The sequence below is a fragment of the Odoribacter sp. genome (genome assembly GCF_985060555.1).
In genome coordinates this window covers 1-49046 of the sequence record NZ_CFKYFN010000055.1, presented here as the reverse complement: position 1 = coordinate 49046, position 49046 = coordinate 1, and the positions used below count along the sequence as shown (strand labels likewise).

General features: G+C 45.6%; 25 protein-coding genes and 2 pseudogenes. 7 read left to right on the top strand and 20 right to left on the bottom strand.

What is annotated here, in order from left to right:
* Positions 1-331: 331 nt before the first annotated feature.
* From AC5RDS_RS07155 to AC5RDS_RS07095, 13 genes are all read right to left on the bottom strand, one after another.
* Positions 332-1618 carry a M64 family metallopeptidase gene (locus tag AC5RDS_RS07155; protein WP_118104768.1) on the bottom strand — a complete coding sequence of 429 codons (1287 nt, stop codon included), beginning with the start codon at positions 1616-1618 and terminating at the stop codon, positions 332-334.
* Between the two features lie 58 nt (positions 1619-1676).
* Complete coding sequence (locus AC5RDS_RS07150; protein ID WP_013613781.1) at positions 1677-4079, bottom strand: glycoside hydrolase family 127 protein; 2403 nt, start codon at positions 4077-4079, stop codon at positions 1677-1679.
* 24 nt (positions 4080-4103) lie between these two features.
* A complete protein-coding gene (locus AC5RDS_RS07145) occupies positions 4104-6338 on the bottom strand; it encodes a S9 family peptidase (protein WP_013613780.1) in 2235 nt (744 codons plus the stop codon).
* Between the two features lie 15 nt (positions 6339-6353).
* The gene (locus AC5RDS_RS07140; RefSeq protein ID WP_013613779.1) at positions 6354-8336 is read right to left on the bottom strand and encodes a retaining alpha-galactosidase; all 1983 of its coding nucleotides are present in this window, start codon (positions 8334-8336) and stop codon (positions 6354-6356) included.
* Positions 8337-8484: 148 nt separating this feature from the next.
* On the bottom strand, positions 8485-10413 hold the full coding sequence (locus AC5RDS_RS07135) for a transglutaminase-like domain-containing protein (RefSeq protein ID WP_147347783.1): 1929 nt from the start codon (positions 10411-10413) through the stop codon (positions 8485-8487).
* Positions 10414-10444: 31 nt separating this feature from the next.
* Entirely contained in the window at positions 10445-12232 is a 1788-nt protein-coding gene (locus AC5RDS_RS07130) for an O-antigen ligase family protein (RefSeq protein WP_013613776.1), read from the bottom strand.
* A gap of 81 nt (positions 12233-12313) precedes the next feature.
* Complete coding sequence (locus AC5RDS_RS07125) at positions 12314-12934, bottom strand: hypothetical protein (RefSeq protein WP_147350600.1); 621 nt, start codon at positions 12932-12934, stop codon at positions 12314-12316.
* Positions 12935-12994: 60 nt separating this feature from the next.
* On the bottom strand, positions 12995-14374 hold the full coding sequence (locus AC5RDS_RS07120; protein WP_494222281.1) for a DUF1735 domain-containing protein: 1380 nt from the start codon (positions 14372-14374) through the stop codon (positions 12995-12997).
* Between the two features lie 24 nt (positions 14375-14398).
* Positions 14399-16267: a RagB/SusD family nutrient uptake outer membrane protein gene (locus tag AC5RDS_RS07115; protein ID WP_013613768.1), complete on the bottom strand. Its 1869-nt coding sequence runs from the start codon at positions 16265-16267 to the stop codon at positions 14399-14401.
* Between the two features lie 17 nt (positions 16268-16284).
* Positions 16285-19398, bottom strand: a complete 3114-nt coding sequence (locus AC5RDS_RS07110; protein WP_013613767.1) for a SusC/RagA family TonB-linked outer membrane protein — start codon at positions 19396-19398, stop codon at positions 16285-16287.
* A 67-nt stretch (positions 19399-19465) separates the two neighbouring features.
* Positions 19466-20575 carry a hypothetical protein gene (locus AC5RDS_RS07105; protein WP_013613766.1) on the bottom strand — a complete coding sequence of 370 codons (1110 nt, stop codon included), beginning with the start codon at positions 20573-20575 and terminating at the stop codon, positions 19466-19468.
* A gap of 439 nt (positions 20576-21014) precedes the next feature.
* Complete coding sequence (gene hypD, locus AC5RDS_RS07100; RefSeq protein ID WP_013613765.1) at positions 21015-23384, bottom strand: trans-4-hydroxy-L-proline dehydratase; 2370 nt, start codon at positions 23382-23384, stop codon at positions 21015-21017.
* A 36-nt stretch (positions 23385-23420) separates the two neighbouring features.
* Positions 23421-24203, bottom strand: coding sequence for a glycyl-radical enzyme activating protein (locus tag AC5RDS_RS07095; protein WP_013613764.1), 783 nt, complete (start codon positions 24201-24203; stop codon positions 23421-23423).
* A 327-nt stretch (positions 24204-24530) separates the two neighbouring features.
* On the opposite strand from AC5RDS_RS07095, the gene AC5RDS_RS07090 reads away from it, so the two are divergent.
* Positions 24531-28550 (top strand): hybrid sensor histidine kinase/response regulator transcription factor, encoded by a 4020-nt coding sequence (locus AC5RDS_RS07090; protein WP_494222280.1) that lies wholly within the window; start codon positions 24531-24533, stop codon positions 28548-28550.
* Positions 28551-28585: 35 nt separating this feature from the next.
* The gene (locus AC5RDS_RS07085) at positions 28586-29965 is read left to right on the top strand and encodes an aminopeptidase P family protein (RefSeq protein WP_013613762.1); all 1380 of its coding nucleotides are present in this window, start codon (positions 28586-28588) and stop codon (positions 29963-29965) included.
* A 19-nt stretch (positions 29966-29984) separates the two neighbouring features.
* Here AC5RDS_RS07085 and AC5RDS_RS07080 read toward each other — a convergent pair whose 3' ends face one another.
* Positions 29985-30479 carry a prolyl-tRNA synthetase associated domain-containing protein gene (locus tag AC5RDS_RS07080; RefSeq protein WP_494222279.1) on the bottom strand — a complete coding sequence of 165 codons (495 nt, stop codon included), beginning with the start codon at positions 30477-30479 and terminating at the stop codon, positions 29985-29987.
* 76 nt (positions 30480-30555) lie between these two features.
* A complete protein-coding gene (gene mnmL, locus AC5RDS_RS07075; RefSeq protein WP_118113036.1) occupies positions 30556-31503 on the bottom strand; it encodes a tRNA modification radical SAM protein MnmL/YtqA in 948 nt (315 codons plus the stop codon).
* 71 nt (positions 31504-31574) lie between these two features.
* On the opposite strand from mnmL, the gene AC5RDS_RS07070 reads away from it, so the two are divergent.
* The gene (locus tag AC5RDS_RS07070) at positions 31575-34202 is read left to right on the top strand and encodes a TonB-dependent receptor plug domain-containing protein (protein ID WP_494222278.1); all 2628 of its coding nucleotides are present in this window, start codon (positions 31575-31577) and stop codon (positions 34200-34202) included.
* Positions 34203-34418: 216 nt separating this feature from the next.
* Positions 34419-37151, top strand: a complete 2733-nt coding sequence (ppdK, locus tag AC5RDS_RS07065) for a pyruvate, phosphate dikinase (RefSeq protein ID WP_022159297.1) — start codon at positions 34419-34421, stop codon at positions 37149-37151.
* A gap of 80 nt (positions 37152-37231) precedes the next feature.
* On the opposite strand, the gene AC5RDS_RS07060 is transcribed toward ppdK, so the two are convergent.
* The 3 genes from AC5RDS_RS07060 to AC5RDS_RS07050 form a co-directional block, all read right to left on the bottom strand.
* Entirely contained in the window at positions 37232-38731 is a 1500-nt protein-coding gene (locus tag AC5RDS_RS07060) for a RagB/SusD family nutrient uptake outer membrane protein (protein ID WP_013613728.1), read from the bottom strand.
* Positions 38732-38740: 9 nt separating this feature from the next.
* Entirely contained in the window at positions 38741-42322 is a 3582-nt protein-coding gene (locus tag AC5RDS_RS07055) for a SusC/RagA family TonB-linked outer membrane protein (RefSeq protein ID WP_013613727.1), read from the bottom strand.
* A gap of 80 nt (positions 42323-42402) precedes the next feature.
* The gene (locus tag AC5RDS_RS07050) at positions 42403-43578 is read right to left on the bottom strand and encodes a FecR family protein (RefSeq protein WP_195457889.1); all 1176 of its coding nucleotides are present in this window, start codon (positions 43576-43578) and stop codon (positions 42403-42405) included.
* Positions 43579-43705: 127 nt separating this feature from the next.
* Here AC5RDS_RS07050 and AC5RDS_RS07045 point away from each other — a divergent pair, with 127 nt between their 5' ends.
* Positions 43706-44254, top strand: a complete 549-nt coding sequence (locus AC5RDS_RS07045; RefSeq protein WP_013613725.1) for an RNA polymerase sigma factor — start codon at positions 43706-43708, stop codon at positions 44252-44254.
* Between the two features lie 106 nt (positions 44255-44360).
* On the opposite strand, the gene AC5RDS_RS07040 is transcribed toward AC5RDS_RS07045, so the two are convergent.
* Positions 44361-45929: a PKD-like family lipoprotein gene (locus AC5RDS_RS07040; RefSeq protein WP_013613724.1), complete on the bottom strand. Its 1569-nt coding sequence runs from the start codon at positions 45927-45929 to the stop codon at positions 44361-44363.
* 18 nt (positions 45930-45947) lie between these two features.
* Positions 45948-46634 (bottom strand): DUF4843 domain-containing protein, encoded by a 687-nt coding sequence (locus AC5RDS_RS07035; protein ID WP_022159301.1) that lies wholly within the window; start codon positions 46632-46634, stop codon positions 45948-45950.
* 371 nt (positions 46635-47005) lie between these two features.
* Here AC5RDS_RS07035 and AC5RDS_RS07030 point away from each other — a divergent pair.
* Together AC5RDS_RS07030 and AC5RDS_RS07025 are read left to right on the top strand one after the other, a co-directional pair.
* Positions 47006-48148 (top strand): annotated as a pseudogene (locus tag AC5RDS_RS07030) (site-specific integrase); the annotation flags it as partial.
* A 574-nt stretch (positions 48149-48722) separates the two neighbouring features.
* A pseudogene (locus tag AC5RDS_RS07025) lies at positions 48723-49046 on the top strand (group II intron reverse transcriptase/maturase); the annotation flags it as partial.

The following is a 49046-nucleotide window of genomic DNA, read 5'->3' as shown; positions in this document are numbered from 1 at the left end:
GTATTTGGCACCCTCGATTTATTCGTATCCCTATTGGAGACTGAAATCAAATATCCGATTCTACAAGGGGGTATTTTGCCTTTTTGGACACCCTCTTTTTTTATTCTGCCCTAAGTTTAAGAACCGCTTGCGGCATACCTTCCGGGCCGACTTTTACCGTAATCTGTCCGTTTTTTCGTTTACTCCTGCTCATGGCTATCGCCCGTCCGTTCCAAGTATTGCGTTCATTCTCCAGATAAGATCGGAATCTTTCAGCGAGGCATGTCTACTCCGGAATGTTCCGGGAACACTCCGGACCATCGGCCTGCATATTAAAAATTACTCCGTACGATCAACGGCACAGAAAATCGATTTGCTTCCGGATCGCCTGACTACATACGGGGCAAAAGATATCGATGGTATGCAGGTTATTCATCAGACAGTTGGGCCATGGACGATACACTCCTTTATTCACATAGCCACCTCCTTCATAAACCCCTAATTTCTGAGGTGTTTTTTCATTGACAGGAGTAGGAACCGGCGTTTTCGTGTCCAGCATCTTTTTCCATTCCTTCCGGCCGAAATCGGTCAGGGTGGTCAGATTGGCTTCCCATGGCTCTACATCGGTCGGATACATATCGTTGTACGACACGTTGCCAATATATTCATCCCCTAATCCCAGCAACACATGTCCGAATTCGTGTACATAGATTTTACCGGTACGGTTAGGATGGTGAGCTGCACTGATACCATAAAAATTATAGATTCCGCCACCACCATATTTCTGCGTATTGGACAACACATAAATATGATCATACGGCACATGGGCAGCGATATCCCGGAGTCCCTGAAAGTCCTCGATCATTTGATAACGTTCCGAGTCGAAGGTATAGTAGCGGGCTTGAGCCGCCGTATTCCGCCATACATGTTCGCCGGGAATAGTCACACCCGATTCCATCGAAGGGGCCCACACCGCCCGGATATTAAAACGGGCAGCATTCTCCTTGAAAGGAGAGTAACTGAAAAACTCTTCAGCAAACACCCGGCAGGCAGCTGCAAATTTCTCCTTCTCATTCTGGGTATACCCTTCGGGAACGAGTACGATATCTACCCGCGTCGAGGGATTACCGTTATAGGCCACCTCGAAGGTCTCGTAGCGGGGAGTAAACTTTTTCACAAAATAAGAATTGGGATCGATGTCCTGTTCGAATTTCTTTTCAAAAACTCCTTTCCGGTTACGGGCATAGATCTCGATCCGTACCTCATTTTTCGGGTAAGGGAAAACCACCGACTCAGGCATGGCTTTACGCACAGTCTGCGCTTCGGGAGTGGTTTGCCACTCATTGAACAAGGTACAATAGCTTCGGGAATAAATCTCTTTACCACTGGCTTTATCGAAGATTTTAAACAATTGCACCCCATAACCGGTATCATCCAGCAGAGACACTTTCGAACCTGCCCAATAGGGTTCTTCCTTCAATTCGTCGAAAAAATACTCCTGGTTCCGGCTATCTCCGCAATGGTAGTAGTCGAACCGTAGTGTCTTGTCCAGAAAATACCGTTCAAAGGGTGTCTGGGCCGTCAACTCTCCTGTCATCCAGGTACAGAAAAATAAAAAAATGATTTTCAATAAGTTCATGTTTTGTTAGTTTGATTTTCTTTACAAAAATAACAATAATGACGAGGTAAGCCAAAAGTTATTTCACTTCCCACTCAAAAATTCCTGCCGCATTATCCTCCGGCAATTGAACTTCGAGTTTCACCGCAGCGGTTTTCACCGGTTCGAATTCCACCGTACAGGGAGCATCTTTCTGAATCGGATAATCAGCCGTATTTTTCACCGGGACCCATGCTCCGGCTTCATTTTTATAATATACCTTCCATGCTTCCGGTATCCGGCAACCACCCCACGGGCCGTCGTCGAACCAGTAAACGGTAGAAGAAGAGACAGTCTGTTCGCCTTTGAAGTCGTATACAATCCATTCGGTTGTATTCTTTTTCGGCCACCAATGGTAATAAGGCATCGAGCGATCCTCGGGATTCTGTGGTTGCAAACGGTCGTTTACCGCCGAGATAGCACTACTCCGGTGAGAGGCAGAAACCTCACTTTCGGAAGCAATCGTCGGCGGCATTGCCGGACGGGTAGCATTCAGGTCGATCGGTAGCCAAACGGTCATCTCTCCGGCTCCCCGATGTGCCCATGCATAATAAGGAATCAGGGATAAAGTGACTTCTTTTGCCTCCAGACGTCCCTCTTTATCGAACTCCAGCGTCTGAGCCTGTGTTTTCAACAGCTCTATGCCGTACAACAGATCACTGCGGTTTTCTACGGTAAATTCGGGTGTTTGATTCATCAGGATTCCCCGGACACTGAAATCATTATCCGGCCATTCGGCACAATACACCACCGGTCCTCGCTCGACGGATACCCGTCCACGATCGGCTTCCACTTTATAATTCGCTTTTACAATCCGCGGTTCCATATCGAAATGAATATCTACGATATCCCCTTTTTTCCATTTGCGTTGAATGGTAAAATAACCTTTTTCCAGCGTACTCTCTGCCGGCTTACCGTTCACTTTCACTGTATAGCCTAGTTTTTTGCCATCGGCATAACGGTACAAATCGCTCGGTACGACCTTTCCCTGCACCCAACCCGGAATCCGGATTTTCATCGCAAAATCGGAAATTCCGCGGGGAGTCACGGCCACTCGTATATCCCCGTTCCAGGGATAAGAGGTGGACTGTTTCAATCCTACTTTCTTCCCGGCGACTTCGAGGGTCGATTCGTTGGCCACAAACAAATTGACATAAACTTCCTTATCTTTCACAGCATAAATATATCCCGGAACAGAAGGAATAAAACGGCAGGCATTCGACGGGCAACAGGCACATCCGAACCAGGGCGAACGTTGATGCTGGCCGATAGATTCCAAAGGATTGGGATAAAAGAAAGCCCCACCGTCCAGAGAAATCCCCGACAATACGCCATTATAAAGGGTACGTTCGAGTACATCGTAATATTTGGCATCTCCTTTCAGCAGAAACAAGCGATAATTCCAATACACATTACCGATAGCGGCACAAGTCTCACAATAGGCCGACATGTTGGGTAATTCGTAATTTTTACCGAAAGCTTCACCACTGCCGGTAGCTCCGATTCCGCCTGTAATATACAACTTTTTAGTAACGACATTCTCCCAGATCCGGTCGATCGCATCGATATACTCCTGATCACCGGTCAGGGCAGCGACATCGGCGATACCGGAATACATATAAGCAGCCCTGACAGCATGTCCGACGGCCTCGTTCTGTTCCAGAATCGGCTTATGAGCCTGGCTATATTCGTCTTTCCGTTCCGTATATCCCCGCTTATCCAGGAAAAATTTCGCTTCATCCAGGTATTTTTTATCCCCGGTCACCACATACAACTTCGCCAAAGCCATCTCGGCGATCTGATGTCCGGGCACTTTCACCTGCTGTCCGGGTTTATCACCGATCTCACGGCAAACACAGTCGGCATAGCGGATCGCAATATTCAGAAAGTTTTTCTGTCCGGTAGCCTGATAGTGAGCGACAGCCCCTTCAACCATATGCCCCAGGTTATAAAACTCGTGGCTCAGGTCTTCCACTTTTTCCCAGCGTTTCGATCCGGCCCATTCATGGGGGTGTTCCGGATTCATCGTCCGGGAAGTATACAGATATCCGTCCGGTTCCTGTGCCCTGGCAACGATCACCAGCACACTGTCGATATATTTTTTCAATTTTTCATCCGGATACGTCTGCAACAGATAGCTGGCCCCTTCGATCGTTTTATACACATCGGTATCGTCAAAAGAAAATCCGGTTACTTTATTATGAGGACCGGGATTAGCGGCCATTTCGAAATTCTTGTAGCGTCCTGTTTCTTCGCATTTACTGAATGCCAGCGGAATCGTCACTTCACGGCTGGCTTTCAGTCGTTGTCCCCAAAAGGCATCGTTCACTTTTACAGCTGTAAAAGGAACCGGGGTAATGGGATAACCGGTATGTCCATTCTTCTGAGCACACACACTCAGTGCCAGACATGCGGCAACAAAAGTCATCACTCTTTTTTTCATAAGCTTTTTATTTATGATTCGATTTTATTTCTTTTCCTCTTTATTCCAATCCGGAGTTTGCAGGCCTTGTAAATGCCGGATAAAGAAATCCCGTCTTTTCCGTTCACCGTAAGCTCCGCCCATCGTATGCCGCTGGTTGGGCAATACTACAAATTCAAACTCTTTACCGGCACCGATCAAAGCATTCACCACCTGGAAAGTTGTCGAAGGATCGACATTATCGTCCAATTCCCCCAGGATCAGCATCAATTTCCCTTGCAGACGATAAGCATTCACCGTATTGGAGCATTCTTCATATTCTTTTCCGACGGGATACCCCATCCACTGTTCATTCCACCAGATCTTATCCATCCGGTTATCATGGCAACCGCAAGCAGCGACACTCACTTTATAAAAATCAGGGTGGAACAATACAGCTCCCATCGCATTTTGTCCGCCTGCCGAGCAGCCATAAATCCCAACCCGGTCGATATCCATCTCAGGATATTTAGCCGCCGCAGCCTTCATCCAGGCGATCCGGTCGGGAAAGCCTCCGTCTTTCAGGTTTTTCCAACATACATCATGGAATTTTTTCGAACGGTTAGCCGTCCCCATTCCGTCGATCTGTACCACGATAAAGCCCAATTGCGCCAAAGCGGCATCTACCGGAGATACGGTGAAAGATTTCGGGACAAAAGAATCGTGTGGTCCGGCATAGATATACTCGATTACGGGATATTTTTTGGACGGGTCGAAATCTACCGGACGGACGATAACTCCCCAAATATCGGTTTCTCCGTCTCTTCCTTTAGCACAAAACACTTCAGGCATTCTCCACCCTTCTGCCAGCATCTTGCTGATATCGGCCTTTTCCAAAGACAACAAGACCGATCCGTCTTTCGCACTACGCAAAGCAGCTACCGGCGGACAATCGATCCGGGACCAGCTATCTGTAAAATAGGTATAATCCCTGGAAAATTCCACTTGATGGTTTCCATTTTCAGGTGTCAGGCAGAGCAATTCTCCATTCTCTATATTCAGCCGGTATACTTTCTCGAGATAGGGATCTTCACCGGCATCTTTTCCGCACCCTACCAAATAAACCACCCTGGCGGCATCGTCCACATGCAACACCCGTTTCACTACCCATTCCCCTTTGGTCAGTTGTCGTTTCACCTGACCGTTATCCGCATCATAGAGATAAAGATGGCGCCATCCGTCACGCTCCGAAATCCAGAGGATCTCGTTCCGGTCTTTCAGATCGTAGCGATACAGCAAATTATAATAAACAAAAGTAGGCATCTTCTCCCCGATCAGCACTTGAGCCTTCGGGTTGTCCCCGGTGACTTTATAAACTATATATTCCTGATGTCCCCGTTTGTTATAATCGAAAGTAAAAGAACGACTGTCATCGGCCCAACGGATATTGTTCAGGTTAAACTGTTTTTCCGGTTCGGCAAACTCGATATTTACCTGTCGTCCTTCCTCCACCAGAAACAATACCGGTCGTTTGACAGGCAGGGCATCTCCCGGTTTCACATAATCGATCTCTTCCATTTTGGGTTGCAGTTGTCCGGCAGGCGAAGACACGACGGTCTTCAATTTCCGGATCCAGGCGGGGCGGTATTTACAACTCACCAATTTCCGGGAATCCGGCGACCAGCTGATAAAAGAAGAATAGTATTCTCCGGGGGCTCCGTCGTAGCTCAGCCGGTTCACCTTGCCGCTACTTATATCACGGACAAACAGATTTCCTTCACTGACAAAGGCTTCTTTTTTTCCATCGGGCGAAGGAGTAGCTCCCTGCCAATTCTCTTCATTCACACCTCCCCAGTGGCCTTCCCGGCGGCGGGGTTCTTCTTTCACCTTACCGATCACCTTATTTTTATTCCGGTCGTAAGTATATTTCATGCCTTCGGTCACAAAAGTCAGTTGTTTCAGATCGTCCGAAAACACAATCTCCCGGAAAGGCATTTTCCCGGGTTCCACTTTTCGTCCCAGTTCAGCCGTCAATGCTTTAGCCATAGCTTTCTGATCGAAAGCCGGTTGTTTCTGTCGTTTACCGGCATTCACCAGTATAAAATCAGTACCTGCAGGAGTCTTGACCGCATACCAGCAAAAATGTGTATTTCCGATCCAGCGGGGAGTGATATTCCCTCCAAAATATCCGGCCTCATACTTTTGCCTGAACCCATCTGCTTCGGCATATTTTTCTTTCAGCTCCTGTGCACAAACGGCACAACTGAACACCAATAATAAAATAACAGGAATAATTTTCATAAGTTTATAATTTTATCAGTTATGATTTTTCTTCAACCTGATAGCAAATCCTCCTCCCGGAGCAAGTTGCATCTTCAACCGATCCTCTCTTTTTACATCACGATATTCATGCCGGTAATCCTCTCCCTTTTTATCCGCATTTATACCGTCGCAGAAAATTTCAGCCCGGAACATCCCTTCCGGCAAGAAACTCAAATCCAAATCCACCGTACGTGCTTCCCAATCGGTCAGTCCTCCGACAATCCAGTCTTCCCCCACCCGCCGGGCTGTGACGATATATTCTCCCATTTTCCCCTGCAATATCCGGGTTTCATCGGCCACAACGGGTAAACCGGCGATAAAGCGGGTACATTCGGGTTCTTTGCGATAGGCGGTCGGTGCATCACACAACATCACCAACGGACTGTCGAACACGATATAAGTAGCCAATTGATGACAACGGGTCCCCTGACTCATCGGGCTACTGTAAATATCCCTGAAGTCCTTTTTCACTGCATTCCGCATAGCTCCCTGGGTATAATCCACATTCCCGGCCATCATACGAATAAAAGGCATAGTTACGTCGTACAAAGGCATATCGGGATTACTCCATTTCAGTTCCTCCATGCCGAATACTCCTTCGAAATTGATCGCATTCGGGAAAGTACGGTTGATTCCGGTCGGTTTATACATACCGTGAAAATCCACGAACAGCTTATATTTTGCAGTAGTTTCCGCGATCCGGTAAACCATCTCTACCGCTTTCTGATCATCCCGGTCGAGGAAGTCGACTTTGAAGCCCTTAATCCCCATACCGGCATAATACCGGCAAGCCTTTTCGAGCTGCTCGTCCAGCACGTTCATCACCGCCCACAGAATCAGTCCGACCCCTTTGTTGCGGGCATATTCGGCCAATTCCGGTAAATCGATCTCCGGAACAGTGGTCATGATATCTCCCTGTTTGGGATCCGACCAACCTTCGTCGAGCACCACATATTCGATTCCTTGTTCCGCAGCAAAGTCGATATAATGTTTATAAGTCGGCGTATTGATTCCTACTTTAAAATCCACTCCGCTGATCCCCCAGTCGTTCCACCATTCCCAGGCCACTTTCCCGGGTTTTATCCAGTTGTAATCACCGATCCGGTTGGGAGCGGCCAGCGCATACACCAGATGATTCACCGGCATCTGAGTATCTTCTGCAGTCACTGCCATAATTCTCCAGGGAAAGGTACATTTACCGGCTACCCGCGCAATATAAGGCCTGCGGGTTTTCACCGTCTCCTGACAACGCCACTTATTCTTAAACGTTTCCTGAGGATAGGCTGCAAACACCCCTTTCAAAGCCGGCGTTTTTCCATCTCCACAGACGAACATGCCCGGATAAGCTTCCAAATCGGATTCCAGTAAGGTCAGTTTCACCGCACCGGCATCCACAGTCAAGGGTAAAAAAGCAGGTAACTCTGTATTATATTGTGTAAGAGGAGCTTTGGTGTAAAAATTTTGAAAAGCCATATTCCAGGGATCTTTCGGATTGGTAGAATACGGTATATAGGCTTCGAAATCATCAGCAAAATTAAATTCGGCCCTCTCCTCCACCACTGTCATCTCTCCTTTCCGGCCGGCCACGAACCGATAGGCCATACCATCGTTATAGGCCCGCATCAGCAGTGAAAAACCATTGTTCAACCGGAGTTCGAGTTCATTACAATCGATTCCGAACTCCTTCACCCGATAGAACGGAGCCTGTACCGTCTCCGACACATGCCTCTGTTTTGTTCCCGTTATACGGATATTTTCCCAATGATCGGCTTCCGGCAGGTCGGTATGAAGGGCTATCCGGGAAGGTTTTAATAAAAGCCGGCCATCATAGAAAAGTGAATAAGCTATCCCCTGTCCGGCAGTCACTTCGAGTTTCACTTTACCGTCCGGCGACTTTAAAGTATACATTTTCACTCCGGCTTGCAACGCCAAAGCCAGGACAAGTAATACTCCTGTTCCAACGATTTTTTTTACCATATTCAATTTTTATAAAAATTTACTCTCCACCGTTACTTTTCTTTCTATCCTCCCATTTCCGCTCCGTTAAGTGAGGTTAAAAATAGTATGAACGAAAGAAAAAGAATGCAACAAAAATTTTTTTAGATGCAAAAATCGTACAAACTTCCTACCACCACACCTGTTTTCCCTGTTCGTACGTAAATATCCGTTCTTCCACTCCCTCAGTGAGATCCCTCAGCCAGTAGAGGTGTCCGGCAGGAACTCCCTCATAATCGAGTCCATAGGTGTCGGGCACCTGCCGTCCCATCGTGTACCATTGTCCCCGGTCCCACACCAACAGTTCGTATAGGTCGCCCGGTTTGACAAAATTATCGTCGTTCCGGGGAATGTAACAGATCCGGCTGACGCGGACAGGTATCGCCAACTGCAAACCGGCCCAGGAGGTATCGGCATCCTGAGCGGCAAAATAGGTATGTTTGCTCCCATCATAAACTTTTGTACAATCCCAGGTCTTTCCGTTCTCCGCCGAAGGTGTACCGATACAGGCCCCCCGGATCAGTTTACCGTCCGCATCGAAAAACATCGCCTCTGCAATACAACTATTGGAACCTTTCGGTCCCCGGTAACGCAGATAGCGAAATTCCGACGGACAGTTCACCCGTACCCAGTTCGAATCGGGAAGCGGCACTTTAGTAATCCGGTGGAGCACCACGGCATCCCGGAAATCCGGCGTATTCGCTCCTTCGAATACCCCCTGTACCATCAAATCCAGCAGCAAGCGATCCATAGCCGTCCCGGTATATTTTTTCACCAGATGCATCTTTTGTACTCTTTCGTTCCCACCACGGATGGATTTCACTTCATGATTCTTCGTATAAATAAAAGGATCGCCGGCCGCCGTCAACTTTCCTTCCCTGTGGTATACGGGCAAATAGACAATCGCCGTATCGATATTATTGAATACCCCCTGAAAACCGGCTGCAGTCCCTACCGCTACCGGCGACCAGCCGGCATTATTGAAGACCGCCAGGTAGCACAACCGGCCATCGCCCGCCGAATCGTACAAGGGTACAACCGCTACATTCCGGCCGAAATACTCGTCCGACACATCCCGCAAAAAAGGTTTTTTCAGTATCCCCGGAATATCTTCGTCGGGATAAGACACAGCCCAATTAGTGGTTTGTACGCTGAAATAATCCCGGTACACCTTTCCATACTTTTCTTCCATGCGTTCCTCCCGGTCGATATTATAGTAATTCCACAGGTAGGGAAGCTTTCGCCCATTGGTATCCACCATAAATGTCCACATATGCGAACCGATCCGGTGGGGATTCTGCACCACCCGGTCGATTCCGCAAGGGATCCCCAATGCCCGGAACAGGGCCACATTGAACCCCGACAACTCCCGGCAACCTCCGAATCGTTCGTCCAGTAACTGCAAGGCTCCATATTCCACAAACGACAAATCGGAAGATGCATACCAATTCTGCTCGGCCCGTAAGTGATCGTTCAGAGCCGAAGCGACAAACACCACATCCGGATTCACGGCACAGAGCGAGTCGCACAACCGTCCGTAACGCCGTACATACGCCTCTTGCCAAAATTCCAGGGGTTCCCTTTCAATCCGGTAAGGCAGGACAAATTCGCAAAAATCTTCGAAAGAATAATACGAAGCCCAGGGCCGCTTCTCCCACACCCCGAATACATAATCGATATGCCGGATAAGGAAATCGGCCGTAACCGACCGGGCATCGTTGCGTTTCGTCCACCTCCTGACATCAGGCTCGCCGAAAGTCTTCCACAATTTGTGTTTGACCGCTTTGGCACTTAGTCCGGTCCGTTGCATCCACCGGTATCCTTGCCTGAGGCTATCCAACTGCGCACCTGTATAGAAATAATGATAAGGCATATTCCCGATCAAAAAAACGGCCGCCCGATACTTCAGCGAATCATTCCGGTAGTGGTCGAGTACCTTTTCCAGTTCCACGCGGTTTTCCCCGGCATACCGCAACGCAAAATCGAGCATCGTCGGCCGCTGACAGCTACTCCACAGCAACAACAAGCCAGATAAGTAAAAATATAGGATTTTCATCATCACATTTGTTATTTAGGGTAAGCAAAAATCATTATAATTGTTTCATTTCTGTCTTCATTTCTTCCACTGCAGGTGACCACACTTTGGGTTCTTGGTCGATTACCTGCCGGGCCATATCACGGGCCTTTTCCATATCTCCCATTTCCCGGTACAATAAAGCCAGCAGGTAAAGCGGATAAATGCGATGGGGAATCATATGAGCAGCCTGGACATAAGCTTTCTCGGCCCGGTCATATTGTTTCAGGGCCTGATAGTTTTTCCCGAGCTTATTATACACCATCGGATCGGCACTGAGTTCCGCCGCCCACAAAAAAATCGCCGTCGCATTTCCATATTGGGCGTTTTGAAATTGACATTCGCCAAACTCGAACACAAAAGCCGGCCGGTCGGATAGGGCAGAAAATAAAGGTGTATACCGGTTTAAAGCCTCTTGATAATCTCCCTGACGGAAATAAGCCCTTGCGGTTTTCCATGTTTTATAGGCGGTTTCCTTTTCTGTCAATCTCCAGGCAGCAACAAGCCCCAGTACCATAACCGGTAACCACAGGATTTGTCCTGCCCAGCGTCTTATCCTTACTCCTTTCGCACCGACATTCACACTCCACGCCAATAACAGCACAAACAGCATCGCCATCGGTAACATATGCAAAGGATAGGAAAAACAAGCGAATACCAGAAATGCGCTTAAAGCGCCCGATACTCCACCGGTTTGCTGCGTGTTCCTTTTAAACAGCCCTCCCGACGCTATACCCGTTATCGATAAAAACAAGCACAAACCGATCAAACCATATTCACCTCCCAATTGCAAAAACTCATTGAAACCATATTCAGGAGCATCAGCCACATATTCTTCCCGCGGATCTGCAGGACTGTTTGCAAAATAAACCGCCTGAGCTTCTCCTAAAGCACCCGGATACCGACCGATACCGACACCTAGCCAAGGTTGGGAACGCATCACCGCCAGATCCATTTTCCATACCAACAAACGTCCATCGGCGGAATCCTTTTTCAGCAAATACAATCCACCCCCGATCGATAATCCCAGTAATAAAATACCCCCCAGCCAACATCTTTTCCAACCTCGTCCTATCCGCCCTATTCCCCTCCTAACGTATTCCCTCGAGCGTTTCTGCCTCCACACAACAACTCCGCAACCGGCTCCGGCAGCCACCCAGGCACTCCGGCTCATGCCGGCCGGTAAAACCAGGATGATCGAAACCAAACAAATAACTCCGAGTCCGTACACGATTTTATCAACCCGGCAAAGAGGCTTCGGCCCTAACAGAGTATGCAAAGCCACCGGTAATATCACCGCCAGAAAACCGCTGTAGGGGCCCGGATTAAAAAAACTCCCGGTCAAGCGGTATAAGCTATGGTATTGATCAGCCCAACCGTATACCTGTAAAAATCCCCATATCGCTTCGATGCTCCCGGCGAGCAATAAAACAAAGGTAAAAAGCAACCTCTGAGAAACCTTCCATCCTCCCAAACCCCGACACACAAAATACAGTCCCACTAATAATATCAATAACAACGTTTGCGTTTCTCCCCTGAAATCATTCAACAAAAAACTTCCCACCCCATACAAAGCGAACAGCACCACACCGACATCCACCCATCTGAAACAGAATTGAAAATTCCGTTTCCATGCCACCATCCATGTCAGCAATAAACCAATCCCGACAACTTCTGCAAAACGGAAATATTTGGCGGTAATTATACCATCAGCATAATCATGACCTAACGATAACAAAGGAGTTAAAAAGATTCCCAATAACAAGACTCCCCCATACGGTCTATTTATTTTCCCATCTGCCATAACTTATTTATTTTCGTTTCCCGTTAAAAAATACTTACCACGATAGCCAGTAATAAAGGCCATCTCATAAACCTTTGCATATCATAAATGTTTAAACTTCGTCAGGATCAAAACCGGATTCGAATCTGTATTCAAATTCTGGATTACTCTTTCCAACTCCGGATTTGTAATTTTAAGAGCCCCATCTTTCACGCGCTCGAATATATTATATTGATCAAGAGTCGAAAAACTTACGTGAGCAATAAAGTAATCTTCAAATATTCCGCGTGCCTCATATCCCTCAAAGTAGTCGAGTTCCTTCAAATGTTCATAATAATCGCACCACCTCAATAGATAAGTCTTATCTTTCATTTTATCATACAAAAAAGGCTGCATATAATTACCTTTCTTTTTTTTATCGGCTATGTATCCTAGAAAAAAATCCTGATTTTCGTAAAGTAACGTAAACACTCCTTCTTCACTTCCATCTATATCAACAAATCTATCTGAATTATGATACTTTTCCCAACTTGAATTTTTTATTTTAAAATAGAAAATCGGTCCATAAGTTGTATCGGATAATATTTGATAAATTGTATCTGAATAGATTGGATGATAACATGAACGTTCATATCCTTTAAAGATTTGCCCTCCTCCCTTATATCCTACTTGAAGAGGTAAATAACGATACCCTTTAAGAAAATTTTCATTACCTTTTGACAATACCAAAGCATATAGTACTTATCGAAACACGCATTTTGACACACCCTCATCAGATAAAATTCAATCAAATATCGGATTCGAAAACTCTCTTTTAATCGTATAATCCCCCCAACTATAGCCACCCGACCATTCTAAATGAAGTACCTGAGAATTAGGATCATACCAGCTATTATTAGCTGAAACTGGTTTACCCCCCCAGTTCCAAATATCGCCAAACCAACCGGCCAAAACATCTACCTTTTTCTTTCCACTATTGTCATAATCTTCCTCGGTAATTTTAATAATAGGTGAACATTGCTCGAACATAGTTCCACTCCAACCAGGACAAAGAATCGCTTCATCATCCAATATCCAACCAGACATCATATTCTGGCAATTTTCATCACCGACTGCATTTGCAATAACAGCATGACGGGTATATAATTTCACGGACAACACACTACCAGCTGTTGTACTAATTCCGGATTCTCCTTCAAGAATCGTTTCCGTCCACGTTCCGGTCCACTTGGCTTTTGTAGCTACTTTTACATAAGTAACAGCACCTGCTTGAATCTTGACAGACGGATTGTCACATCCGGTAATCCGAATGGGTAACATATAAGATTTACCTTCCAAATCATACCCTGTTTCTCCGGCAAGTTGCACAGGATCTACCTCCATTTCTGCCGTTCCCGAAACTTCACCGGCTTTGATTTTTAACTCAGGAGTCGTATAACATTCAGGCAGCAATTCATAGTTCGTTCCATATAATTGGTTATAGGAATCTAATAAAGCAGGATCAGCTTCATAATCGAACGTCAGTTCCATACTTTCATTATCAAAAGGCAAATCCATAATCAGAGGTACGATGATCTTATCCATATTCGTACCTCGCCAAGGATCACAATCCGCTTCTATCAAACTCCCTCTTCCGCGCAAATTTGCCTGAGGTGTATTCAGCCGGATCGCCAGCAACAGATAATCTTTATCGGTATTGACCTCTACCCCCTCGGTCAGGCTCTTGATCCGTACCGGATAAACGTACTTCACTTCTTCATCTTTCGGAATCAGTGTTCGAAGAGTAGTCATATCGAAAGTCAGTTGTGTACCTCCCAAGGTGGCGTCGGCAGCCAGACTCAGGCGTTTTTGCCCCAAAGTACCGACATGCTCAGGTAATACTTCGAAATCCAGTCCCTCCTGAGTCAGCTCCTGATAATCGGTCAGTACTGTCGGATCGTACGACAATTCTACTTCGGCGGCATTATCGTAATAACCGCTCTTATCCACATATACATCCCATACCAAAGATTCTTCGCCCAGATCGTATATTTCTTGCAGGTTGTAACCACTCACTCCCAGATAAAGTTTGGAAGGATAGAGCTTCAGATTCGACTCGTCGATTTCTCCGCACGAAGCCAATAAAGAAGCGACAAAACAAAGAATTAAATATTTGATTTTCATCTTTTTTCGTTTAGAGGTTAAACATTACCAACCGGGATTCTGTTTCAGATCCGGATTCTTCATAATAGCAGTCTGTGGAATCGGCTGTAAATACTGTCTTTCGAGGAAAACACGGGTTTCGAAAGCCGTACGCTGATAATATTCGGAACGCAAAGCATTCTTAGAAGATATGTTTACATTCATACCGTAGGTTTTCCCATGATTGGTCTCCGTTGCAATCTTCCAGCGATTAGCATCGAACCAGCGGATATTTTCGAAAGCAAATTCCACCTGACGTTCCCGATGGATCAGGTCACGTGCCAGATTCTGGTCGCTTTTTACATCCGGATATACGGTCTCGATATCCGGCACACCACCCCGGTTACGCACGGCATTCCAATAGCCCAATACCTCGTCGTCCAACTCACCCAGCTCAATCTTTGCTTCCACATAATTCAGTAAAATCTCGGCATAGCGGAAATTCGACCAACTCCGTTCATAATTCAGATTGTAGGGATTCAGGGTCGATCCCGGATGAACGAATTTAGTAATCAAATACCCGGTACGGTTATAGTCCGAACTATTACTGCCGTCGGTTCCGTATTTATTGATATACACCGGTTTATCGGTTACCGTATTCGGCCATACCCCTTCGTTATAGAATATACTGGCATAAAAACGGGGTTCCCGGTTTTTATACATATTGAACATCTCGCTGGTAAAACCTTTGTAGTCCAAATCAAAAGTAGGTACGGTAAAAGTGGAAAAGCCGGATTCTGTATAACCGGATTCCTCGTCGATCACCGGCGAACCGTCGTTGTTATAGCCGGTAATCGGATAACGCCCGTTTTCCATGGCATAAGCGTCTACCTGGAACTGAGTGGCACAATTGGTGGCATGCCCATTCAGGAAACGATCTCCGTTCGGAGCAGGTCCTTGTTCCAGTAAATAAACGTAATACGTATTGTTTGCTCCGGGAAATTCGGCATCGATCAATTCACTGTTCCAAGCCTCGATAAATACTCTTTTATAGGTTTTCCCTTTTGCATTCTCTTCATCCGAACCGGTCAACAGCTGATGAGGCAGGGAACCGTCTTCACACATATCGATGAAGTTCTTGGCAGCATTGGCAGCCACTCTCCATTTTTCCGGATCTTTGGTTGTCGGGAATAAAGCCGTTCCGTCTTTTTTCTTTACCGATGAAAAATAAGCATTACCGTTAAATAAGGGACTTGCCGTATAAAGCAATAAACGGGAACGATAGGCCAGGGCAGCACCACGGGTCGGTTTACCTTTGTAAGTATCTCCCTGAGTCGGTGGCAACTCGTAAGCCACAGCTTCCAACTCATCACAAATCCACTTCACACAATCTTCCCAGGAGTCTCTTTCCCGATAAATCGTGGAATTTACATCGATAATCTCATTTTTCACCAACACGATAGGTCCATAAATCATAGCCAACCAATAATGACACATCACATTGATATATCTGGCTTCGGCAGTCCAGGCTTCCAGTTCGCCATCTTCCAATTCTTTACATTCTCCCACATGTTCGAGGAATACATTGGTTTCCCGGATTCCGCGATAAAGAGGAGTCCAGAAGTTAAGAGAAGGATTGGAGGCCGACAAAGTACCGTTCTGCATAAAAGCATACACCCGAACAGCACCCCATTCCGCCTCATCGCTGGCAGGTACAAAAGGCCAGCCATACATCGGCGGAACGATACATACCGCATCATACTGTTCCGGCAAGTAAGCATAAGCATTGGCCAGATATTGCTCGGTAGTGCTACGTTTAGCGAATACCCCCTCGATCGTTTGCATATCGTCGGGCTCTTTATCCAGGTACGAATCACACGAAACGGTCAGAAAAGCCAAACCGACAGCGATATAAAAAAGTATTTTTGATTTCATAATCTTCATGTTTTAGGTTAGAAGTTAATGTTCACGCCGAAATTAGCGGTACGCATCAAAGGATAACCACGTCCGTCCGTTGAATTGATTTCCGGATCCCAGAGTTTCACATCCTTGGCAAAAGTGAGGAGATTCGTACCGGAAACGAAGAAACGCACTGTTTTCAAACGCAATTTTTGAGTCACCGATTTCGGTAAAGTATACCCGAGTTCAGCAGTTTTCAAACGCAGGAAAGCTCCGCTGCGTTGCCACCAGGTGGAATTTTTATAGTTGCTCCCATGCCATCCTTCATCATACAAGAGAGGGATTTCTGCATCGAAATTCTGTTTGGCCGGATCGAAATATTTATCTTTCAAATCATCCAGAAAACCTGTCCGTCCGATATTCGGATAATTGAACGGGAAATAGGCATCTCCCAGGAAAAAAGTCGTCCGGGCCACCCCCTGGAAAAACAACGATAAATCGAATCCTTTGTAATTCATACTTACTCCCATACCGTATACAATTTCCGGTACATCGGAATAACCGATAGGCACTTCGTCGGCATCGTCGATTACGCCGTCTCCATTGATATCTTTATATTTGATGTCTCCGGGTTTGAGGTAGGAAGTACCGAACTGGGAAGGGCTATTGGCAATCTCCGTTTCATCTTTAAACAATCCGAGTGCTATGAGACCGAATTGCTGGCCATATTTTTGTCCGTTCCGGTTCCGGTATTTATCGATATAATCGGGTTGATCGTTATCGATTTGTTTGTTGCGGGCATACGTAAAGGTTCCCCGGGCCGACAAGAAAAACTCACCGAAACTTTTATCGAATTCGAGCGTTGCATCGATTCCCTGATTCTGCATCTTTCCGACATTGGACCACGGCATGGTAGATACCCCGACATAATCGGGTAACGACTGCCGTTGAACAAAAATACCTTTCCGTCTTTCGTAAAAATAATCGGCCTGTAAACGTAAAGCATTGAATAAAGACAATTCAAAACCGACATTTGTTTTGGTAGATACTTCCCACGACACATCCTCATTGGCATACTCTCCGACAGCAGTACCTCCGGTATAGGTATGGGAAGTACCCCAATACGTTCCGTAAGCTCCGACAATCGTAGGCAAATACACGAAACGCCGTCCTCCTCCGATTTCGTCGTTACCACTCTGACCGATAGAAGCTTTCAATTTCAACATATCGATGATATGGGTTACACCACCCATGAATTTTTCATTCGAAACAATCCAGCCGATAGCACCTGCCGGAAAGAAACCGAAACGATTACCGCTGGCAAAGTTCTCCGATCCGTTATACCCGAAATTTCCTTCGATAAAATACCGGTCGTCGTAAGAATAAGTCACTCGTCCGGCAAGCCCCTGATCCCGGTAAGGCAAAGCGTCGATAGAAGAACCGGCAGCTACCTGATAATTCCGCTGGTTGTATAAAAAGAGTGCTCCAACCCGATGTTTCCCGAACAGCCGGTCGTAGTTGATACGTCCTTCCAAATATAAAGCGCGTTCTCCATTCGCATAAGAAGTATAGCTTAACGTATTTGAACCTAACGACTTTTCCTCGTATACCAAATTATTATCATCATCTCTCATCCGGGCGTACCAGGTATGAGGCGAACCTCCCCGCAAAATCTGATTCCAGGAATTGGCATCGAATGAAAATTTAATTTCAGCCTTCAACCCTTCGGTCACCAATTTCGAAAAATCCTGTTCCAGAGCTATCATGGCGTTTATCTTAGTCCACCAGTTATCGTTATACCCTGCCTGAGTCAAAGTATTATAAGGATTCGGAACTGCCTCCCCGTATTCGGCATAACGAACAGCCCCATCCTCATCCCGATCGGGATAAAATAAAGGCATCACGTTCGGAGAAGTATTCATCGCATCGTTAAATATCGAGCTAATACTGTTGTATGGCTGATGTTTGGTCTCCATACTTCCACCGATATTCAGTTTCAGAATCGTAGTGGGATGAAGGTTTACATCCACATTAGAAGTGAAATTATAGCGTTTGTAATTGATCCTGGAATCCCATTCATGTTCGGGATCACTGATAAACAAACCGTTTTCGTTAAAGAAAGCGCCTGAAATATAATAACGGGCAATACTCCCCCCACCGGTGACATTCAGATTCACCCGTTGTTGAGTAGTATGATTTTTCATTAAAGCATCCAACCAATCGATATCGGGATACAAATAGGGATCACTGTGATCTTTGTATTTTTGAATTTCTTCAGGAGTATACAGAGGAGCCTTATCGTGAGAAGTACGGGCTACATTATACATCTCGGCCCAGGTAGCCGAGTTCGCCATTTTGGGCACTTTGGTAGGTGTAAGGATACCGACCTGTGCTTTCACGTTGATATCGGGTCGTCCCTCTTTTCCCCGCCGGGTATTCACGATGATCACCCCGTTCGCTCCCCGCACTCCGTAGACGGCTGTTGCCGTAGCATCTTTCAGGATAGAAAAAGATTCGATATCTTCGGGGTCCAGCAAGTCGAGACTTCTTTCCACTCCATCGACCAGGATCAACGGGTCTTTGTTGGCACCGAAAGTACTGATTCCCCGGATCCAGAACTCGGAACTTTGCCCGGGTTCACCGCTTCGCTGCACAGCAACCACACCGGCCAGACGCCCCGCCAGACTGTTACTGATCTGTCCCGTCGGTTGTTTCAGTTCAGCCACTCCGACAGTCGTGATCGCTCCGATTACACTCTCTTTACGTTGAGATCCATAACCGACGACAACGGCTTCCTCGATCATTTCACTGGTTTCTTCCAACTGGAAATTAATCACATCTTCTTTTCCTAATACCACTTCCTGGCTTTTATATCCGATAAAAGACACCGAAAGGATTGCATTTCCCTGAGGGCGGTTGAGCGAATAATTTCCGGCAGCATCCGTTGCTGTTCCGCTGGTCGATTCCTTAAACCATACCGTAGCTCCGACAATGGGTTCTCCGGTCTTTTTATCGGTAACCCTTCCTTTCACTACCCGTTTATGTTGCTGTGGCGCTGCCGGCGTATCGCCGGCATAGGCTGTAAAACTACCTGATATACCAAAAAATACCAGAGTCGACATCCCCAATAGCAAACGCAACATGTTTACTTTTAGCATTTTCTTCATAAGACATCATTTAATGGTTTGTAATAAGTAATTGTATGTATAAGAGAGGTTACTTACCCCTTACTCTTCAATCACATTTTATTTCTATCGTATATTGGTCCGTATCTCCTTTCAAATAAGCGATCTGAACCTCATAAACCGGAATATAACGGTAGGTTTTGCTCTCTCCGTCAACGACTTCGATCAAGAGGACGCCATATCCGATCCCTCCTCCCGCACCATTGAACAGAGTGACCGGTGATAAGCTCAACAAGCCGTCGGTCCCCAGTGTTTTTTTCATAAAAGCAGTAACATCGACAGTGTTTTTATACATTTCCTCCCGGTAGATATTGACTGCCGCATATTTCACCGGTTGTCCGTCCCGGGTAATATTCAACACTAAGTTCTTCGGATATTTGGGTTCTTCCAGCGGAATGAATCCTTCTTGTCCCCGCACCAGATTTTTATTCCGGTTGATCAGTAATTGTGCATATTCGCTCCAGGAATCTCCCCCCCAGCAAATATTCATCATACAGGTCACCGGGCTGAACAAGGTCCCGCTGATCGGGTTCGTTTTCACTTCCATCGCATAGATATCGGGAACTCCGCGGGCATGCCCTAATTCATGGGCCAGGCATTCGGAAGTTTTGTAAGGGGATAAAATATCGTAGGTAGTGGCCCCGCCGTCAGGTGCTCCTTTATTGTTATCGGAAATGCAAACGACCTCGATCCCCCAGCCGGTCCAATCGCTATGTACCCGTTCATCGGAAAAATCACCGACTTTACCGTCGAACATCACAAGATAAGGATAATCGCCCCGATAGGTCACAGCATGATCCAGGACTTCCTGAGAAGAACAATCGTATACACAAGTTTCGTCGAAGAAAGGGACAAATTCTATATCGGCATCGAAATAGGTGATTCCTTTTTTCCCATGGTAAAGCTCTCTTACTTCTTTAAAACGCTGTTTCAATTTATTGTTTACAACGTTTGCGGAAGAACCGTAAGATTTAAAAGTCGCCCGGTCGAGCATTACTTTTACATCGAAACTCCATACTTCCCGGCCGGTCTGTTCCCCTCCTCCTTCCTCTCCCGGTTCATCTTTAGGCGTAACCTCGTCTTCTCCGTCACTACTACATCCTGCCACCGCCAGACATAATAATAAACTCAGCCAATAAAAAATTTGTTTACCTTTCATAAAATATATTTGTTAGATTACAAAAAAAATGTTCGTTTAATTTAGCAAAAGTTTATAAGGTTCATAAAGTCCTTGGATCCTGCAGCCGTTTGATTGATTGACAGTTGTCAAATGACACTTGACAATGTATTTTCAAACCTATACTTTCTTCTTTATTTATTTGATAATCAACAATTCCCCTCTTTGTTCTATTTCTCATTTTTTCCTCCTCATTTTTTCTAATGGAAGCGATGCTTCCAGAAAATTGTCAATTGTTAATTATCGTTTGTCCATTTTTCTTTTGGCAGCTTTCCGCCAAAAGAAACGAACGTTTTTTAAGTTAACAGATGTCGCACATTAAAAAATCTCTATAATTTCAATAACTATTCACACTTTCAGATACGACTTATGCTTTTTGCTGTAGAAACTACTTCAAAAAGCACCAGTCGTTAAAAATGTATTAAAATGTCGTTTGTTCCGTACGACAAATGATCTCGTTCTGCAAATCTTCGCCCAGGTCGTTGAAATAATCACTATATCCGGCAACCCGGACAATCAGATCCCTGTAGTCTTCGGGATGTTTCTGAGCTTCCCGGAGCGTATCGGCATCGACCACATTAAACTGGATATGATGCCCGTCCATCCGGAAATAAGCCCGGATCAGATGTACCAGATTATTACATCCTTCTTCGGTTGAAAGAAGCGAAGGAGTAAATTTCTGATTCAGTAACGTCCCGCCGGTTTTGATATGATCGATTTTGGCGGCAGAACGGATGACTGCCGTCGGTCCGTTCGTATCGGCCCCCTGGACCGGAGAGATGCCTTCCGACAGCACTTTCCAGGCATTCCGTCCATCCGGAGTAGCTCCGGTCACTTTACCGAAATAAACATGACAGGTAGTAGGCAACATATTTACCCGATAGTCCGCCCCCCGGGGAGATTTATGTCCCGACAAAACATCATAGTACATGTCGAACACCTGTACCTCCTGCTCGTCGGCATAATCATCATCGTTACCGTATTTCGGAGTATGATACACCAACTGATACTGCAACTCTTCGAACCCTTTGAAATCGTTCGCCAAAGCTTTCTCCATAGTCTCCATCGCGATGGTCTTTTTATCATACACATGATAGCGTAAAGCGGTCAGCATATCCGTAATGCTACCCAGGCCCACCCCTTGCACATAGCTACTGTTGTAACGGGCGCCACCACACATATAATCTTTTCCGTTCCGGATACAATCTTCGATCAGTACGGACAAGAAAGGTACCGGCATATATTTCATAAATATGCGTTCGATGATATTGTTACCGGTCAGTTTGATCCGCATAAAATGTTGTACCTGTGCTTTATAGGCTGCAAACAATTCCTCATAGGTCCGATAATCTGTAGCTGTCCCGGTTTTCAGACCGATCTGTTTGCCGGTCCGCTTATCGAATCCGTCGTTCAGGGTCAATTCCAGAATTTTCGGCAGATTAAAATAGCCGGTAAGGATATAAGCTTCGGTACCGAAAGCCCCGGTTTCCACACATCCCGAGCACCCGCCGTTCCGGGCATCGCGGACATCTTTTCCCGCCCGCAACATTTCCTGTACCAAAGCATCCGTATTGAACACCGACGGTTGACCGAAGCCGGTTTTGATGATTTCGACAGCAGCCCGGATAAAACGGTCCGGATTTTTCTTACTGACCTGAATCATCGAACTGGGTTGCAGTAAACGCATCTCCCGGATTACATCCAGCAGGATATACGACATCTCGTTCACCCCGTCGCTACCGTCTTCCTTCACCCCTCCGACATTGATCAGACAAAAATCGGTATAAGTATTACTTTCTTCAGCCGTAACCCCCACTTTGGGCGGAGAAGGATGGTTGTTGAATTTCACCCAGAAAGACTGCAACATTTCGTATACTTCTTCCTGAGTGACCGTCCCCTCTTCCAGCTGTTTTTTATACAGCGGATACAGGCTCTGATCCAAACGTCCGGGATTGAAAGAGTCCCAGGGATTCAATTCGGTAACCACACCCAAATGGATAAACCAATAATGTTGTAATGCCTCATGAACGGTTGTCGGAGCATGAGCCGGTACCCGACGACAAATCGCAGCCATTTTCTCCAGCTCTTTCTTTCTCACCGGATCTTTTTCTTCAGCCGCCAGCTCTTCCAGGCGTTCGGCATACCGTTCGGCATAGCGGATCATTGCATCACAAACGATATCCATCGCCCTCAGCTCGTCGCGTTTATCCACGCCTTCCGGATCGTTTACCAGGTCGGTCTTAGCCAGACTTTCGGCTATTTCTTCTTTCAAATCCAACAACCCGGTACGAAACATCTTTATCCCTAAAGCCGTATGTCCCGGCGCCCTTTGTTCCTGAAATTCCGTAAATACACCGGCAGTATAAGCCTCTTTCCACTCCTGTGGCAAATTCTGAAATATCCGGTCGCGATTACTTTTCCCTTTCCAGTAGGGAATAATGATATCCCGGTAAGCAGCCCGGGTAGTTTCATCGGATTTAAAGGATACTTTCGGGCGATCGTTCAATATCTCGAGATCTTGTAACGAGTGGATACAGATTTCGGGATAAGTCGGAGTAGCCTTCGGGGCCGGTCCCCGCTCGCCGACAATCAATTCACCCTCATTCACACAAATATACTTATGTTCCAGGATATATTTAAACGCTAAAGCCCGTTGAACCGGTACCGGTTCGGCATCGGCCATCCCCGATTGATAAAATTCAGTAATCAGTAAAGCTCTTTCCGCCGAGATCCGATTCTCAGCATTCAGACTCTGCTCACGTAGTTTTCTGATTCGTTCGGTCATTTTCATAATAAGTATGGTTTTGATTTATAGTTTTTTAACAGGTTATATCCGAAAGCCTTGTTCCCTGAACATTTCCCGGATATCTTTCAGGTCTTCCTCTTTCAGGCCCGGAAGATCTCCCATTTCCCAATCCATACCGAGCCGTTTGTATTTATCTGCCCCCGTACGGTGGAAAGGGAGCAGATTCACCTCTTTCAAAACAGGCATCGTCTGTAAAAAACGAATCGTCTCCTGCACACTCTTCTTATCGTCGTTAAAACCGGGAATAACAGGTATCCGGACAATCACTCCGGCACCCTGTCCGGCAATTTTCCTCAGATGTTCACACGCCTCCCGGAATCCTTTACCGATGTACGCTTCGAACTTTTGAGGATCGGCAGTTTTTACGTCGTAAAGAAACAAATCCGTATACCGGCATATTTCTTCTAAATATGCTCCGGAAGCCACTCCGGCCGTATCGATACAGGTATGGATACGACGGGCCTTACAAGCTTTGAGACATTCCAACAGAAAAACCGGTTGCAACAAAGGTTCTCCTCCTGAAAAAGTAACGCCTCCTCCCGATTCTTCGAAAAACACCGCATCTTTAGCTATCTCTTCGACTAATTCATCGACCGAAATCCCGTAGCCCACCTTCCGGATTTCTTCGAATTCACGGTCTCCTAATTTCCGGACTTGTTTCATCGACACAGTTCCCACAGCCTGACTTTCGGGGTTATGACACCAACGACAATGCAAACGACACCCTTTCAAGAAAACAGTCGTCCGTATTCCCGGCCCGTCATGAATCGCATAACGCTTGATATCGAATATATTTCCACGCATGACGAAATAAATTTAGAATAATAAAATTTATCTCACTCTCAAGATAAAAAAAACACAGAGAAAAATTGTCCTTCGGATTCAGGACAAAGAAAAGAATCCGCTAATATAACCAGCATTCAAAAAGTCCTTTGTAGGAACGGTTCTGCAATATGCGAATTTCATTTAGCATAATCATCGAATAAACATCTCAAAGATAAAAACATTTTTTTATAAAACAAAAATATAAGTATCGAAAATACACTTCAAATGATAATTTTTTTAAATTTGAAGCAAAAAAAAGGAAACCGCCAGAGGGGCATGTGCTACATCACTATTAACCAAATGATTATGAAAACGTTTGTCTTTATCTTATTCTTTCTATCGCTCGCTTCACTCTCCCCGACCTTCGGCATTCCTTCCCAATTTCGCCATTATACGGTTGAAAACGGCTTATCGAGTAATGCTGTACAATGTTTGTTGCAGGACCGGACAGGATATATCTGGTGTGGCACTTCAGACGGTCTGAATCGCTTCGATTCGCGCCATTTCAAAACTTTCCGGCATATTCCCGGCGACACGGCTTCTTTAGGCAATAATGTCATTCATTCTTTATTCGAGGATTCGAAAGGTAATCTTTGGATCGGTACTGAGAACGGTGTTTTCCGCTACCGGGTATCCGAAGAAAAATTTTCGACCTTTCATCTACCGGATATCCCGGACCGGCTTTCTCAAAAAATCATCTACTCGATCAAGGAAGACCAATTGGGAAAAATCTGGATATCGGTTTATGGAAGCGGTGTTTTCCGCTACAATCCTTCGGACGGCAAGATCAAACATTACAGTCACGACATCAACGATGAAAAGAGTCTTATTTCCAATCTGACCACCAAAATTCTGATCGACCACACCGGAGAAGTATGGATAGCCACTCATGATCAGGGAGTATGTAAATACGATCCCTTCACCGACTCTTTTTTCCGGATCGATGCTACAGATAAACAAAAAGGATATACAGCCCGTTACATTTACGCCCTATGTGAAGATTCTTTCGGAAATATCTGGTTGTGTGACAACGGACTTTTCAAATACGATAAAACAACCCGCAACTGTACGGCCTGCCTCCCTCCTGCTGACGAACCGATAACCTATATCCATTTTATTACCGAAATACAACCGGGTATATTGCTCATCGGTTCCAATAGCGGACTGACACAATATAATCTGGCGGAGAACACTTTTTCTACGATCGGATACAATGTTCTTTTTCCGCAAGGATTAAATGACGGGATTGTCTATTCGATTCTGAAAGACCGGGAAGGAGGTATCTGGGTGGGAACGAACGCCGGAGGTATCAATTATCTTACGCCGGGTACCAATTGGTTCAATACGTTCTGCTATACACCGGGCAAAACAAGTGCCCCGGGGAAAGTCATCAATTCTTTTTGTGAAAACACCGACGGGACGATATGGATCGGAACAGATAATAAAGGGCTTTGGAACTACAACCCACACGACCAATCTTTCACTCCGGTATACTTAGACGCCCAAAATCCGGACCTCAGCGTGCACGCCTTATATTGCGACCACCATGAATTGTGGGTCGGGACTTATGCTCACGGTGTGTACCGGTTAAATTCAGCTACCGGTAAAGTGACCAACTATTCGGATAAAAATATCAAGGGCTTGAATCCGGGCAGTGTATACGCTATATACAAAGACAGCTCAGGCAGGCTCTGGTTCGGTACCCAAACCGGCATCCTATATTACGATATCTTCAGCAATTCGTTCGTTACTATCGCCGATCTGGGATACAACAGCTACATCACCGACATCACCGAAGACGCCAACCACACGATCTGGTTTGCTTCGCAAGGCAAAGGATTGATCAGCTATGACCTGAAAACCAGTACCCTCAAATTTCATTCCAACGATCAGACCGGTTTACCACAATCTATCGTGTGCCTGTGCAGCGATCAGGGCAAGTTAAGGATCGGTACGGGCGGATACGGACTTTATACCTACAATCCGGCCGATCATAGCTTTACCCGTCATCCCGATCCGTTATTTCGTACCCATACCACCATACAGACGATCATCTCCAGTTATAATGAATTGTGGATCACGACCAATGCCGGTTTACTCCGGTTCAATACTTCAGACGGAACCATCAGTTATTACAATCAGGAAGACGGACTCGTCTGCCTTCCGTTTACCAACCAGGCCGGCCTGCAAACTTCCGGTGGACAGATTTATATCGGCGGCAGCAATGGGTTCAATGTCTTCCATCCGCAAAGTATCCGCAAGAATGAAGTGATTCCCCATATTGTTTTTACGGCCTTCCGGCTTTTCAATCAGGATATAACAATCGGCGAACATTCGGTTCTGCAAGCTCAGATCGACCGTCAGCGCTCGGTCATTCTCCCTCACAACGAGGCCGTTTTCTCTATCGAATTTGTAACGACCAGCTATTGTGCCCCGAGTAAAAACAAATACAAATACATGTTGAAAGGTTTCGATAAAACCTGGAACAACACGGACAATCAAAACAACATAGCCACCTACACCAACCTATCCCCGGGGAATTATACCTTCCAGGTGATGGCCTGTAATAACGACGAGGTATGGAATCCCGAAAAAGCAGAAATCCGGATTACAATTCTTCCACCCTGGTGGTTGTCGAACGGTATGTTAGTCGTTTACGGTATCCTGATCGTTTTAGCGATCGCTTTGGGGTATGCACTTTTATTACAACGGACCAACCGACGCCACCGCAACAAGATCGCAGCCTTGCATCACGAGAACGAACGCAAACTGTTCGATGCTAAAATCGGATTCTTCACCCATATTACCCATGAAATCCGTACTCCGGTAACGCTGATCCTGGCCCCCGTAGAAGAGATCATGCGTCAAAAAAATATCCCGGAGGAAATCAGGGACGACCTGGAAGTCGTCAAACGCAACAGCGAACGGTTACTGGACCTGGTAAATCAGATCCTGGATTTTACGAAAGCCGAACAAGAAGCTTTTTCCTCCCAAAACACCTGGTTCGACATCGATGATCTGGTGGAAAAAACTGTACAGCGTTTTACATCTGCAGCTCAGCAAAAGGGGATACAGCTCTCTCACGATACTCCACAACCGATCCGGATTTGCACCGACCGGGAAGCACTGACCAAAGTGTTGAGTAACCTGCTGACCAATGCCATGAAATTTACCAAAGACCGTATTCTGGTCTCCCTCACTGAAAATCCTGAAGCACATACGGTAACGATCTCTGTCGAAGACAACGGTACGGGAATCAAACCTACGGAGAAAGAAAAAATATTCAACCTCTTTTACCAATCGGCCAATAAACCCCAACTCCCGAACAAAGGTTTCGGTATCGGGCTAGCCATCGTCAGTCTGTTGGTGAAACGAATGATGGGAAAGATAGAAGTGGAAAGCGAAGAAAACCGGTTTACCCGTTTCCGGATCACGCTTCCCCAGAACGAACAAAACGACCTTTCTATTTCTGTAACCTCTCCGGATAAAACAGCAGCACTCCGGGAAGTAAAAACTGAGGATCCGATCGAACCTGCCGGAACAGAAAAAACCGACAAAGATGGGAAAAAGGCCGGAACCGTACTGATTGTCGAAGATAACGAAGAGTTTATTTCTTATCTCACCCGTGTCATCGGACAACGATATCATATCCACACGGCCGGAAATGGAGAAGAAGCATTGAAATCACTGGAAAATCTGAAGCCGGACATTGTCATCAGCGACGTCATGATGCCGGTAATGGACGGAATAGAATTATGCAAACGAATAAAAAGAGACATCAATCTAAGTCATATCCCGGTAATCCTGCTCACGGCACGCACGGATACAGCAAGCAAAATCGCCGGCCTGGAAAACGGAGCGGATGTTTATATCGAGAAACCGGTATCTGTGAGCTATCTGTATGCACAAATGGTCAGTCTGCTGGAAAACCGTAACAAACTGCGTTGTCTTTTTTCAGAGAAACCTTTCACCCCGATCAATACCCTGACCGAAACACAGGCCGACGAAAAATGGTTTAACCGTTTGAACGAGATCATCCAGGAGAATATCTCGAATACAGAATTTTCCGTCGACCAACTCACCCGAAGTGTCAATATGAGCCGTACCCTTCTGTATGCCAAAGTAAAGGCAGTAACCGGTTTGACCCCGAATGAATTTATCCGGTTGGTACGCCTGCGTAAAGCAGCGGAATATCTGGCCGGAAACGAATATAAGATCAACGAGATCTGTTATATGGTCGGCTTTAACAGTCCCTCCTACTTTGCCAAATGTTTCCAAAATCAATTCGGCGTATTACCCAAAGATTTTATCAATAACACCAACTGACCAAACCCAATATCTACTTATAAAACCATACGATTATGTTCAACAAAGAAACTTACATTCAGAGACGTAACAGACTGAAGAAAGAAATCGGTAAAGGGATTTTACTATTTCTCGGCAACAATGAAAGCGGTATGAATTATACCGACAACACGTATCATTTCCGTCAGGATTCGACTTTTTTATATTTTTTCGGTTCGGATTATGCCGGTCTTTCGGCTCTGATCGATATCGATGAAGACCGGGAAATTATTTTCGGGGATGAACTGACCATCGACGATATCGTCTGGATGGGCACCCAACCCACGATACGGGAAAAGAGTGCTTCAGTAGGCATCACTGCAACCGCTCCGACCGCCCAGCTGAGCGATTATTTAAATAAAGCGGTACAGCAGGGACGTCGTATCCATTATCTGCCTCCTTACCGGGGTGAACATCAGGTCACCCTACTCCGTTTACTGGGGATTGCCCCTGAAGCGCAAGTTGCCGGAGCCTCTACCGAACTGATCCGGGCTGTAGTCGGCCAACGAAACTACAAATCGGCCGAGGAGATCAGGGAGATAGAAGAAGCAGTAAATATCTCCGCCGATATGCACATCCGGGCGATGCAACTTGTCCGGCCGGGGATGAAAGAATGTGAAATAGCAGCAGCAGTGACAGAAGTCGCTTTACAAAATGGCGGACAATTGTCTTTCCCGGTGATTGCCACCATTAACGGGCAAACCCTCCATAATCATTATCACGGTAATATCCTCCACGAAGGGCAGTTGTTATTGTTGGATGCAGGAGCGGAAAACGGCATGCACTATTCCGGCGACCTCTCGTCGACCATTCCGGTAAGTAAACATTTTACAGAACAGCAGAAAACCATCTATCAAATCGCTTTACAAGCCCATCAGGCCGCAGTTGCCGCCCTAAGACCGGGCATTCCGTTCAAAGAGGTCCATCTGATTGCCGCCCGTACGATTGCAGAAGGGATGAAATCGATCGGCCTGATGAAAGGAGATCCCGACGAAGCAGCCCGTTCGGGTGCTTATGCGTTGTTCTTTCCCTGCGGACTCGGCCACATGATGGGACTCGATGTTCACGACATGGAGAATTTAGGCGAAGTATGGGTAGGATATAACGGACAACCCAAAAGTACACAGTTCGGTTTCAAATCGCTCCGTCTGGCCCGCCCCCTGGAACCCGGTTTTGTCTTTACCATAGAACCCGGCATCTATTTTATTCCTGAGCTCATCGACTATTGGAGAAGTGAAAAACGGTTCTGCGAATTTATCCAATACGACAAATTGGAACCCTGGAAAGGTTTCAGCGGCATCCGTAACGAAGAAGACTACCTGATCACTCCCGACGGAGCACGCCGGCTCGGCAAATATAAACCGATGACAATCGGGGAGGTGGAAGGAATGAAGTAGGATTGGCGCACTGCGCCAATCAATAAAGTCTGATCCACTCATACCCATTCCCTGTCTGATCCATATAACGGATAAAATCTTCCGTCTTTATAGCCAGAGAAGCCCGGTTATCATTCGGATGAAACGACAATTTCCGGGCTTGTTTCAAATTTTCATCGAGGAAAACATAGACATGGTGTTCCGTATCGTTCACTAATCCGAAAGGGCTGACAGATCCCGGCTTCAACCCCAGGTATTTCTCCATCCGTTTTTCCGAAGCAAAACTTAATTTCCCTTGTTTTAATAGTTGTTCCAGATCATGAATCGCCAGATTCCGATCACAATGAAAAATAACCAGGTAATGCCGGTTTCCCTTATGATTCCTGAAAAACAAATTCTTACAATGTGTACTGTCCAAATTTTTCCAATATTGGCGGGCAATCTCGATCGTAGATGCCTCAGGATGTTCCAGATAATCGAATTCAATACCCAAAGCTTTCAATGTCTCATACACTTTCTCCTGTCCAATCATCATCTCATTTTATTTTATTTTTTTCATCTCTCTTCTTTTCCCCTCCTTCATTTTCCCCAAACCTTCAACTTTTAGCTTTTTACTTTTTACCTTTCCCCCTATACCACCTCCCCTGCCACTCTCCTCTCTCGCGCAATCTCTTCTCCAGTTTAGCCACAAACTCATAATTCTTTATCCCCCATTTCGGAGCGATCAGATATTCTTCGGGTGATTGATTGACAAAACGTTCCAGATAAACATCCGGCCGGATATGTCCGATCACGTCCACTACAAAATCGAGGTATTCTTCATAACTATACAACCTGAAAACCTCCGGATGCCGAAGATATTGTTCGGCCATCGCCGTTCCCCGGACAATCTGCAACTGATGTAGCTTCAATACCTGAATCGGCAGATCGCACACACGGACCGCCCCCTCCAACATAGACTCCCGGCTCTCTCCGGGTAAGCCGAAAATCAAATGAGCTCCTATCCGGATACCTCTCTCAGCCGTTTTCCGTATCGCTTCCTCAGCTTCGGCAAAAGTATGTCCCCGGTTGACCGTTCGCAAAACTTCATCATTTGCAGATTCGACTCCATACTCTACACAAACATAACAACGCCGGGACAATCCGGCAATATAATCCAATACGTCATCGGTCACAGCATCCGGACGGGTAGCGATCACCAATCCCACTACATCGGGACAAGTCAACGCCTCCTCATACTTTTGCCGTAACTCTTCCAAAGGAGCATAGGTATTCGAATAAGCCTGAAAATAAGCCAGATACTTCTGACCGATATACTTTCGGGCAAAAAAGGCCCTTCCCTCCCCGATCTGTCGGGATATCCCCGACACAGCCCGGCAATAACCCGGATTAAAACTCTCATTATTACAAAACGTACAACCACCGGTCCCTTTTTTCCCATCCCGGTTCGGACAAGTAAATCCACCGTCGATAGACAATTTTTGCACCCGTTCTCCAAATAATTCTTTGAAATAAGCGGGGTAATCATTGTACCGTTTCCGACTCTCTGTTGGCTTCATGCATTTTCTCTTTAGCAGAACAAAAATATCATTTTATTTCTTAATTTTGTTCCCGTAACCACAAACAATAAATGATGAAAACAATCTGCACGGGCATGTTCACGATCATGCTGGTCCTTCTTTTCCGTCCCGTCGGAGCTCAAACCGAAGATGCTTTTCCTTCATACATCGAACAATGTTTCAACAACTATTTCAATTTCAACCCCCAGGAAAAAATTTATCTACATACCGATAAACCGACCTACTCTGCCGGCGAAAATATCTGGTTCAGAGCCTACTGCGTAGATGCCAGCTATCATATCCCGACCCAATTAAGTAAATTTATCTACCTCGAACTCATCAACCGTCAGGATTCGATTTTAAAACGTATCCAAATAAAACAGACCGATTCTTGTTTTTATGGCAATTTGACGATTCCATCCACCACCCCTCCGGGAGAGTATTGCCTGCGTGTCTTTACCAACTGGATGCAAAATAACGAAGAAGATTTTTTCTTCAAAAAAAATATACAGATCGTCAGTACAGTGAATGAAGTAAACATTCACACGGCAAGCAGCCGTCAGGACAATGCAATCCGGACGACGCTCACCCTAATCGATAATGCCGGCAAACCTTATGTTCATCAACGTCTGAAAATCACGACCTACCGTCATAAACTAGCGGTAAACAAGACTACCTTGAAAACCGATGAACAAGGATCCGCCACTTTACAATATCCGGTCAGCGACAGTATCGACCGGATTCAGGTAGCGTTCCCGACGGACTTGCCTTTTGCTTTTTCAAGAGAAATCCCTTTATTGAATCTTTCCGACGACTTCGACTTTCAATTCTTCCCGGAAGGCGGTAATTTATTAGCGGGCACCACGCAAACCGTCGCCTTTAAGGCACTGGATGCAAACGGACGTTCGATAGCTGCCGAGGGAAAAATTTACAATAGTAAGGAACAGGAAGTCGTTTCTTTTTCAACCTTTCACCGGGGAATGGGAACCCTGGAACTGACCACCCAGCCGGGCGAACGCTACTATGCCCTGGTACATACCGCCACAAACCGGGAAAAAAGAGTCGACTTGCAGATTCCCCAAGCGGAAAATCTGGCCTTGCAGGTTTATCCTCAGGACAACCACCTGATCCTTGCTGTCAAAAAAGGAATTCATTTTCCTGCAGGGAAAACGATTTATATCGTTATGCACTCCAGAGGACGTCTGTTAGGCGTGCTACCGGCAAAAGACGATTTCGCAGGGGCCTTACCCCTGAACTCCCTGCCCGGTGGTACCGTGCAGTTCGTACTAGCCGATGCCGACTCACACATTTACAGCCAGCGTTCTTATTTTATAAAGCCGGATCCGCAACCTGTATTACAACTCCGGACCGATAAAGAAAAATACGACAGACGGGAAAAAGTAAACCTGACACTACAGTTTACAGACATCGGCGAGCACCCCCTCGAAGGCAGTTTTTCCCTCTCTGTTACGGACAATACGATGGTTCCCCGTGACACCCTATCGGACAATATCGTCAGTTATCTGCTCCTGACCTCCGACCTCAAAGGGCACATCGAAGCCCCGGGAAGTTATAGTCGTGAAACTCCCGAACACATCGATCTCCTCATGCTCACTCATGGCTGGACCCGTTATGAGATCGGGAAATTCCTGACTGCCACACCTTCTAAAGCCACTTTCAAGCTTGAACAGGGACAAGAAATCCGGGGAAAAATCACCAATTATAGCAATAAGCCGATGGCGAATGCCAGTGTACAAATCTTTATCCCCGGTGAAAATACATTGGGAGAAGTGAAGTCGAACGAAAACGGAGAATTCATCATCCGGGATCTGGATTTCCCCGATAGTACGATTTTTCTGGTACGTGGCTACAAAGAGAAAGGAGGAAAAATGGTAGATATAACTATCACTCCCCGGCTATTTAAAGATCCCGTCACTCATTTTACAATCCCCCGGGAAAATAAACCGCTGGGCAAAGAAGAATTTATGGACCAGTTCAAAGGTAGTTATTTCTACCAGAACGGTGTGAAAGTCTATATTCTCGACGAAGCGGTCGTATTACGTCACCGTCCGGAAAGCGTACAACACAAATACGAAGGCCAATACACAGATATGACGGATTACATCCTGGGCCAGGAAGAATTGAATAAATTCAATACTTCCAGTATCTATCAACTATTATCCCGTCTTCCGGGTGTTATTGTCTCCGGTACCAAAGTGACGATGGCCCGCAACGGAAGTACGCCTCTGTTCATGATCGACGGATTGCCACAGACCGAAGACATGCTGAACGCAGTGATGCCGGAGGATGTGGACAATCTGGGAGTCATCCGCGACGGAGCCCGGCTGACTTTCTTCATGGCCCAAGGCGGTGCCGGCGGTGTGATTGTCATCAATACCAAACATGGCCATTTCACCCCCAAAGCCACTCCAGGGTTGATCAAATTCATTCCTTTAGGTTACTCCGAACCGGATGAATTCTACATGCCCCAATACAACGACCCGGAAATACTCAAAGCTCCTGAGATCGACTACCGCAGCACGATTTATTGGCAACCGGTCGTCCCGATCGATTCATCCGGGCAGACTTCCCTCTCTTTTTTCACTTCCGACATGGCCGGCAGTTATACCATCACCGTCGAAGGATTGGGGAAAAACGGGGAACCGGTATACCGGCAAACGACAATCCGGAGGGAATGATAAAGAGCCAAGAATTCAAAATTGAAAACGTTTGAGTAATAGATCATTATAAAAATAGAAGCCGATTTTTATAATAACAAAAAATATTCTATATTTGCAACTCTGAATACGCAAGCTCGCGTGGCTTTCAGTTTATTGTATATCAATAGTTTATAAAAACAATATCATAATAATAAACCTTCCCTCTCAGGGAAATAAATCAAATCTAACAGAAATATGAGTACGAAGTACGTTTACACATTCGGAGACGGAAAAGCAGAAGGCAAGGCAGACATGAAAAATCTGCTCGGTGGTAAAGGCGCCAACCTGGCGGAGATGAACCTGATCGGCCTGCCTGTACCTGCAGGTTTCACGATTACCACTGAAGTTTGTACACTTTACAACCAGAAAGGTAAAGATGCTGTTGTAAAATTAATAGAAAACGACGTTAAAGCCGGTATTGCACACATGGAAAAAATCATGAATGCAAAATTCGGTTCCAAAGGAGAGGCTTTCCCGTTGATGGTATCCGTACGTTCCGGTGCCCGTGTTTCTATGCCGGGTATGATGGACACCGTGCTGAACCTGGGATTGAATGACGATGCCGTAAAATTACTGGCAGAAAAATCAGGAAATGCCCGTTTTGCCTGGGACTCTTACCGTCGTTTTATTCAGATGTACGGCGATGTTGTAATGGGTGTAGCAGCAGCAAAAGGCGAGCACAATCCGTTCGAAGTTGAAATCGACAAGCTGAAAGAAGCCAAACATATCAAACAAGATACTGAATTTACCGTTGAAGATTTGCAGGTATTGGTCGAAAACTTCAAAAAAGTAGTCAAAACCAAAACCGGCAAAGATTTCCCGACTTGTCCGTGGGAACAGCTGTGGGGAGCCATCTGTGCCGTATTCGATTCATGGATGACCGAACGTGCCGTTCTGTACCGTCAGTTGAACCAGATCCCGGAAGAATGGGGTACTGCTGTTAACGTACAGTCTATGGTTTACGGTAACATGGGTAACAATTCGGCTACCGGTGTTGCTTTCAGCCGTGACGCTGCAACCGGAGAGGACATCTTCAACGGAGAATACCTGATCAATGCACAGGGGGAAGACGTTGTAGCCGGTATCCGTACACCGCAGGAAATCACCATCGAGGGTTCACGCCGTTGGGCTAAACTGCAGGGTATTTCCGAAGAAGAACGTGCTTCCAAATATCCTTCGCTGGAAGAAGCTATGCCTCAGGCTTATGCCGACCTGAACGCTGTACAGGAAAAACTGGAAGACCACTTCCACGATATGCAGGATATGGAATTCACCATCCAGGACGGTAAGCTGTGGATGTTACAGACCCGTAACGGAAAACGTACCGGAGCCGCTATGGTGAAAATGGCTGTCGATATGCTGAAACAAGGTATGATCGATGAAAAAACAGCTTTGTTGCGTCAGGAACCGGCTAAATTGGACGAGCTGCTCCATCCGGTATTCAATAAAGAAGCTCTGAAAAAAGCTCACGTTATTACCAAAGGTCTGCCGGCTTCTCCGGGTGCTGCCTGCGGGCGTGTCGTATTCTTCGCCGACGAAGCCGAAGAATGGAAAAACAGAGGTGAAAAAGTGGTTCTGGTACGCCAGGAAACTTCTCCCGAAGACCTGCGGGGTATGAACGTATCCGAAGGAATCCTGACTGCACGCGGTGGTATGACTTCTCACGCAGCTGTCGTTGCCCGTGGTATGGGTAAATGTTGTGTATCCGGCGCAGGAGATATCGTAGTCGATTATGCCAAACGTAATTTCTCCGTAAACGGAACAATCATCAAAGAAGGAGACTGGATTTCCCTGAACGGTTCTACCGGTGAAGTTTATTTAGGAAAAGTAGAAACAGAAGATGCAACATTGGACGAAGACTTCACAGCCATCATGAACCTGGCTGAAAAATATACCCGTATGTATGTACGTACTAATGCCGATACCCCGAAAGATGCCCGTAAAGCCCGTGACTTCGGAGCCAAAGGTGTCGGACTTTGCCGTACAGAACATATGTTCTTCGAAGGACACCGTATCGACGCTATGCGTGAAATGATCCTGTCCGACACGGTAGAAGGACGCCGGGATGCACTGAACAAGATCCTGCCGATGCAGCGGGGAGACTTCGAAGGTATCCTCGAAGCCATGAACGGACTGGGGGTTACCATCCGTCTGCTCGACCCACCTTTACACGAATTTACTCCGAACGAACCGGCTTCACAACAATATATGGCTCAGAAACTGGGAATTCCGGTAGAACGTATCAAAGAAAAAGTAGATGCTCTGCACGAATTCAACCCGATGCTGGGTCATCGTGGCTGCCGTTTGGGAGTTACCTATCCGGAAATCACCGAAATGCAGGCCCGTGCGATCATCGAAGCTGCTTGTAACCTGAAACTGCGTGGTCTGGATCCTCGTCCGGAAATTATGGTTCCTTTGGTAGGTACTGTGAAAGAACTGAAACAGCAGGCTGAAATCATCAACCGTGTTGCAGCTATGGTATTCGAAGAAAAAGGCGTTAAAGTAGATTACAAAGTAGGTACGATGATCGAAATCCCGCGTGCCGCTATCACCGCAGATCAGATCGCCGAAGTAGCCGAATTCTTCTCATTCGGTACCAACGACCTGACTCAGATGACCTTCGGTTACTCCCGTGACGACGCCGGTAAATTCTTACCGGAATACATCAGGAAAGGTATCCTGAAAACCGATCCGTTCGCTGTATTGGATCAGGAAGGTGTAGGCCGTCTGGTTGAAATGGGTGTGAAACTGGGTCGTAAGACTAATGCAGACCTGAAAGTAGGTATCTGTGGAGAACACGGTGGAGAACCTTCATCCGTCATCTTCTGCGACTCAGTAGGTATGAACTATGTCAGCTGTTCACCGTTCCGCGTGCCCATCGCCCGCGTAGCTGCTGCACAGGCTGCTATTATGCATGCAGGTAAGTAATAAGAATTTATTACAAGCTTAAATATCAAGGACTTCTCAATACTGAGAAGTCCTTTTTTAATAATGATAAAGAATAATCCTCAATAAGTATTCTGTTGAATTTGACCCCGGCTCAGATAAATCTCATTACTGTTTATAGGTTCGGCAAACCGACGATCTTTTAATTCCAACCGATACTCTATCGGCTGGGATTCTTTATTTACAATCAAACCGTCATGTGAATAGAATATACGTTTCAGGTTCACATCATCCAAAGTCGTTTCGTTGTAATTCAACCGCCGGATATCGAACCACCTCAGTCCCCAGGTCAGCTCCCGTACTCTCTCTTCCAGAATTTTCGCAATAGCTTCTTCCTTTGTCGCTGCCGACAACTTAACCTCCGGTCCGGGTGCAATCCTTTTAGCCCGCAATATATTCACCGTTTCCATGGCTTGCTGAAACTTTCCCTGACGAGCCAGGCATTCCGCTTTCGTAAGTATCATTTCCTGTACCGTAGTTCCATAAGGTATACTGGTTCTGAAATAAACATATCCGGGATAAGTATATTTGATATTATGCCTCCATGAAAAATTCTCACACATCAAATATTTATACCGCAAATCATTTTCCTTATCATACAATTTCAACATTTCCCGGCTAGGGCAGAAATAGGCACAGGAAGCAGAAAGGAAATACTGATAATAAAACTCCGCCCACTCTAATTTTACAGAAGGATCGTAAATGGCTTCCCACCACAGATAAGGTACTTGTAGTGGTCCCTGACTGGAGTTCTGTTCATTACCATAATACATTTCCGTACTATAATCCACCAGACGGGCATCTGCCTGAAGAGCCAAATCTGCATATTTCAATGCCTGATCGTAATCATGGCAGAAAAGATAAAAGCGGGCCAGAAAACTATGAACGGCAGGAATACTTACCCGCCACCTCCGATTAACATTATCGACCGTAATTTTGAGTGCTTCTTTCAAATCTTCCTCGACAAAACGATAAGATTCCTCCAGATTCATCCGGACCAACGACTGCTCGAAACTGGTGGATGTCTTATGAGGTATTCCCGGTTCTTTCATATTTTCCGGGCTATAGGGAAGACAATAAGTATTCAGCAATTCCCAATTCTGAAAAGCACGGATAAAATGAGCTTCGGCCTTCAAATCAGCCTTCAAGGCCTCATCTCCTGTCACCCGACTCAAATTTTCCAATACCGTATTTGCCGTAAAAATATTTTTATAAGCACTACTCCAGGTTCCGGAACCCGATAAATCGGCCACCTCCTGATTCATCCACAGATAATAAGCGATACCATGTTGATAAAACGGAGCTCCGTTATTGGTTTTATCGTACAAATCCGTTGAAATTTCCGTAATATCCGGACTTAACACCAGGCTGGTATTGCCGGTTGTCGTATTGATTGCAGCCAACAAAGCATCCAGATGTTCCACTTTCGACAGTTCGATATTTGTCTTTTTCGAAGGAGCTATATCCAAAAAGCTGTCACAAGCAGCTCCGACTAACATCCATACCAGAAGGCATAAAATCACTCTCATTTTTCCTCCTGCAATTTTTATATATCTTTCCATATCCTTTTTTTAAAAATTAAATTTTACCCCAACAATAAAAGAACGTTCCGGTTTGACCGTACCCTCCGGGAATTCCGGGTCATTTTTATATTTATTCGCTGTAATCAAACCCAGATTATTGATCTGTCCATAAACGGCAGCGGTCCGGAAACCTATTTTCTGTAACCATACCTCCGGGATATGCCAGGTCAGATTCAATTCCTGGAAACGAATATGATTGGCATTATGGTACAGATAGTCCATCGCATCCGTATAATAACTATCGTAATACATTTGATTGGAGTCTTCGGTATCCGTCAGCAAGGGAGGCATAGCCTTATCCCCGTCCAATAATTTACTTACATCTTTATGTACCCAGATTTTCGAAGTTCCGGTCTTTCCCATTGTCGGATAATTGAAAGAAGAACGTTTGAATTTATGACCGAATTTTCCGGTAACAATCAAAGAAAGATCGAAATTATAAACCTTAAAACCGGTAGTCAGCCCCATAATATGGGGAGCCACCTTTACGCCCTGTGGCCTGAGCCAGCCGGTTGCATCCGAAGTATTGTCGTAAACGGTGTTCATCGGCCTCAAGCCGTCAGGACTACTCCCTTCCTCCACACAAGGGATACCGTCCTTATTTACCCCGGCATAATGCCAGGCATATATCGTACTGGCATTTTCTCCCTCTTTAAAGTCACCCCTCAAATAAGTCTTTGCACTATTATCGGTAACAAATAATCTTTCTATCCGGTTCAAATTATAAGCATAGTTGACATTACCATACCATTGGATATCTTTTCCTATAATATCGAGCTGGCTTCCTACTTCCAGTTCGATCCCACTATTCAGCATTTCCGCATTATTCAACTTTTGACTGGTTGTCCCGTTAGCTGAAGAAATAGAAATCGTCGCGATCAGATCTTTACTGTACTTCCGGTAATAATCCAGTTTTCCGGCCAGTTTACCTCCCCAGAAAGAATAATCGATTCCGATATCTACACTCCCGACCTTTTCCCAGCGAAGTTCGGGATTTCCAAAACTCGCAATACTACCGGTAATCTCATGTTTATAAACATTCTCAACCGAACCGATACTCACCAAAGGTTTAAACGAGGTAGAAGTGTCTACATTTCCATTGTACCCATAGGTCAAACGCAGACGCAGCCAATCGATAAACAAATAATCGCTCATAAAACTTTCCTGTCCCAGATTCCACATTCCTCCCACAGACCAAAAAGGAGCATAACGATATTTAGGATCGTCCGTAATAAAATTCGACGCATCTGTCCGGACACTCCCACTGATCGTGTATTTATTATCGAAAGTATAAGCGGCATTGCCATATAGAGAAAAGAAACGATCGGTGTTAAATGTAAAGGTACTTGCATAATCATCGACTGTAATCGTATTCCCGAAGAGGTCTTTTATCGCCAGCTTACCGGTTCCGTTAGGGAAAAGTTTGGAAGTCAGCGTCTCGTCATTGTAGCCGTATACCCGGGGAGAGGTATAGGAAGTTGTCCGGCGATGCCGCAATTCGGTTCCTAACACAACATTAAAATCATGTCTCCTGAAAGTCCGGTTAAAATTTACCTGATTCCTAAAAGTATACCCTTGCATTTCCGAAGTGTATTGGTCCAGAAACTGCCCTGTCGGATAGGCCGATTTCCCGACGACTCCTGTTGCATCGTTGTATTCGGTATAATAATTCACCGGATTTTTGACTACCCAGGAATCCTCTTTGTAAAGATCCCGCCTTTTGGAATTAAAAATCTCATATTGTAACGAAGAGGAGAAATTCAAGCCTTCCCATAATTTCAGGGTCAGTGCAGCCTGGAAACGGGCCTTGATGTCCTTAGTCGAACGGTCACGGCTTCTGATTTCCTGTAAAGGATTATAAAACCAGTCGGAATAAGGAAAGCCATTACCGACCAACCGCTCCATGGCCGGCAGGTAATAGTCGCGGACAATATGTGTATAAGAACCGTCCCGGTTTGTCAGGTGTTCATAAGGAGAAAGATCGCTTATCGCGATATCGTTTTCATCGGATGCATGGAGGACGGCTCCGTTATTCTGCTTTTTCACATATTGGAACATTCCGGAAATATCTAATTTCAGCCACTTGCAAATATCGCTGTTCATCCGCATATTGAGCATATATTTTTCATCCTGTGTACCAATATAATGGGTTTTGTCTTTTTCATACAATAACGACGTCATGACACCGACTCTTTCTCCTCCTCCGGATACGGATAAATTGTATTGCTGCAAAAAAGGATTTCTCAACAAATGTTTATAAACGTCATCCTTATAATCCGTCTCCTGCAATTCCTGTAAACGGAGCCTTTTCGTGTCTTCGGAAATATTTCCCAGCCGGGCTTCATTCAAAGCGATTTGTGCTAAGGTATAGCATTTTCCGGCCACATCATCTTCTGAGAAAATCCCTTCATTCAAAGCAACCCCATATTTTCCGAAAATCATTTCTTCGTAGCGGATCTGATCTGCAGAAGCGGCAGTAGGATTGGCATAATCCAAATCTATTTTCTGCCGGAAGCGCAAAAAAGTATTAAAGGCGACATTCAGTTTATCTCCTTTGGCCGCTTTGCGGGTAGTGACCACAATCACGCCGTTACCGGATCTGGCTCCCCAAATTGAAGCAGCTGCAGCATCTTTTAGTATAGAAACGCTTTCCACGTCATTCGGATTAATCGTTTCGAATCCTCCTTCCACAGGGAAACCGTCCACGACAATCAGCGGTTGAGCGTTGGCATTCAAGCTCGAGCGTCCCCGGATTTCCAGACTGGCTTTTCCATCTTCTGTCAGAGTAGCCTGAACGCCTGCTGTAGTTCCGATCAGCCGGGATGATAAATCGGAAGCCGGTTTTTCCAACTGCCGCTTGTCGACGATATCGAACGCTCCCGTCGCACGTTCCCGGGAAATCGTCTGATAGCCGGTGATCAGTACGTCATCCAAAGAAGTTATTTCCGGTTTCATCGATATCTCATAATGTTCACGCCCGTCTAAAGGAAGCTCCACTGTCTCCATCCCGATGAAAGAAATCACCAATACCACCTTCCCCTTCAAGCCGGCAGGTACTTTAAATTCAAAATGTCCTCCGATATCGGTAGTTACCCCCAAGGTATTTTCTGCCTTCAAATAAACAGAAGCCCCCGGCAAAGGCAAGCCCTTTTCATCCTTTACCGTACCTTGCACTTTCATCTGTTCACTCTGCAAATTTTTTACCGCCGAAGCATCCTTAGCAATAACGATTGCATTTTCACTGACCGTGTACTTCAATCCATTCAGCGACAACACCCGATCCAAAGCCTGCTCTATAGTGACTTGTTCCATATTCAGAGAAACATCGGCAATCTTACGGATATCGTTTACCGTATAAACGATATAATATCCGGAATTCTGCAATATTTGATTCAAGGCTTCCTCCAGTGTCACCCGATTCAAAGAAAAAGAATACTTTTCCTGTCCAAAAGATTCGGTAGCCATCACTAAATTAGCGCACAACAAAAAGATAACCGTCATTTTCATGATTAACGTCATTTTCCTCAATTTTCCTCCTCCGGAAGAAAAATAAATCTGCTTTTTTTTCATAATTTTGTAATTAGAGTTAATAAATACCCGCTAAAGGGTTGCTTATTAGTATCCAACAAGGAGTGTTGCCTCACTCCTTGTTATTTATTTTCCCCTGTCCGATAAAGAGTCACCTCGTTGCCTTCTATCGAATAAGTCACATTTTCAGTTAATTTCAAAAGATTCAATATTGTCCCGATATCTTCATAACGACGGGTTTTGATATAAAATTTCAGATCGCCGAATTTCTCCCTGTCATAATGAAAGGTAACCCCATACCACCGACTCAAGCGGGGAATGATTTCCTCCAGTCCACAATCATTGAACAAGAATAAACCGTCTTTCCAGACGACGAAGTCTTCGGCATCGACCTCTTTTATTACAGTCTTCCGGTTTTCTGCATCATATATCAACTGTTGTCCGGGCAATAACACACGCTCAGCATGTCCCGGAGCCGAAACAGCCACTTTTCCCGTCAATAAAGTAATCGTCGATGCATTTTCTCCCCGGTATGCAGAAAAATTGAAAGCCGTTCCCAATACCCGGGTCTGTACGTCTCCGGATTTTACGATAAAAGGTCTCTCCGGATCAGGAGTCACTTCAAAGTAAGCTTCCCCGTCCAATTCTACGCACCGTTCTTTTTCTGCAAACTGTACCGGATAATTCAGGCTAGAAGCGGAATTCAACCATACCTTCGTACCATCGCCCAAAACCAAGCGATATTCTCCCCGTAACGGTACCATCAAGGTATTCTTCTCCGGCCAGCCGGTTTTATTTTCCCGACCGTCATATACGATCGTTCCCTTCCGGTGGTCCCAGGAAATTCCAGGTAGCTGTAACGTATCACAATCCTTTTGTAAATCCACCCGACAACCATTACCCAATACTAAAACAGCACAGTTTCCTCCCGGCTTTATTCCAGGTTGCCCGGCCGACTCCGGAACAGTTATCCCTTCCTGTTCCCACCACCAAAAAGCCGACATAATTCCGATCATGACCATCGCAGCAACACCTGCCGTCAGTATACGGCGCTTCCAGCAACGCCACTTCAACCTGACCGTCAATTTCTTAAAAGAGCGGTCGGTATCGATCTGTTTCTCCAATTCCATCAAACGTATCACTCCCCTTCCCGAAATAATCCGATCGTAACTCTCTCTATTCATCCGGGAAGCTCGTATCCACTCCTCCAATTCCTGTTGTTCGGTCCCGGTCAGCTTCCCTCCCGATCCTTTTCTGGCAATCAATCCGGCAATATGATTCAATCTACTCGTATCCATATTTTCATCTTTTATCAGAAAGACACCATTTTTTAAGAAAAAGATTACACCTGTACATTTTTTTTTTCATTTATTTTTCTGTTTCCTCTCCAAAAGATTAATTTAGGCGCAGAATTACCTGAGGGGTATGGGGAATGACTTTTTATTTACACGGATAAAACAAGGAGATGAAAAAGCTCTGGAAAAATTCACAAAAGAAAATTATCTCTTTTTTTGTGCTTTAGCCAACCGTTATGTCAACGATGTACAAGAGGCGGAAGATATTGTGCAGGAAGTATTGATCCGCCTGTGGGAAAACAGAAGGCACTATCAGGACATCACCTGTTTACGAAGTTTCGTATATACTATGATCCGGAATCAGTCTTTAAATCTGATCCGGAATCGCAAACGTTCAAGTCAACACTTTCATCTCCTGCCCGAAGAAGAGGAAAACAATTTTTTCAACATTCTCGTCGAGGAAGAAAGCAACCGTCTGCTTTTCAATGCGATAAATACTTTAGCTCCACAAAGTGCGGCCATCATACAACTCAGTCTTCAAGGCTTGAAAAATGAAGAAATCGCCCGGGAATTATCCATCTCCGAGAATACGGTGAAAGTTCTGAAATACCGTTCTCTGAAAAAACTCAGGCAGCTCTTGCATCATCGTATTTTCAACATACTCGCTTTTTATATCTGATTTACACAAAACGACACAGTTTCCTCCCTTTATCAGCCTCCCCAAACGATATACAGACGGTTCACAGATGCCAGGACATCTGTGAACCGTCTTATGCAGATCCGGACTATAACTGACCGGAAGTTTTATAAATCAAGGATACCGGATTTCCCAAATCGACCTCAGCAGGAGTCTGCCAATACAAGCGCTTCTCTTCCGGTCTGTTCTTTATGAGCTTCACATTCAGAATAACAAACTGCCCGTTCGCCAAAGCACATCCCAGCTGAGGATGTCCCTGAACCGATGCAGTCATATGTTTTACCGGAGCATCGAAATGCCAATAAAACGACACACCGTCTCCCGGAGAAGCATAATTGTAATAGTACATGTCGTTTCCTTTCATCAATAACAGGTACTTATCCGTCGACAAAACATAGGGTAAACAATCCTCATACACGAATCCGGACGGTAATTCCTGAACAGCAAGGCTACCCTCCTCATAGTACAATTCTGCTGTCGAACGTTTTAAAGTAAAGGTCTGTTGTAAGTATTTTCCTCCGGGAGTTTTAAGTATCATATAATAATATCCACCACTCCAATCCCCCCATCCTCTGAAATAGATCAACTCATGATCCCCCAAATCGTTCAGAGGAACAAAACCGTCAGGCCATCCCTTGTCGGCTTCCGGAAAAACAGCTGCATATCCGGCGTAGTTCACCCCCCAAAAATCACGGAAATCAAAAACAGCTGCCAGACGGTTACGGGGATTTGCAGCCGTTCCACGGTCGTGTACCACGGTATACCCTACCGCCTGCCAATCACAATCCAACAAATGTCCACGCACCTCTTCTTCACCGACCAGAACAGGCTCGGTAATAAAATAACCCGAATTAAACAAGGCATCGGAATACTTCAACCGGGTATACAACCGTCCATCTTTATTTTCAATGACATCCAGCCAATGCATCCAGGTTGCATTCACCGGTTCGAACTGTTCCGGGAATACTCCGTCCATAAAAGTCTCCGACAGATAAATATCGCGCAATAAAGTATTCCCGTCGATATCGATACAGCCCGGAGCTCCCTGTTGTAAAATCAGCAACGATCCCGGAGCAGTCCGGGAAAAATGCTCGGTTATCCGGACCGGACCACTACCCAATACTTCCCCGTTCGTTTCTTCGTAGACATCCGGGAAAGTCTGATTATCAAAAACACAATATATCCCTAAATCATCCATCTCGTAAGCAGTAATCATTTCCCGGACAAACCCCAGAGAAGACTGACCGTTCTTCTCAGACAAAATCATCCAGCCTTTACTTTTATAGGGAGAATCTATCCGGAGCGATTTCTGATTGCTGTATACCAATCCGTTTGCCCGGTCGGTTACCCTCAGGATCACCTGTCCCGTAGCTACAGTATCTACAATCCATTCCAGGTTAAGTTCGTCTCCGATCGTTTTACCGGCAAATGTCCACTCATATGCCAAATCGAGTTCGTCCCCGTTCCCGCTTGCAAAATGCAGAACCGGTTTATACCGGACCGTATCTCCCAGAGCTGCCCAGGGATAGGAATCCTGCCCGAAAGGTTCCACCTCGATCGTATTTACAAAACGATAATCGTTATTGCCTTTGTCGTCGTAACACCCTACAGACAGAAAAGCCAGCAGCCAATACAATAAATATATTTTATTTTTCATAGGTATCGGAATTATAAATTAATAACAAGGGATTTTATCAACCATCGGAGTCACATTATCGTCCCACATAATATTATGTTCTATGCAATACCGTTTAAATTGTAAGGTATACGCTCTGGCAACAGAAAGTTCGACCCCTTCCAGGGTATTCACCCCTGTGCACAAGATAAACTCCTCCATTTTTTTGGATGAATACTCTCCCAATATCAAGGACTCCAATTCTCCCTTCCACCATTCCGGCTTGCTCTTCACAGCGGTAAAGGTCAGTTTGGCTCTTTGTTGCCCATCCAGACCGGGCCGGAAATGCTCGTTTGCAACGATCCGCAAACCAACTGATAAAGTCTGTTCTGTCAACAAGGGATTCGAATTCATTACAGTCACTACCAGCGTATCCGTCACCCGGTCTTTCCGGAAAACCAGGTGTTCGGGAAGTTGGTAGTCAGTCGTTCCTGCAGTCGTCAGACTATCCACTACTTCCAGGCGGTAAGTCAAATCCTCTTCCGGTATATTTCCGGTCAGCTTCAAAACAAAAGCAACTTCATGAGTCGATGCTCCGGGATAATTGGCAAAAGAAATAAATGCAGTATCGGCTCCTTTTTCATTGACGAAAGACAAATACCGCGGCCCTTCGTAAAATCCGGTTGTATGATGGGTACAGGCTCCGATCACGAAGCACAGCAAACCGATAAATATGTATCTGTTCATAATTTTCACGATTAACATTAATTGATCACTTCATTATCCGGCAGAGGAAATACAAAACCATCGTCAGGCATAGATTCCAGGGGTTTTATGTTCAAACGTTTAAAATAAACACATAGCGAAAAAGTAAATTTGAGCAAAGCGTAGCGAATTGGCTGATACAGCGTTCGTTACGCTTTGTTTTTCTATTGAGCAAAGCCAACGAAAAGCCAACATGAAGCCAAACTGCGTAAGAGTTCAGTTACCACCTCATTACTCCCGTAACAGGTGCGAAATTCTTGCTAAATGGCTCTATTTCTGCAATTTGCGCAATTTTGCATAGCTGTCGGTAACTCACTAATAACTAATTTTGTAACCAAAAAAAAGGAGTGAGTATGCGAAGTACATTCAAGGTCTTATTTTACGTGAAGAAAGGCAGCGAGAAGCCCAACGGCAACCTGCCTTTGATGTGCCGTATCACAGTGGACGGCGAGATTAAACAGTTCAGTTGCAAGATGGACATTCCCCCACGCTTGTGGGACGTGAAGAACAATCGTGCTTCGGGCAAAAGCGTTGAAGCGCAGAGAATCAATCTTGCCGTTGATAAAATTCGGGTGGAGGTAAACCGCCGTTATCAAGAGCTGATGCAGACGGACGGTTATGTCACCGCCGCCAAGTTGAAAGATACCTATCTCGGTATCGGTGTCAAGCAGGAAACCTTGCTGAAACTGTTCGAACAGCACAACGCCGAGTTTGCCAAGAAAGTCGGACACAGCAGGGCGCAGGGGACATTCACCCGTTATCGAACAGTCTGCAACCATATCCGGGAATTCCTACCCCATACCTACAAGCGTGAGGACATCCCGTTAAAGGAACTCAACCTCACATTCATCAACGACTTCGAGTATTTTTTGCGCACGGAAAAGAAATGCCGTACCAATACCGTTTGGGGTTACATGATTGTACTAAAGCATATTATTTCAATAGCGATGAATGACGGACGTTTGCCCTTTAATCCCTTTGCCGGATATATCAACTCACCCGAAAGCGTGGATAGGGGCTACCTCACCCAAAAGGAGATACAGACGCTCATGGACGCACCGATGAAGAACACTTACCATGAACTTGTACGGGATTTGTTCGTCTTTTCTGTTTTCACGGGTTTGGCGTATTCGGACGTGAAGAGCCTCACCGCCGACCGCCTGCAAACATTCTTCGACGGCAATCTTTGGATAATCACCCGAAGAAAGAAGACCAACACCGAATCGAACATCCGTCTTTTGGACGTTCCCAAACGTATCATAGAGAAATACAAGGGACTGGCAAGGGACGGTCATGTTTTCCCCGTTCCGAGTAACGGAAGCTGCAACAAGATACTCAAAGAGATAGGCAGACAGTGCGGTTTCAAGGTGCGCTTGACCTATCATGTTGCACGCCACACGAACGCCACGACCGTACTTTTATCCAACGGTGTACCCATTGAAACCGTCAGCAGGCTTCTCGGTCACACTAACATAAAGACTACCCAGATTTACGCAAGTGCGCCCAGAATGGTCGCTTAATAAATGCTTCTTTAGCAAGAAGTTAGGATTGGGTTCGATATAATCCTATCGTCAATCAGTTTATCCAAAGGGGAAACCCGATGGGGAGTGTAGCATACTGATTAAAGCTCCAAGTCCATTAATAGTCAAGTGGCGACTGAGGGGCAAGACGAAAAGACATACACAAGGATGAAGCCTTGATTGGTTGAACGACAGTTCAGTGGTACCAAATCTTGCAACAACGGAAGACTATTATACATACGTTGTTTCATAGTACCCTGCCTATTTTGAGCGTTAGTGCAGGGCATAAAGAACCGACTATGACACAGCCGCAATAAGCGGACAAGAACGAAAGTCGCATCCGACAGTATGCCGTGCTAATAGTTATTAAGAGAACTAACTGGGGATTACCTAAGTCGGAACGCTGGAATAAACAGCTATAAAGAAAGCTTTTGAATATCCGATATGGTAACGGAACTTCCGTAGTAGTCCGAGCAGGGGAAAGCCTTGTACATGGCGAAGGGAAGTAGTCTGTAACTTTAATACAAACAACGGAAAACGTGAGAGACGTATGAGAAATCCAGAGCAAGTATTAAACATTTTAGCTGGACACAGCAACGAGCCCGCGTATAAATACGAAAGGCTCTACCGTATTCTATTCAATGAACAGATGTTCTTTGTCGCCTACCAACGTATGTATGCGAAGCCGGGAAACATGACACCCGGCACAGATGGCAAAACAGAGGATGAAATGAGCATTGATAGGATAAACAAACTCATAGAGAGCATAAAGGACGAGACTTATAGTCCCAATCCTGCAAAGAGAATTTACATTCCGAAAAAGAATGGGAAGATGCGTCCGTTAGGAATACCGTCTTTTGAAGACAAATTGGTT

What these genes read in the sequence shown, in the direction of transcription:
- AC5RDS_RS07095 (WP_013613764.1), bottom strand. Translation starts at nt 24,203, where the DNA reads ATGCGTGGAAATATATTCGATATCAAGCGTTATGCGATTCATGACGGG.
- AC5RDS_RS07150 (WP_013613781.1), bottom strand. Translation starts at nt 4,079, where the DNA reads ATGAAAAAAAGAGTGATGACTTTTGTTGCCGCATGTCTGGCACTGAGT.
- AC5RDS_RS07110 (WP_013613767.1), bottom strand. Translation starts at nt 19,398, where the DNA reads ATGAAGAAAATGCTAAAAGTAAACATGTTGCGTTTGCTATTGGGGATG.
- AC5RDS_RS07115 (WP_013613768.1), bottom strand. Translation starts at nt 16,267, where the DNA reads ATGAAATCAAAAATACTTTTTTATATCGCTGTCGGTTTGGCTTTTCTG.
- AC5RDS_RS07145 (WP_013613780.1), bottom strand. Translation starts at nt 6,338, where the DNA reads ATGAAAATTATTCCTGTTATTTTATTATTGGTGTTCAGTTGTGCCGTT.
- AC5RDS_RS07130 (WP_013613776.1), bottom strand. Translation starts at nt 12,232, where the DNA reads ATGGCAGATGGGAAAATAAATAGACCGTATGGGGGAGTCTTGTTATTG.
- mnmL (WP_118113036.1), bottom strand. Translation starts at nt 31,503, where the DNA reads ATGAAGCCAACAGAGAGTCGGAAACGGTACAATGATTACCCCGCTTAT.
- hypD (WP_013613765.1), bottom strand. Translation starts at nt 23,384, where the DNA reads ATGAAAATGACCGAACGAATCAGAAAACTACGTGAGCAGAGTCTGAAT.
- AC5RDS_RS07105 (WP_013613766.1), bottom strand. Translation starts at nt 20,575, where the DNA reads ATGAAAGGTAAACAAATTTTTTATTGGCTGAGTTTATTATTATGTCTG.
- AC5RDS_RS07135 (WP_147347783.1), bottom strand. Translation starts at nt 10,413, where the DNA reads ATGATGAAAATCCTATATTTTTACTTATCTGGCTTGTTGTTGCTGTGG.
- AC5RDS_RS07140 (WP_013613779.1), bottom strand. Translation starts at nt 8,336, where the DNA reads ATGGTAAAAAAAATCGTTGGAACAGGAGTATTACTTGTCCTGGCTTTG.
- AC5RDS_RS07060 (WP_013613728.1), bottom strand. Translation starts at nt 38,731, where the DNA reads ATGGAAAGATATATAAAAATTGCAGGAGGAAAAATGAGAGTGATTTTA.
- AC5RDS_RS07045 (WP_013613725.1), top strand. Translation starts at nt 43,706, where the DNA reads ATGGGGAATGACTTTTTATTTACACGGATAAAACAAGGAGATGAAAAA.
- ppdK (WP_022159297.1), top strand. Translation starts at nt 34,419, where the DNA reads ATGAGTACGAAGTACGTTTACACATTCGGAGACGGAAAAGCAGAAGGC.
- AC5RDS_RS07040 (WP_013613724.1), bottom strand. Translation starts at nt 45,929, where the DNA reads ATGAAAAATAAAATATATTTATTGTATTGGCTGCTGGCTTTTCTGTCT.
- AC5RDS_RS07070 (WP_494222278.1), top strand. Translation starts at nt 31,575, where the DNA reads ATGATGAAAACAATCTGCACGGGCATGTTCACGATCATGCTGGTCCTT.
- AC5RDS_RS07120 (WP_494222281.1), bottom strand. Translation starts at nt 14,374, where the DNA reads ATGAAAATCAAATATTTAATTCTTTGTTTTGTCGCTTCTTTATTGGCT.
- AC5RDS_RS07155 (WP_118104768.1), bottom strand. Translation starts at nt 1,618, where the DNA reads ATGAACTTATTGAAAATCATTTTTTTATTTTTCTGTACCTGGATGACA.
- AC5RDS_RS07080 (WP_494222279.1), bottom strand. Translation starts at nt 30,479, where the DNA reads ATGATGATTGGACAGGAGAAAGTGTATGAGACATTGAAAGCTTTGGGT.
- AC5RDS_RS07090 (WP_494222280.1), top strand. Translation starts at nt 24,531, where the DNA reads ATGAAAACGTTTGTCTTTATCTTATTCTTTCTATCGCTCGCTTCACTC.
- AC5RDS_RS07035 (WP_022159301.1), bottom strand. Translation starts at nt 46,634, where the DNA reads ATGAACAGATACATATTTATCGGTTTGCTGTGCTTCGTGATCGGAGCC.
- AC5RDS_RS07050 (WP_195457889.1), bottom strand. Translation starts at nt 43,578, where the DNA reads ATGGATACGAGTAGATTGAATCATATTGCCGGATTGATTGCCAGAAAA.
- AC5RDS_RS07085 (WP_013613762.1), top strand. Translation starts at nt 28,586, where the DNA reads ATGTTCAACAAAGAAACTTACATTCAGAGACGTAACAGACTGAAGAAA.
- AC5RDS_RS07055 (WP_013613727.1), bottom strand. Translation starts at nt 42,322, where the DNA reads ATGAAAAAAAAGCAGATTTATTTTTCTTCCGGAGGAGGAAAATTGAGG.